48 protein-coding genes and 1 tRNA gene are annotated in these 48,157 nt (G+C 63.9%); 31 read left to right on the top strand and 18 right to left on the bottom strand.

Going from position 1 to position 48,157, the window contains the following annotated elements; all coding sequences use genetic code 11:
* From RMO89_RS15705 to RMO89_RS15615, 19 genes are all read left to right on the top strand, one after another.
* Positions 1–1,226: sigma-54 interaction domain-containing protein (locus tag RMO89_RS15705; protein ID WP_409035565.1), on the top strand; the 1,226-nt coding region annotated here is incomplete at its 5' end.
* Complete coding sequence (fliE, locus tag RMO89_RS15700; protein ID WP_310534287.1) at positions 1,223–1,585, top strand: flagellar hook-basal body complex protein FliE; 363 nt, start codon at positions 1,223–1,225, stop codon at positions 1,583–1,585. The genes RMO89_RS15705 and fliE, both read left to right, overlap by 4 nt.
* 3 nt (positions 1,586–1,588) lie before the next feature.
* Positions 1,589–3,238, top strand: coding sequence for a flagellar basal-body MS-ring/collar protein FliF (gene fliF, locus RMO89_RS15695; RefSeq protein WP_310534286.1), 1,650 nt, complete (start codon positions 1,589–1,591; stop codon positions 3,236–3,238).
* Positions 3,235–4,263, top strand: a complete 1,029-nt coding sequence (gene fliG / locus RMO89_RS15690; protein WP_310534285.1) for a flagellar motor switch protein FliG — start codon at positions 3,235–3,237, stop codon at positions 4,261–4,263. Before fliF ends, fliG begins: the two co-directional genes overlap by 4 nt.
* On the top strand, positions 4,256–4,855 hold the full coding sequence (locus tag RMO89_RS15685; protein WP_310534284.1) for a FliH/SctL family protein: 600 nt from the start codon (positions 4,256–4,258) through the stop codon (positions 4,853–4,855). The genes fliG and RMO89_RS15685 overlap by 8 nt, the downstream gene beginning before the upstream one ends.
* 139 nt (positions 4,856–4,994) lie before the next feature.
* A complete protein-coding gene (locus tag RMO89_RS15680) occupies positions 4,995–6,338 on the top strand; it encodes a FliI/YscN family ATPase (protein WP_409035566.1) in 1,344 nt (447 codons plus the stop codon).
* A complete protein-coding gene (locus RMO89_RS15675) occupies positions 6,322–6,753 on the top strand; it encodes a hypothetical protein (RefSeq protein WP_310534283.1) in 432 nt (143 codons plus the stop codon). Before RMO89_RS15680 ends, RMO89_RS15675 begins: the two co-directional genes overlap by 17 nt.
* Positions 6,754–6,784: 31 nt before the next feature.
* On the top strand, positions 6,785–8,524 hold the full coding sequence (locus RMO89_RS15670) for a hypothetical protein (RefSeq protein WP_310534281.1): 1,740 nt from the start codon (positions 6,785–6,787) through the stop codon (positions 8,522–8,524).
* Between the two features lie 28 nt (positions 8,525–8,552).
* Positions 8,553–9,140: a flagellar basal body-associated FliL family protein gene (gene fliL, locus RMO89_RS15665; protein WP_310534280.1), complete on the top strand. Its 588-nt coding sequence runs from the start codon at positions 8,553–8,555 to the stop codon at positions 9,138–9,140.
* On the top strand, positions 9,137–10,033 hold the full coding sequence (locus RMO89_RS15660; protein WP_310534278.1) for a FliM/FliN family flagellar motor C-terminal domain-containing protein: 897 nt from the start codon (positions 9,137–9,139) through the stop codon (positions 10,031–10,033). The genes fliL and RMO89_RS15660 overlap by 4 nt, the downstream gene beginning before the upstream one ends.
* A 20-nt stretch (positions 10,034–10,053) precedes the next feature.
* Positions 10,054–10,308 (top strand): flagellar motor switch protein FliN, encoded by a 255-nt coding sequence (gene fliN, locus RMO89_RS15655; protein ID WP_310534291.1) that lies wholly within the window; start codon positions 10,054–10,056, stop codon positions 10,306–10,308.
* A gap of 5 nt (positions 10,309–10,313) precedes the next feature.
* The gene (locus tag RMO89_RS15650) at positions 10,314–10,598 is read left to right on the top strand and encodes a flagellar biosynthetic protein FliO (RefSeq protein ID WP_310534276.1); all 285 of its coding nucleotides are present in this window, start codon (positions 10,314–10,316) and stop codon (positions 10,596–10,598) included.
* Positions 10,595–11,326 carry a flagellar type III secretion system pore protein FliP gene (gene fliP, locus RMO89_RS15645; RefSeq protein ID WP_310534274.1) on the top strand — a complete coding sequence of 244 codons (732 nt, stop codon included), beginning with the start codon at positions 10,595–10,597 and terminating at the stop codon, positions 11,324–11,326. The genes RMO89_RS15650 and fliP overlap by 4 nt, the downstream gene beginning before the upstream one ends.
* A gap of 174 nt (positions 11,327–11,500) precedes the next feature.
* The gene (locus RMO89_RS15640) at positions 11,501–11,773 is read left to right on the top strand and encodes a flagellar biosynthetic protein FliQ (RefSeq protein WP_310534273.1); all 273 of its coding nucleotides are present in this window, start codon (positions 11,501–11,503) and stop codon (positions 11,771–11,773) included.
* Entirely contained in the window at positions 11,770–12,552 is a 783-nt protein-coding gene (gene fliR / locus RMO89_RS15635) for a flagellar biosynthetic protein FliR (protein ID WP_310534271.1), read from the top strand. The genes RMO89_RS15640 and fliR overlap by 4 nt, the downstream gene beginning before the upstream one ends.
* Entirely contained in the window at positions 12,549–13,679 is a 1,131-nt protein-coding gene (locus RMO89_RS15630; protein WP_310534270.1) for a flagellar type III secretion system protein FlhB, read from the top strand. The genes fliR and RMO89_RS15630 overlap by 4 nt, the downstream gene beginning before the upstream one ends.
* A 47-nt stretch (positions 13,680–13,726) precedes the next feature.
* Positions 13,727–15,163, top strand: coding sequence for a flagellar filament capping protein FliD (gene fliD, locus RMO89_RS15625; RefSeq protein WP_310534269.1), 1,437 nt, complete (start codon positions 13,727–13,729; stop codon positions 15,161–15,163).
* On the top strand, positions 15,163–15,549 hold the full coding sequence (fliS, locus tag RMO89_RS15620) for a flagellar protein FliS (protein ID WP_310534268.1): 387 nt from the start codon (positions 15,163–15,165) through the stop codon (positions 15,547–15,549). The genes fliD and fliS overlap by 1 nt, the downstream gene beginning before the upstream one ends.
* 190 nt (positions 15,550–15,739) lie before the next feature.
* Entirely contained in the window at positions 15,740–16,342 is a 603-nt protein-coding gene (locus RMO89_RS15615) for a LuxR C-terminal-related transcriptional regulator (protein WP_310534267.1), read from the top strand.
* Positions 16,343–16,472: 130 nt separating this feature from the next.
* On the opposite strand, the gene RMO89_RS15610 is transcribed toward RMO89_RS15615, so the two are convergent.
* Positions 16,473–17,627 (bottom strand): CoA transferase, encoded by a 1,155-nt coding sequence (locus RMO89_RS15610; protein WP_310534266.1) that lies wholly within the window; start codon positions 17,625–17,627, stop codon positions 16,473–16,475.
* 148 nt (positions 17,628–17,775) lie between these two features.
* On the opposite strand from RMO89_RS15610, the gene RMO89_RS15605 reads away from it, so the two are divergent.
* The 5 genes from RMO89_RS15605 to RMO89_RS15585 all read left to right on the top strand — a co-directional run bounded on the left by RMO89_RS15605 (position 17,776) and on the right by RMO89_RS15585 (position 23,278).
* Positions 17,776–18,942 (top strand): acyl-CoA dehydrogenase family protein, encoded by a 1,167-nt coding sequence (locus tag RMO89_RS15605; protein ID WP_310534264.1) that lies wholly within the window; start codon positions 17,776–17,778, stop codon positions 18,940–18,942.
* Positions 18,943–19,041: 99 nt separating this feature from the next.
* Entirely contained in the window at positions 19,042–19,944 is a 903-nt protein-coding gene (locus RMO89_RS15600) for a CoA ester lyase (RefSeq protein ID WP_310534262.1), read from the top strand.
* 193 nt (positions 19,945–20,137) lie between these two features.
* On the top strand, positions 20,138–21,409 hold the full coding sequence (locus RMO89_RS15595; RefSeq protein WP_310534260.1) for an acetyl-CoA hydrolase/transferase C-terminal domain-containing protein: 1,272 nt from the start codon (positions 20,138–20,140) through the stop codon (positions 21,407–21,409).
* A gap of 1 nt (position 21,410) precedes the next feature.
* Complete coding sequence (locus RMO89_RS15590; RefSeq protein WP_310534259.1) at positions 21,411–22,178, top strand: enoyl-CoA hydratase-related protein; 768 nt, start codon at positions 21,411–21,413, stop codon at positions 22,176–22,178.
* 50 nt (positions 22,179–22,228) lie between these two features.
* Positions 22,229–23,278, top strand: coding sequence for a nucleoside hydrolase (locus RMO89_RS15585; protein ID WP_310534258.1), 1,050 nt, complete (start codon positions 22,229–22,231; stop codon positions 23,276–23,278).
* Positions 23,279–23,348: 70 nt separating this feature from the next.
* On the opposite strand, the gene RMO89_RS15580 is transcribed toward RMO89_RS15585, so the two are convergent.
* Positions 23,349–24,257 carry an SDR family NAD(P)-dependent oxidoreductase gene (locus tag RMO89_RS15580; protein WP_310534257.1) on the bottom strand — a complete coding sequence of 303 codons (909 nt, stop codon included), beginning with the start codon at positions 24,255–24,257 and terminating at the stop codon, positions 23,349–23,351.
* Between the two features lie 82 nt (positions 24,258–24,339).
* Positions 24,340–25,005, bottom strand: a complete 666-nt coding sequence (locus tag RMO89_RS15575) for a helix-turn-helix domain-containing protein (RefSeq protein WP_310534256.1) — start codon at positions 25,003–25,005, stop codon at positions 24,340–24,342.
* 66 nt (positions 25,006–25,071) lie between these two features.
* On the opposite strand from RMO89_RS15575, the gene RMO89_RS15570 reads away from it, so the two are divergent.
* The 3 genes from RMO89_RS15570 (at position 25,072) to RMO89_RS15560 (ending at position 28,012) form a co-directional block, all read left to right on the top strand.
* Positions 25,072–25,398, top strand: a complete 327-nt coding sequence (locus RMO89_RS15570; RefSeq protein WP_310534255.1) for a 2Fe-2S iron-sulfur cluster-binding protein — start codon at positions 25,072–25,074, stop codon at positions 25,396–25,398.
* Between the two features lie 21 nt (positions 25,399–25,419).
* A complete protein-coding gene (locus RMO89_RS15565; protein ID WP_310534254.1) occupies positions 25,420–26,667 on the top strand; it encodes a cytochrome P450 in 1,248 nt (415 codons plus the stop codon).
* Positions 26,668–26,833: 166 nt separating this feature from the next.
* The gene (locus RMO89_RS15560) at positions 26,834–28,012 is read left to right on the top strand and encodes a hypothetical protein (protein WP_310534290.1); all 1,179 of its coding nucleotides are present in this window, start codon (positions 26,834–26,836) and stop codon (positions 28,010–28,012) included.
* A gap of 74 nt (positions 28,013–28,086) precedes the next feature.
* Here RMO89_RS15560 and RMO89_RS15555 read toward each other — a convergent pair whose 3' ends face one another.
* The 11 genes from RMO89_RS15555 to RMO89_RS15505 all read right to left on the bottom strand — a co-directional run bounded on the left by RMO89_RS15555 (position 28,087) and on the right by RMO89_RS15505 (position 38,932).
* Positions 28,087–28,923 (bottom strand): SDR family NAD(P)-dependent oxidoreductase, encoded by an 837-nt coding sequence (locus tag RMO89_RS15555; protein ID WP_310534253.1) that lies wholly within the window; start codon positions 28,921–28,923, stop codon positions 28,087–28,089.
* 4 nt (positions 28,924–28,927) lie between these two features.
* Positions 28,928–29,677 carry an SDR family NAD(P)-dependent oxidoreductase gene (locus tag RMO89_RS15550; protein WP_310534251.1) on the bottom strand — a complete coding sequence of 250 codons (750 nt, stop codon included), beginning with the start codon at positions 29,675–29,677 and terminating at the stop codon, positions 28,928–28,930.
* Between the two features lie 87 nt (positions 29,678–29,764).
* Positions 29,765–31,840 (bottom strand): hydantoinase/oxoprolinase family protein, encoded by a 2,076-nt coding sequence (locus RMO89_RS15545; protein WP_310534249.1) that lies wholly within the window; start codon positions 31,838–31,840, stop codon positions 29,765–29,767.
* A gap of 199 nt (positions 31,841–32,039) precedes the next feature.
* Positions 32,040–33,839 carry a hydantoinase B/oxoprolinase family protein gene (locus RMO89_RS15540; protein WP_310534247.1) on the bottom strand — a complete coding sequence of 600 codons (1,800 nt, stop codon included), beginning with the start codon at positions 33,837–33,839 and terminating at the stop codon, positions 32,040–32,042.
* Positions 33,840–33,939: 100 nt separating this feature from the next.
* Entirely contained in the window at positions 33,940–34,560 is a 621-nt protein-coding gene (locus RMO89_RS15535; RefSeq protein ID WP_310534289.1) for a MarC family protein, read from the bottom strand.
* 2 nt (positions 34,561–34,562) lie between these two features.
* Positions 34,563–35,276 (bottom strand): hypothetical protein, encoded by a 714-nt coding sequence (locus RMO89_RS15530; RefSeq protein ID WP_310534246.1) that lies wholly within the window; start codon positions 35,274–35,276, stop codon positions 34,563–34,565.
* The gene (gene folD, locus RMO89_RS15525) at positions 35,273–36,175 is read right to left on the bottom strand and encodes a bifunctional methylenetetrahydrofolate dehydrogenase/methenyltetrahydrofolate cyclohydrolase FolD (RefSeq protein WP_310534245.1); all 903 of its coding nucleotides are present in this window, start codon (positions 36,173–36,175) and stop codon (positions 35,273–35,275) included. The genes RMO89_RS15530 and folD overlap by 4 nt, the downstream gene beginning before the upstream one ends.
* Positions 36,172–36,471 carry a YggT family protein gene (locus RMO89_RS15520; protein WP_310534243.1) on the bottom strand — a complete coding sequence of 100 codons (300 nt, stop codon included), beginning with the start codon at positions 36,469–36,471 and terminating at the stop codon, positions 36,172–36,174. Before RMO89_RS15520 ends, folD begins: the two co-directional genes overlap by 4 nt.
* A 101-nt stretch (positions 36,472–36,572) precedes the next feature.
* Entirely contained in the window at positions 36,573–37,061 is a 489-nt protein-coding gene (locus RMO89_RS15515) for a hypothetical protein (RefSeq protein ID WP_310534241.1), read from the bottom strand.
* A 50-nt stretch (positions 37,062–37,111) separates the two neighbouring features.
* Positions 37,112–38,008 carry an acetylglutamate kinase gene (argB, locus tag RMO89_RS15510; protein ID WP_310534240.1) on the bottom strand — a complete coding sequence of 299 codons (897 nt, stop codon included), beginning with the start codon at positions 38,006–38,008 and terminating at the stop codon, positions 37,112–37,114.
* Positions 38,009–38,296: 288 nt separating this feature from the next.
* Complete coding sequence (locus RMO89_RS15505) at positions 38,297–38,932, bottom strand: queuosine precursor transporter (protein WP_310534239.1); 636 nt, start codon at positions 38,930–38,932, stop codon at positions 38,297–38,299.
* A gap of 331 nt (positions 38,933–39,263) precedes the next feature.
* Here RMO89_RS15505 and RMO89_RS15500 point away from each other — a divergent pair, with 331 nt between their 5' ends.
* Positions 39,264–40,514, top strand: coding sequence for a nucleoside transporter C-terminal domain-containing protein (locus tag RMO89_RS15500; RefSeq protein WP_310534238.1), 1,251 nt, complete (start codon positions 39,264–39,266; stop codon positions 40,512–40,514).
* A gap of 119 nt (positions 40,515–40,633) precedes the next feature.
* Entirely contained in the window at positions 40,634–41,005 is a 372-nt protein-coding gene (locus RMO89_RS15495; RefSeq protein WP_310534237.1) for a thermonuclease family protein, read from the top strand.
* A 238-nt stretch (positions 41,006–41,243) separates the two neighbouring features.
* Here RMO89_RS15495 and RMO89_RS15490 read toward each other — a convergent pair whose 3' ends face one another.
* Together RMO89_RS15490 and RMO89_RS15485 are read right to left on the bottom strand one after the other, a co-directional pair.
* The gene (locus tag RMO89_RS15490) at positions 41,244–41,426 is read right to left on the bottom strand and encodes a hypothetical protein (RefSeq protein WP_310534235.1); all 183 of its coding nucleotides are present in this window, start codon (positions 41,424–41,426) and stop codon (positions 41,244–41,246) included.
* A 170-nt stretch (positions 41,427–41,596) separates the two neighbouring features.
* Complete coding sequence (locus RMO89_RS15485) at positions 41,597–42,019, bottom strand: nuclear transport factor 2 family protein (protein ID WP_310534233.1); 423 nt, start codon at positions 42,017–42,019, stop codon at positions 41,597–41,599.
* Positions 42,020–42,347: 328 nt separating this feature from the next.
* Between RMO89_RS15485 and RMO89_RS15480 the strand changes: the two genes are divergently transcribed.
* Both RMO89_RS15480 and RMO89_RS15475 read left to right on the top strand, forming a co-directional pair.
* Positions 42,348–42,434 (top strand) — tRNA-Leu (locus tag RMO89_RS15480).
* Positions 42,435–42,675: 241 nt separating this feature from the next.
* Complete coding sequence (locus RMO89_RS15475) at positions 42,676–43,896, top strand: integrase arm-type DNA-binding domain-containing protein (RefSeq protein ID WP_310534231.1); 1,221 nt, start codon at positions 42,676–42,678, stop codon at positions 43,894–43,896.
* 189 nt (positions 43,897–44,085) lie between these two features.
* Here the strand turns inward: RMO89_RS15475 and RMO89_RS15470 are convergent, their stop codons facing one another.
* Positions 44,086–46,209 (bottom strand): hypothetical protein, encoded by a 2,124-nt coding sequence (locus RMO89_RS15470; RefSeq protein ID WP_310534229.1) that lies wholly within the window; start codon positions 46,207–46,209, stop codon positions 44,086–44,088.
* Complete coding sequence (locus RMO89_RS15465; RefSeq protein ID WP_310534228.1) at positions 46,206–47,948, bottom strand: hypothetical protein; 1,743 nt, start codon at positions 47,946–47,948, stop codon at positions 46,206–46,208. The genes RMO89_RS15470 and RMO89_RS15465 overlap by 4 nt, the downstream gene beginning before the upstream one ends.
* Positions 47,949–48,157 lie beyond the last annotated feature (209 nt).

Here is a 48,157-nt window from a genome sequence, read left to right as displayed (position 1 = left end):
GGCATGCTCCGCTGGTCCAGCGCGCCGCAGCGATCATCGGATCAAGCCCGGCGCTGCGTTGCGCCGGAGAACCGGCGGCGCCCGGCCCCGGCCCCAGCGTCAGTCTGGAACGGACTGACCGCAATCAGCTGCGCCGCGCTGGCCCGCGCGGGGCCGTCAGCCTGTCCTTCCGCGATCCGAGCAGCATTGCTGTGCTTGCAGCGTTGCTCGCAGCGCAGGCCGCGCCGGGAATGCCGATTGCGGCTGATCCCGAAACGCTGTCGGTGCTGGCGCTGGCCGAACGCTTGGCCGCCAGCGAAATTCCGGTGCTGATCGGCGGACCAACCGGCACCGGCAAGGAAGTGCTCAGCCGCTTCATCCACGCCCGCAGCCCGCGACGGGACAAGCCGTTCGTCGCGGTCAACTGCGCCGCCATGCCCGAAACCATGCTGGAAGCTATGCTGTTCGGCCACCAGAAGGGATCTTTCACCGGCGCCACCGGCACCAACGAAGGCTTTTTCCGCGCAGCCCACGGCGGCACGCTGCTGCTCGACGAGATCGCCGAGATGCCGCTTTCGCTGCAGGCCAAGCTGCTGCGCGCGCTGCAGGAAGGCGAAGTCGTGCCGATCGGCGCGACCCAGCCGATCAAGGTCGACGTGCGCGTAATCGCCTGCGCCAACCGCGATCTGCCGCTGGAAGTGCAGGAAGGCCGCTTCCGCGCCGACCTCTATTACCGGCTCAACGTGTTCCCCCTGGCGCTCAAGCCTCTGCGCGACCGCGCAGAGGACATCGCCCCGCTCGCCTTCGCGCTGATCCTGCGCCACGCACCCCGCGGCCTGCCCGCGCCGTGGATTTCGGATGCGGCGCTGGCCATGCTCAAGCACCACGGCTGGGCCGGCAATGTCCGCGAGCTAGAAAACGTCGTCCGCCGCGCCCTGCTGCTGTCGCAGGGCCAGCCGCAGATCGGCCCCGAACACATTCACTTCGATTCTGCCGCAAGGCTGGTCGAAGCGGGTGCGTCCGTCACCGGGGGGGATGTACCCGTCTCGATCCCGTCCGGTGGCGGCCGCAAGCTTTCCAACATCGTCCAGATCCACGAAGCCCGCGCGATCATGGAAGTGCTGTCGTCCTGCGGAGGCAGCCGGGTCGAGGCGGCGCGCCAGCTCGGCATTTCGGAGCGCACCCTGCGTTACCGGCTCGCCTCGTTCCGTGATGCCGGCATTGCGGTGGCCGGAGGCCGTCGATGAGTATCGGGGGCATCAGTGGTGGTGGCGGAGGGATTCAATCGATCCTCGCCATGCGCCAGCAGATCATCGAGAAATCGAACCTGCTGCAGCAGGTCAAGGCGCCCACCCCGGCCGAACAGCCGACCGGCACCGGTCCGGCCGAAGGCTTTACCGGTGCGCTCAAGGATGCGCTCGATTCGGTGAAGGAAACCCAGGCCAAGTCCGAAGACATCACCAACGCTTACCAGCGCGGCGAAGTGACCGACGTGGCCAAGGTGATGCTCGCCCGCCAGGAGGCCTCGGTCGCCTTCGAAGCCACCCTGCAAACCCGCAACAAGCTGCTGTCCGCCTATCAGGACATCATGCGGATGGGAGTGTGATAGATGGCTGATCTGGCACCCGCCGTGATTTCCCCGGCCCCCGCACCTTCGCTGCTTTCCCCGCTCACCGATCCGGCAGGCGGGCCGGCACTCACCCGGCTCAAGAGCTTTACCTCGCAAGGACCGGTGCGGCGGATGCTGCCATGGTTCGGCGGCGTGGCCGGCATCGGCCTTGTCGCACTGGCTTGGGCCACACTCTCACCCGCGCCGCAGCGCGTGCTTTATACCGAGCTCAATGACGGCGAGCGGGCCAAGGTCGTTTCCGCGCTCGACAAGGCGCAGATCGCCTATGCCATCGACAACCAGACCGGCACGCTGACCGTCGGCGAGGATGACCTTTACAAGGCGCGGATGCTGGTGGCCGAAGATGGCGCGCTGGCCGCACCTGCCGGCGGCGTCGAAGCCTTGCCGATGGGTGCCAGCCGCACGATGGAAGGCGAACACCTGCGCACGGCGCAGGAACGCGAACTGACGCTGTCGATCATGGAAATTGACGGGGTGGAGGCGGTGCGCGTCCACCTCGCTCAGGCCGAAAAGTCGGTTTTCGTGCGCGATAATATCGCGCCATCGGCCTCGGTCATGGTCCGCCTCGCCCGTGGTCGCTCGCTGGGAGACAGCCAGGTCGCCGCCATCGTCAACCTCGTCGCCGGATCGGTGCCGGGGATGTCGGCGGATTCGGTGCGTCTGGTCGATCAACACGGCCGCCTGCTGACGGCAAAGGTTGCCGGCGGCAACGAACGGATCGAGATGCAGGGCCAGCTGGAGGAAAAGCTGCGCGCGCAACTGGATGCCCTCCTGACGCCCATGCTGGGCGCGGGCAATTTTTCGAACGAGGTCCAGGTCGAACTCGACATGGATCAGGTCACTTCTGCGCGCGAATCCTATGACAAGCAGGGTGTTCTGCGCAGCGAGACGCAGGCCGCATCGCAGACCACCGCCACCACGCCGGCGACCGGTGTTCCGGGAGTCCTGTCCAACACGCCGCCGCCAGCTGCGACGGCCACTCCCGCGCCGCCCACGGGCACGCCCGCCGCCCCGGCAGGCACCACCCCGCCGGCCAATGGCGAAAGCTCCGCGACGCGCAATTACGAACTTGGCCGCGAGGTTGCCGTGTCCAACGGCGCCCCCGGCAAGATCAAGCGCCTGTCCGTCGCGGTGGCGCTCTCCGGAGCCGTCATGGCCAAGGCCAAGCCGCAGGACATTGAACAGATCAAGACGCTGGTCAGCGCCGCCGTTGGCGCCAACCCCCAGCGCGGCGATCAGGTGGCGGTGATGGTCCGCACTTTCGACGCTTCGCAGGTCGAGGCCCTGCCGATCTATGAGCAAGGCTGGTTCCTCACCCTCGTGCGCTATGGTGCGGCGCTGATCGGGGTCATTCTCGTCCTGCTGCTCGGCGTGAGGCCGCTGGTCCGCGCGCTGAAGCGTGAGCCCGCCCCCGCCGAAACGCCGCTGCTCGCCGACGCCACAATCAATGAACAGGCCGATGCAGCAACCCAGAAGATGAAGGACCCGGTCACCGGCGCCATCGACGCGGCGCTGCTGGGCAGGCAGGTTTCGATGGCCCAGACCATCGTCGCCGAGCGGCCTGATCAGGCGGTGGAAGCCCTGCGCGACATGCTCCGTCCCGCCGATCCGGAAGGAGCCGCCGCATGAGCGCCGCCCCCGCAATCGACGCCCAGTCACTGGGCGATGCCGAACGCGCCGCCGTGATGATGATGGTGCTCGACGATGATCAGGCGGCCAGCCTGCTCTCCCGCCTCGAACCCGCCGAATTGCGGCTGCTGGGCGAAAAGATGTGCGCGCTGGGCGAGATTGGCCCCGAGGTCATCGCCCATGCCATTACCAGCTTCGTTGCGCGTACCGAAAAGCTCGGCCTCACCGCGCATGACCGGCTGGGACAGGTAAAGAGCATGATGACCCGCGCCGTTGGCGGGGTGAAGGCTGACAACATCATGGCGCGCATCGCGCCTGACATGCGCCCGCCCAGCCCGCTCGAACTGGCCAAATGGCTCACCCCCGATTCGCTGCTGCCGCTGGTGCGCGAGGAGCATCCGCAGGCCATCGCCGTCCTGCTTGTCCAGCTCGATCCCGAGGTTGCCGCCGAAGTTCTCTCCGCCCTGCCCGCCGCGATCCAGCCCGAAGTCGTGCACCGCATCGCCACGCTTGGTCCGGTCGCGCCCGAGGCCTTGCAGATGCTCGAGGACCTGCTCTCCGCCCGGATCCGCGAACGCCATGGCAGCGCGCCGCTGACCATGGGCGGACCGCGCGAAGCAGCCGACCTGATCAACGGCGCCGGCAAGGCCGTCGAAAAGCGCGTCATGCCCGAGATCGGCAAGCTCGACAAAGCCCTCGCGCGTGAGATCGAGAGCGAGATGTTCAAGTTCGAGCACCTCTTCGTGCTCGACCCGCAATCGATGGGCGCCCTGCTGCGCGATGTCGAAAGCGACGTGCTGATCGATGCGCTCAAGGGCATCGACGAGGAGCAGCGCAATGTCTTCTTCCGCGCCATGTCGAGCCGCGCTGCCGACGGGGTGAAGGACGAAATTTCCGCGCGCGGCCGGCTCAAGATGGCCGACGTGCTCACCGCGCAGAAGGCCATCGTCACTGTCGCGCGGCGTCTGGCCGCCGAAGGCACGATCGTGTTTGGCGTAGGCGGCGGAGACGACGAATATGTCTAGCCTCGCCGCGCTTTCCTCACTGCCACAGGAAACGGGCTTCCGCGAGGACCTGCGCTATGGCGCGTCCGCCGAGGCGCGCGCGCAGGCCTATCATGCGCCGTCCGAACCCGTGGAGCCGCCGCAGGACCCGATCGAAGTCGCCTTTGCCGAAGGCTACGCCGCCGGACTGGAAGCGAGCGCCGCCGATGCTGCCGCGCGGATCGCTGCTGACGATGCCGCCCGCGGCAAGCTCGGCCTGTCGCTCGCCCGGCTGGACGGCGAGATGGCCGAGGACCTGCGCCAGCGCTTTGTCGATACGGTGATCGCGCTGTGCGAAGCCACGTTGGTGCCTTTCGCAGTCGATGAAACCGCGCTGGCAACCCGCGTTTCGCGCGCCGTGGCCATGCTGTCCCGCGCCGATGACGAGCGCGTGATCCGGCTCAACCCGGAGGACCTCAAGCTCGTCGCCGGCAAGCTCGACGAACAATGGAACGTCCAGCCCGATCCCGCCCTGCCGCGCGGTGAACTGCGCGTGGAATCGGCCAACGGCGGCGTTGAAGACGGCCCCGCCCAGTGGCGCCGCGCCCTGATCGAGGCGTTTGAGGCATGTTGAGAAACACTCCCAACCCTTCGTCACCCCCGCGAAGGCGGGGGCCCATCTCCGGCCCGTGCGAAATCGGACAGGGCAGGAGATGGATCCCCGCCTTCGCGGGGATGACGAACGTGGGGTGGGTAGAGAGCAGGATGCCGCCATGCTAACCGCGCTCACCGAACTGCTTGACGGCATGCAGGCCGCGCAGCCCGATTTCACACCGCATCGCTATGGTCTTGTCGCCGCCTGCGATGGCGGATTGCTGGAGATCACCGGGCTTTCAGTGCCGGTCGGCGCACTGTGCCGCGTCAGTCACGGCCCCCGAAGTGAACTGCGCGGCGAACCGCTTGCCGAAGTCATCGGCTTTCGCAACGGCCGCACGCTTGCCATGCTGCTGGGCGATACCGTCATGCTGCGCCCGGGCGCGCGGGTGCGGCCTGAGGGACGGCCCGGAATGCTGCTTGTCGGCGAGGCCTACCTTGGTCGCGCGGTCGATGGCGAGGGTCACCCGATCGACGGGCTCGGCCCGATCCATGTCCGCCACGAATGGCCTGCGGGAGGCGTGCGCGCCTCGGCGCTCGATCGCTCTCCGGTGCGGGAGACTTTCGATACCGGCGTCCGGGCCCTGAATGCGCTGACGACGTTTGGCGTAGGCCAGCGCATCGGCGTGATGGCGGGGTCTGGCGTGGGCAAATCGGTCCTGCTCGACATGATCGCCACCGGGGCCGAGGCGGAGATCGTCATCGTCGGCCTGATCGGCGAACGCGCCCGCGAAGTCTCCGATTTCGTCGAACGCCACATGGCCGGGGCGAAGCGGGCACGCACCGCCGTGATCGCGGTTCCTGCCGACCATGCTCCCAACCTGCGCCTGCGCGGCGCGCTGCTCGCCACCAGCCTGGCCGAACATTTCCGCGCGCAGGGCCGCAAGGTGCTGCTGATCCTCGACAGCTTGACCCGCGTTGCGCACGCCGGGCGCGAGATTGCGCTGCTGCTCGGCGAACCCGGCGCGGCGCGTGGCTATCCGCCGTCGGCGCTCGCCACGATCACCAAGCTGGTCGAGCGCGCGGGCAATTCGGCGGCCAGCGGCGGCTCGATCACCGGGCTCTACACCGTGCTTGCCGACGGCGACAACCAGGACGACCCGGTAGTCGATACGGCGCGATCGATCCTTGATGGCCATGTCGTGCTCAGCCGAGACCTGGCCCAGCGCGGGCAATATCCGGCGATCGACGTTGGCGCGTCTCTGAGCCGCGTCATGGCCGATATTGCCGCCCCCGATCACTTGCGCCACGCGCGCACCTTCCGCGCGCTTTCGGCTAGTTATGAAGCAAACCGCGACCTCGTGCTGATGGGTGCGTACCGCGCCGGAGCCGATGCCCTGCTCGACCGGGCGATCACCATGCAGGACCGCTTGCGCGAGTTCCTGTGCCAGGAACAGCGCAGCGTCGTGCCGCTGGAAGAGTCGGTAGATGCGCTGGAGACGTTGCTTGGCGAACCGGGCTGATCCGCGCCAGTTGCTGCGCCTGCGCCGGCTCGAAAAGGTTCGCGCCATCGCCAAGGACGCCGCCGCGCGTGAGGCCGCCGAGGCGGAATCGACGCTGGTGCAGCTCGACATTCTCGCCGCCCGCACCGGCCAGCTGATCGGGTCCTACGCGGCCCGCACCGATGTGACCGATGCCGGGGCGCTTCGCATGCTGACCAGCTTCCGCGCCAGTCTTGCCGGGGTGGGCGAGGCAACCCGCGCCGATGCCAGCCGCGCGCGCACCTTTGCCGATGCCAAGCTCGCCAGCCTCGCCGCCGCCGAACGTAGCCGTCAGGCCGTGGAAGACCGCGCGAAAAGCGCCGCCGACGCCATCGATCAGGCCGGAACCCCCGTGGCGCAAGGCGCCCGCCGGTCACTTGGCACAGGTCTTGAATAGACAAGGCGAGACCAAACGGGGGTATTACTGAATGTTCGATCCAGCCGCACTGCTGATCAAGACGATCGGCCTGGCGCTGCCTGTCGAGGCCGCGAACGGCCCCGCCGGTCAGCTGCCGGGCGAAAGCGCGGATGTGGCACGAAACGGCGGATTTGCAGGCCTTCTGGCGCTGAAACTGGAGGGCGCGGAGCCTGCCGTCGCGGTGCCCGGCGCGGCGCAATTGGCGGCCTCGCCAGCCGTGTCGCTCGTCACTACACTCCTCCGGCCGACTGCCGCCACCGATGAGGCGGCAAAGTCCCTGCCGGCAACCGGCAACATCTTGCCGCCTGCTTTGCCGAGCGCTTTGCCCAACTCCGTGCCTGAAGCCGTGCTGACCGCTTTTGCGCCGGTAAAGATGCCCACTCCGGCACCCGCCAAGGCAACGGCCCATGCGCCAGTCCAAGTTCCTGTCCAGATACCCGCCCAAGCGTCCGCCCAAGCGTCCGCAAAGACCGCTGTCTTGCCCGCCCCAGTTGCCCCAACCGCGCTGCGTAGAGCGCCGACATCCTCGGCCAGCGTCGAAACCGCCGCAGTTCCCAATCCTGCAACCAAAGAGGTCGAGCTCGAAACACCGCAGGCCGCGCCTGCCGCTGCTGTGGCAAACCGGCGCGCGGCCCATCGCGTGGCCGTGGCTGTTGCTGCGGTCCTGACCGAGGCCAATGACGTCACTGAAGCGGCGCAGCAAGCGCCTGCTCCGCCGGCCGGCATGCAGCCGGCTCTGCCCGCCGTGACAGCGAAGCCGCGCCCGGCAGCCACCCGCAGCGCCAAGCCGGAAGCTCCCGAGGCTGCCACGCCGGAACAGAACGAACCCGCCAAGGAAGTAGGCGCACCGACCCCGGCCGACCTCGCGCTCGCTGCCCCCATGATCCCCGCACCTCTCGCTGCTGCCGTGGTGGCGCAGGCTCACGAACCTGTAGCGATCGAATTCGCACCCTCCCCTGCGCCCGCCACGTCCGGCAAGGTACCGCTTGCCGCCGCATCCGCCCCTCGCGCGGATATTGCCGTGCAGGTACCCCAAGCCGATGCCGCTCCCGCTCCCGCTCCCGCTCCCGCGCCAGCGCCAGCCCCGGCCCCGGCCATGGCCGCGCAAGTCCGCATCGCGATGCGCTTGCCCGCCGAAGCTGGCCGAGAGGAAGGCGCGGCATCGCAGTCCGCAGCCCCGGCCCGCCGAGCCGAGGAAATCCCTTTCGAGGCCGCCCTGCCTGCCGCATCGCGCGCTATCGCAAGCCCCGCCTCGCTGCCGCCCGCAGTCCCGGTTGCCACGCACGGCCATATAGCAGCGCAGGCACCGGCCACCGTCGAAGCCCCGGCTGACTTCGCCCAGATCGTCGACCGGCTGGTTGCCGCGCGCGATGCGGTCGCCCCGGCCGAGGTCCGCGTCACGATCGACCATGCGCAGTTCGGCAAGGTTTCGGTGGGCTTCACCCCTGAAGCTTCGGGCATGAACGTGACGCTCGCTGCCGCCGATCCCGAATTCGCCCGCGCCGTTGAAGCCGCCGCGCCATTTGCGCCGCCCGCCACCAGCGAAGCGCCGCAAGTTGCCGCGTCCACGCCCGCGCGCGGCGGCGACCTGCCTTCAACTTTCACCGGCCAGCAGGGCCAGCAGAGCCAGCAATCCGGCCGCCAGCAGCCAGCAGCCGATCCGCGCGGTGGTTCCGCTCAGGCAAACACCTCGAACCGCACCCCTGACAGCGAAGCCCGAGGCACCCGTGGCCGCGGCATCTTCGCCTGATCACCTGAAACCCCAAGGAACCTGAACGATGAGCACTGAACCTGAAGCCAAGCCTGCCAAGAAGAAGGGCGGACTGATCAAGAAGCTGATCCTGCCGATCGTCCTGCTCGGCGTCGGTGCAGGCGGGGTCTATGGGGCAATGCTTGCCGGGCTGCTTGGTCACAAGGAAGAGGTCAAGGAAGACAACCGGCCCAAGCTGATCAAGAAGGGCGAGGAAGATCCCTTCGCCGTGAAGAAGGAAGGTGAAAAGGAAGGCGAAGGCGGCGCGGCCGAGATCGAAGGCGATGGCGGCAGCGAATATCGCACGTCCTATTACACCTTCTCGGAAGACTTCACCTCAAACCTGCGCAATTCCGAAGCGCTGGTCCAGATCAGCTTAGCCTGCTCAACCCGCCGCGATGGCCGCGTGCTGATGTGGCTGAAAAAGCATGAACTGGCGATCCGCAGCCACCTGCTCGAAGTGCTCGCCGATACGCCCGAGGAAGATGTCTATACGATCGAGGGCAAGGACCGCCTGCAGAAGCGCATGACCGCCGCGATCAACAAGGTGCTGACCGAAACCGAAGGCTTCGGCGGGGTCGATGCCGTCTACTTCCGCTCGATGCTGGTCCAGTGAAGCCCCAGCGCGCCTTTGTTGCCGAGCGCGTCGCCGCGCAGCACTGCGCCGAACTGATGCGCGGTGCGGGTGGACGTCCGGCGGGTGACTGGATGGCCCTGCTGGGCGCCGCCGGCGACGGCCTGGCGCGCCTGCTCGGCCCCGCACTCGCCCCGCTCTACGGCGGCGAGGCCCCCCGCGTGAAAGCCACGCCCGCGCGGCAGGACGACGAATTGATGCTTGGTGCCGAGATCGGTCCGTTGGCGGCGAACATCCTTTACCGCGTGACGCAGGGCGGAGTGCCCGTGCTGGTATCGATCCAGGCGGCAGCCGTGCTGGGCCTCGTCGACCGCACTTTCGGTGGACGCGGAGATCTGCGCGGCGGACTGCCCGAGCGCTTTCCCCTGTCGGCTGACCTGATGATCCGCCGCATTGAAACGATCCTCACCGCCTGCCTTGCCGCAGCTCTGGGCCTGCCGGAGTCCATGGTTCAGGCGGACCGCCGCGACGGTTCGCTGGCCGCGCTCGCGCCCTTTGCTTCAGGCGCTTCGCTCTCGGCCATGAAGCTCGAAGTGATCGAGGAAGGCCGCGAACCCTGGCCGATCCATATCGCGCTGGCCGAGCCCTTCCTGCCCGCCCTGTTCGATGAGAAGGCCGCCGCTCCGGTCCAGCCCAAGGGCGAGGCCGACCCGCACGCCGCGCCGTTTGCCGACCTCCCGCTCGAAGTCAGCGCCGTGCTGGTCGACATGCGGATGAGCATGGCCGTGCTCGCCGCACTCCAGCCCGGGCAGGTCCTGCCAGTCGCCGTGGCGCGGCAGGTTCCCCTGAAGATCGCCGGCCGCACCATCGCCGCCGGCACCGTGGGCGAGGCCGACGACCGCGTCGCCTTGCGCATTACCCAGACCCAGTATTGAGCATGAAGGACATAGCCACCATGACAGCCCAGAACCGCAGTTTCGATCTTCTGAAAGACGTCGATGTGCGCCTTTCGGTCGAACTGGGCCGCACCGAAATGAAGCTCAAGGACGTCCTGTCGCTCGGTGAAGAAAGCGTGGTCATGCTTGACCGGCTGACCGACGAACTGCTCGACGTGATGGTCAACGGCCGGCTGATCGCACGCGGCGAGATCGTCGCGGAGAACAACCGCTTCGGCCTGCGCATCGTCGAACTCGCCGGATCGGAGGGCTGAGCGCGGTGGTCTGGTACGTCGTCAAACTTATCGTCCTGTTGCCGCTGATCGGCGCGCTGATCTGGGGCAGCCTCAAGCTCATGCAGAAGATGCAGGCGAAATACGGCGGCCCGCCGCAGGGCACGAAATCCGTCCGTATCGTTGAGACGACCATGCTGTCGCCGACGTTGAAGCTGGCGGTGATCGAATTTCATGGACGCGAAATCCTCGTTTCCGCATCACGCAATGGCCTGGTTCGCCTCGCCGAAGCGCCCGCGCGGGAGCGCGGCGCCGAGGAGACGGGGGAATGACCGTGATCGACCTTCTCGCCACGGCTGCCGCGCAGGCGCCCACGGCCATCCCCGGCGCGATTGACCGCGCCTTCACCAGCATCAACGGTGGCCAGCCCAGCGGCATGAGCCTGTCGCTCCAGCTGCTCATCCTGATGGGCCTGCTGACCATCTTGCCCAGCCTGATCCTGATGATGACGAGCTTCACCCGAATCCTCGTCGTCATGGGCATCCTGCGGCAGGCGCTGGGGCTGCAGCAGAGCCCGCCGAACCAGGTGCTGGTCGGACTGTCGCTGTTCCTCACCTTGTTCATCATGGCGCCGACGCTCGAAAAGGTGAACGCCAACGCCATCGCGCCCTATTCGGCCGGTACGATCAACGCCGAACAGGCGATCACCAGCGCCGGCGGCGAATTCCGCCAGTTCATGCTGCGCCAGACCCGCGAGCGCGACCTTTCGATGTTCGCCGACATGGCCAAGGCGCCGAAGTTTGCCACGCCGAATGACGTGCCGTGGTCGATCCTGCTGCCGGCCTTCGTCACCAGCGAGCTCAAGACCGCGTTCCAGATCGGCTTCATGCTGTTCCTGCCGTTCCTGGTGATCGACCTTGTCGTCTCCTCGGTGCTGATGAGCCTTGGCATGATGATGATGAGCCCGACGATCGTTTCGCTGCCGTTCAAGCTGCTGCTGTTCGTGCTGGTTGATGGCTGGGCGCTGCTGATGGGCAGCCTTGCCGCGAGCTTCGGGTGATGGAGGTACTAACGCACAGGGCCTCACCAGATTTGCGAAGCGCATCTGGGGAGGTGGCAGCCATGCAATGGCTGACGGAGGGGTTTCTCCGCCAGCCTAGACACCCCTCCGTCACGCCTTCGGCGCGCCACCTCCCCATTTGTGCCTTCGGCAAAAACGGAGAGGACCTTGACCATGGATGACTCCGCCTCCCTCTTCGCGCTGGCCGACCGGATGCTGTGGGTCACCGCGCTCGTTGCCGCGCCGGTGTTGCTGGCCAGCCTAGCTGTTGGCTTGGTTATCGGCATCGTCCAGGCAGCGACTTCGGTGTCCGAACAGACGCTGACCTTCGTGCCCAAGCTGGTGATCATCGCGTTGGTTCTGGTCGTCCTTGGCGCATCGATGATGGGCCTGATCGCCGATTTCACCACCGACATCTTCGACGAGATCGGACGGCTGGGCCAATGATGCAACTGACTTTCGGGCTGGGCGCAATCGAGGCCGAGTTCTGGCGCTGGCTGTTCGTCATGACGCGGATCGGCGCGGCGCTGATGGCGGCGCCGTTCTTTGGCGCGACCAGCGTGCCGGTGCAGGTCCGCGTGATCATGACCGGCGCGGTGGCCGTACTGGTGTGCAACTGGCTACCGGTGAGCGCTCCGGCGGCGCTGCTTTCGCTGCCGGGCATGCTAGCAGTTGCCGGTGAAGTGCTGGTCGGCCTGACACTCGGCATGGTGCTGCAGATCGCCTTTGCCGCCCCGGTCATCGCCGCCGAACTGGTCGGTGCGGGCATGGGCATGTCGATCGCCACGGCTGCCGATCCCAATACCGGCGCGCATTCGCCCGCGCTGGGGCAGTATTACGCGGTGGTGCTGACGTTGGTGTTCCTGGCACTCGGCGGGCACCTGCTGTTCATCGATCTCGTGCTGAAAAGCTATTCGGCCTTTCCGCCGGGGCAGACCTGGCTGGGGGCCGGGCGGATGGAGATGGTCGCCGGCTATGCCTCGACCATGCTGCTGACCGCGCTGGCCATCGCGCTGCCGGTTACGGTGATCCTGCTGCTGGTCCAGTTTGCCGCTGGCATGCTGAGCCGGTCCGCGCCGTCGCTCAACCTGTTCGCGCTGGGCCTGCCGGCCGGCGTGCTTGCCGGGATCGCCGGCCTGATCATCTCGGCGCCGCTGCTGCCCGAAGCCATGTCGGCGCTGGTGGCCGACGCGCTGGGCAAGGCGGGCGAGGTCATCACGCGATGAGCGAAAGCGCCGGCGAAAAGAACCACGCCCCAACCCAGAAGCGCAAAAGGGACGCCGCGCAAAAGGGCGATGTCCTGCGCTCGCGCGATCTTGCCACCGCGGTTGCGGCGATGGCCGGGGCGGCGTGGCTGGTCATGGCCGGGCCGTGGTTGTTCAAGGTTCTGGCCGATGGCATGGTTTCCGGCCTGTCTTTCAGCGCGGCGGACCTGCGCGATTTCGCCCCCGCCGGCCTGATGATCCGCGCGCTGATCGCCATTGCCCCGCCGGTGCTGGTGTTGGGCGCACTGGTGCTGGTCGTGTCGATCGCATCGCAGCTTGGCTTTGGCGAAGGGCGCTGGGTGGGCAGCAATGCCTTGCCCAAGGCATCGCGCATCAATCCGCTCAACGGTCTGAAGCGCATGTTCGGCGCGCAGGCGCTGGTCGAACTGGGCAAGTCCATGGCCAAGGCGGGGTTGCTGGGCGCAATCACATGGTACTGGGCGCGCTCGCACTGGGACCTGATCCGGGGGCTTCCCGGACTGTCGCTGCACGGCAAGCTGGCCGAGGGCTGGGACGCGTTGACCTCGCTGCTCTTCGCGCTCTCTGCCGGACTGGTGGTGATCGCGCTGATCGATTTCCCCATCCAGCTGCTGCGCCGGCTTGGCCGCCTGAAGATGAGCGATCAGGACATGCGCGACGAGCACAAGGAACAGGAAGGCGCGCCGGAAAAGAAGCAGGCGATCCGCCAGCGGCAGCGCCAGTTGGCGCGCGGCGGCGTGGCGCGGGCGATGACCGATGCGCAATTCGTGGTGACCAACCCGACGCACTTTTCCGTGGCGCTGGCCTATGATCCGCTCAAGGCTTCCGCTCCCATCGTCGTCGCCAAGGGGCGCGGCGAAAAGGCGCTGGCGATCCGTGAACTGGCCGCCGAGCTGGAACTGCCCTGCCTTGAAATCCCGGCGCTGGCGCGTTCGGTCTATTTCACCACACGCGAAAATCAGGTGATCCGCGAGGAATTGTACGGCGCGGTCGCATCGGTGCTGGCTTTCGTCTTCGCCCTGCGGCGCGGGGAGCGGCCACCCCTGCCGCCGATCGAGGTGCCGGTCGCGCTGCGCTTTGACGCGGACGGGCAATTGGCCACCGCGTGACCCGGATAAGCCCTTAAGGTGCGCGAGCCGCCGCCGTTCTGGCAGTCATGGTGACAACATCTTCTTCCACTTCATCGGCGACAAGCCAGCTGGTCACCTCGCTGGGGGCAGGTACCGGCATCGATATGTCGGCGCTGGCCGAGAACCTTGCCGCCGCGCAGTTTGCCGCCAAGACGGACCGGCTCACCAGCCAGTCGACCCGGCTCGAAGCCAACATTTCCGCCGCCTCCTCTCTCAAATCGATGCTGGTCAACCTCTCCGCATCGCTGGGTGACCGGGTGCGCACCGGCGACCTTTCGCCGCAGCCGACACTGGCGAACAGTTCCGTCGCCAAGCCAACACTTTCAGGCGCGGCGCGTCCGCGTGGGACCTATTCGCTTGAAGTCACCAAGCTGGCGACATCGCAGACGCTGGCCAGCCCGGGGTTCGCCGCGGCCACAACGCCGGTCGGCGCGGGCACCCTGACGCTGCGGTTCGGCACAATTGCCGGCACCGGCTTCACCGAAGACACGGCCCATGCCGCCGCTGCGATCACCATTCCAAGCGGGGCAACGCTGGCCGACGTGGCCAGCGCGATCAACGGTGCCGATGCCGGGGTTACCGCTTATATCGCCCAGACCACCAGCGGCGCGCAACTCGTGCTCAAGGGGCAGGAAGGTGCGGCCAATGGCTTCATTCTCGAAGCTGCCGAAACGCCGGGAGAGGAAGGCCTTGCCGCCCTTGCCTGGACGCCCGCCGGAGATGCCACGCGGCTGAAAGCCAGCTCGGGCGATGCCGCGTTCAAGATCGATGGCCTGACGATGTCGTCGCCATCGAACACGGTCAGCAATGCCATTCCCGGCCTCGACCTCAAGCTGACCGCAACCAATACCGGCGCGCCGACGCAGATCAGCTTTGCCGATCCGGCGGCCGCGATCACCTCGGCCATGCAGGAGCTGGTATCAGCCTTCAACGAGGTCGTCGCCGCGCTTAATCAGGCAACCAACCCGCAGACCGGCGAATTGTCGCAGGACATCGGCGCACGCGGGTTGAAGCGATCACTGTCGCAGTTTGGCAGCCAGATCATCATGCCGACCGCCATCGGCACCGAACCCAAGACCCTTGCCGAGATCGGCCTGTCGACCCAGCGCGACGGCACCTTCAAGCTGGACGGCAGCCGCCTGACGGCAATCCTCAAGTCTGACCCCCAAGGCGTCGCGGCGATGTTCACCAACGGACTCTACGGCGTGTTCGCCAGCTTTGATGGCATTGCCCGCAAGGCCTCATCAACCTCTGATCCCGGCTCGCTCGGCGGCTCGATCACGCGCTATAATGCGCAGGCCCTCAAAGCCAAGACCGACCTCGCCACCCTGACCAAGAAGCAGGAAGAATTGCGCGGCCAGCTGATCAACCGCTTCGCCAAGATGAACGCCAATGTCGGTGCCTCGAAATCGACGCTGTCGTTCCTCAAGAACCAGATCGATGCCTGGAATGCGAAAGGCTGATGTCCTTGCTCGTTCGCAACACTCCGAATGACGTCTACCGCCGGGTCGAGCTCGACGCGCGGATTGGCGGCTCCGACCCGCGCCAGCTGGTGACGCTGTGCTATGAACAGCTGATCGGCTCGCTCGGCACGGCGCTGCACGCTGACGAACGCGGCGACAACAACAAGAAGAGCGAGGGCCTGACCCGCGCCATGTCCTCGGTCACCGCGCTCCAGCTGGGCGTTTCGGGAGACGCCAGCATCGCCGGTGCCCTGCGTCACCTGTACGAGGCAACGCGCAAATCGCTGCTCGATAGCGTGCTGAACTTTGACGCCGGAGCGATACGGACCATCCGGCAGGACTATATCGACATCCTGAGGGCCATGAACGGCGCACAATCTCACTAACGGAAATGGTTAATGGACGGCCCGACAAGGCACTGATTGTACCGCACAAATTTGATCAAATACGGTCAAACCCCTAGCAATAAATACAGGAATGTTGGTTCTATTTGGCGTCATTTTGGACATAACCAGTCGTCAATACGGATGCGTCTCAGGCTTAACCCCTAAGCGTGAATCGGTAAGAAGTTGCCCTATGAACACACGCACCAGCATCCTCCTTGTCGATGGCGACTTTCGCCGCCGCGCGGCCATCTCGCACTGCCTGTCGGGCGGTTCGCTCCACGTCGAACCGTTCGAGGATGCGGGTGAATTCATCGCCCGGTCCCCACGCGAAGGCGTGGCGCTGGTGCATGATGACGGGGCCGGAATCGCTGCCCTGCTCGATCACATGGGGAGCACCGGCAACTGGCTGCCGATCATCGCTTTTGCCGAACAGCCCGGACCGCGCACGATTGTGGAAGCTGTGCTGACCGGCGCGGTCGATTACCTGTCCTGGCCTTTCGATGCCGAAGCAATCTCGCAAAGCGTACTGCTCGCCGAAAACCGCGCCGCCGCCAATTCCGGATCGCGGCTTCGTGAAGCGGTTGCCCGCAGCCGGATCGAACGACTGACCCGGCGCGAACGCGAAGTGCTGGCCGGGGTCGCGGATGGCCTGTCCAACCGCCTGATCGGCGAGAAACTTTCGATCTCGCCGCGTACCGTCGAAATCCACCGCGCCAATATGCTGAACAAGATGGGCGCCAACCACACCAGCGAGGCGATCCGCATCGCCATCGAGGCTTCGCTGATCAATTGACGCCCGGTCGTCCCGGCCGGGACTGGACAGTGGCAGGGACGCAGCCGAACCCTTTCCTTGCCCGCAATGCCCGTTCCGGCCGGGGCACCACAGCGCCATCGCAGGCGCGGGGCGCCGGGGGAGCCGGGGTTCAATCCAGACCCAATTCCGCCTTCAGTTCCGCATTATGCTCGCCAAGACGCGGCGCCGGACCGCGCACCTTGCCGGGGCTGGCGCCGAACCATGTCGGCACGCCCGGATAGGTCAATTTGCCGTATTCACTCTCGATCGGTTCAAAGAACCCGACGGCATTGAGATGCGGGTTGTCGAACAGTTCATCGGTCGAACGCAGCGGTGATGCCGGGATATTGAGCTCGCGCAGCAGGTCGAGCCATTCCAGCGTGGTGCGCGTCAGGAACGTCTCGCCCAGCAGGCCGTAGACCCGCCCAATCTGCTTCGCGCGCAGTTCCAGCGTGGCGAATTCCGGCGCGTTCCATTCCGGCTGCACCCGCTCGACAAAGGCGTTCCAGTGTCGGTCGTTGTAGACCATCGCGGCGATATACCCGTCGGCGGTCTTGTAGGGCCGCCGGTTGCGTTCCACCGCGCGGTGATAATGCGCGGGGCCCAGCGGCGGATTGAACAGCTTGCCGTTCGCATGTTCGACCAGCATGAACGAGGCCATCGCCTCGAACATCGTCACCTCAACCTCCTGCCCCTCACCCGTGCGCTCCCGGTGGAACAGCGCCATCATCGTCGCATAGAGCGCGTGGAGCCCCGCCACCTTGTCGGCCATGATCGTGCCGACGAAACCGGGTTCGCCGTTGAGCAGGTTCTGCACATGGGTGATGCCGCATTCGGCCTGGATCGTATCGTCATAGGCGGGTTCGTCCGCCTGCGGGCCGCGCCGCGAATAGCCGTAGCAGTTGACGTAAACCACATCGGGCCGGATCGCCTTCACCGCCTCATAATCGAACCCCAACCGGGCGATCGCCTTGCCGCGCATCGAATGGATGAACACGTCCGCCGTTGCCACCAACCGCCGCAGGACCTCCTTGTCCGCCTCGTCGCGCAGGTTGAGCATCAGACTGCGCTTGCCGCGATTGACGTTGACGTGGATGCCGCCCATCCCGACCTCCGGACCGGCGGAAATCCAGCGGGTATTGTCCCCCTCCGGCCCTTCGATCTTGATCACATCGGCGCCCATGTCCGCCATGATCTGCGTGGCATAGGGACCAAAGACGACGCTGGTCAGGTCGACGATGCGAATGCCAGCAAGCGGGCCGGGTTTATCGGAAGTTTGGCTCATGATGTTCCTGCGGTTAGGCGAAAGCGCGGCGCAAATCCATTCGCCGGGCCGATATGCAGCGTCAGGGCAGTTGTCGCCCCGGTACAGCGCTGCTAGCCGCCTTGGTCATTGACCTCATTGACCGCACGCCCAACGATGGAGCCGCGCCTTGGATTTTACATTCACCGAAGACCAGCAGACGATCCGCGACGCCGTGCTGCAGCACTGCTCGCAGTTCGGCGACGATTACTGGCTGGATCACGACCGTTCGGGCGAATTTCCCGAGGAGTTTTACGCCGCCATGGCCGAAGCCGGCTGGCTGGGCGTTGCCATGCCCGAAAGCTGCGGCGGATCGGGCCTCGGCATCCTCGAAGCCTGCATCATGATGCAGGCCGTGGCCGAAAGCGGCGGCGGCATGACTGCGGCCTCGACCATCCACGGTCCCGTCTTCGGGCTGGAGCCGGTGATCCTGCACGGCACAGAGGAGCAGAAGCAGCGGATGATCCCGCCGGTGATCGCCGGCAAGGACAAGATGTGCTTCGCCGTGACCGAACCGAACACCGGGCTCGACACCACCAGCCTCAAGACCCGCGCCGAAAAGGTCGAAGGCGGCTACCGCGTCAATGGCGAGAAGATCTGGATCACCAACGCCCACGTGGCTGACAAGATGCTGATCATCGCCCGCACCACCGCGCTGGAGGACGTCAAGAAGAAGACCGAGGGCCTGACCCTGTTCTACACCACGCTCGATCGCAGCAAGATCGAGACGCGGATCATCCCCAAGATGGGGCGCCACGCGGTGGGATCGAACATGGTGTTCATCACCGACCTGTTCATTCCCGAGGAAGACCGCATCGGCGCCGAGGGACAGGGCTTCAAGATCCTGCTCGGCGGCCTCAATCCGGAACGCTGCTTGCTCGGTGCGGAAGCGACCGGCCTTGGCCGCGTAGCGATCCAGCGCGCGGCGAAGTTCGCGCAGGAACGCGTCGTGTTCGGCCGGCCCATCGGTCAGAATCAGGGCATCCAGCACCCGCTCGCCAAGGCGCAGATGCAGGTCGAGGCGGCCACGCTGATGGTGTGGAAGGCCGCGAGCATGTTCGACAAGGGGCTCGATTGCGGCGTGGAGGCGAACACCGCCAAATACCTCGCTGCCGAGGCCGGGTTCGAGGCGTGCCAGACCGCGATGATGTCGATGGGCGGCATGGGCTATGCCCAGGAATACCACGTCGAGCGCTACCTGCGCGAAGTGCTGATCCCGCGCATCGCGCCGGTCAGCCAGCACCAGATCATGAACTACATCGCCGAGCGCGTGCTCGAACTGCCGAAGTCGTATTGATTTGCAACCTCGTCATTCCCGCGAAGGCGGGAACCCATCTCCTGACTTGGCGTAAAACGCACTGCCGGAGATAGATCCCCGCCTACGCGGGGATGACGAATGGATAGGAAATTTCTGATGCACCACGCCCCCGCCACCGCCCGTTCCTGGCTGTTCGCCCCCGGCGACAGCGAACGCAAGATGACCAAGGCGATGGAAGGCACGGCCGACATTGTCCTTATCGACCTTGAGGATGCCGTCGCCCCGGAAAGCAAGGCCGCCGCGCGGCCGATGGTTCACGATTTCATCAAGGCCAACCCGGAACAGCGCCACCGCCTGTGGGTGCGGATCAATCCGTTCGATGGCCCCTACACCCTGGCTGACCTTGCCGCCGTCATGCCCGCCCATCCCGGCGGCATCATGCTGCCCAAGGTCTATGGCCGGCAGGACGTGGAAAAGCTCGATCACTGTCTCTCCGCGCTCGAAGTGGCGAACGGGATCGAGGAAGGTTCGACCCCGGTGATCGTGCTGATCACCGAGACGGCCGAGGCCATGTTCCACACCGGCGACTACAAGGGCGCCCCGCGCGTCGTCGCGCTCACCTGGGGGGCGGAGGATCTGGCCGACTCAATCGGCGCGCAGTCCAACAAGGACGAGAGCGGCGCCTATACCTTCACTTACGAGCTCGCCCGCAGCATGACCGTGCTCGGCGCGGCGACCGCCGGGGTCACCGCGATTGAAACGATCAGCGCCGATTTCCGCGACCTTGAGGCCCTGCGCCAGCGCGCTACCCGCGTGCGCCGCGACGGCTTCAAGGGCATGATGGCGATCCACCCGGCGCAGGTCGACGTGATCAACGATGCCTTCACCCCCAGCGAGCAGGAAATTGCCGAGGCGCAGGAAGTGGTCGACATTTTCGCGGCCAACCCCGGCGTGGGTGCGATTGGCTTCAAGGGCGCAATGCTTGATCGGCCCTATCTGAGCCGAGCGCAGCAATTGCTGCGGCAGGTGGGGAAGCTGTGAGGGAGGTCAATCCCACCCATCAGATTCGTCATGCTGAACTCGTTTCAGCATCCATTGTGACTTGGCCACGGGTCTGTATCTTGTCGAAGCAACGGCGCAATTATGCCTCCCACGATAGCTCCGGACGCGGGGCACGATGGACCCTGAACCAAGTTCAGGGTGACGAGGGATGGAATGTCGGGAAAGCCTGCCTGTGACGATCCAAATCACCCCCGAGACCCTCGACCTCAGCCAACACCTCCGCCCCGGCGACCACATCGTCTTCGGGCAGGCCTGCGGCGAGCCGACCACGCTGGTCCGCGCCCTGATCGAACAAGGCGCGGCCATCGGCGGCCTATCCGCCTTCATCGCCACCAGCTTTTCCGGCCAGTTCACGCCGGAAACCGCCGCCAGTTTCCGCCTGTCATCAATGGGCGCGATCGGCGCGTTGCGATCGATGACCAAGGCGAACGCACTCGACGTGATCCCTGTCCATGTCAGCCAGGTCGCGCCGCTGATCGCCGCCGGGGTGATGCCCTGCGACGTGGCGATGATCCAGGTCAGTCCGGCCGACGCCGATGGCAACCATTCCTGCGGCCTGATCAGCGACTATGTCCGCGCGGCGGTCGACAAGGCGCGGGTCGTGATTGCCGAGATCAACGAAGCTGTTCCCTATACCTTCGGCGAGACCATCCCGGCCTCGGCCATCGACGTGTTCGTCCACACCGATGCCGCCCCGGTCGAGGTCGCGCCCGCGAAGATTTCCGAGACTGACGAAGCTATTGCCCGCCACTGCGCCGCCTTCATCGGTGATGGCTCGGTGATTCAGACCGGCGTCGGCGCGGTGCCCGATGCGATCCTGCGCCAGCTGCATGACCGCAAGGACCTCGGCGTCCATTCGGGTATGCTGGGCGACGGACTGGTCGACCTGATTGAGGCCGGCGTGGTGACCAACGCTCGCAAGGAAATCGATCCCGGCGTGACGATTAACGGCGCGCTGATCGGCACGAAGCGGCTCTACGATTTCTGCGACCGGAATACCGCCGTGCGCATGACGCCGACAAGTTACACCCACGATGCCGGGGTGCTGGGCCGCTTGTCACGCCTCGTCACGATCAACTCAGCGCTAGAGGTTGACCTCACCGGACAGGTCAACGCCGAGGGCACCGGACTGGCATACATGGGCGGCACCGGAGGGCAGGTCGATTTCGTCCGCGCTGGCGCGCGCTCGCCCGGCGGGGCCTCGCTGATGGTCCTCGCCGCGAGCGCCAAGGGCGGGACGATCAGCAAGATCGTGCCCGCGCTCGGCGGCCCGGTCACGACCGCGCGCAGCGAAGTGGACGTGGTCGTCACCGAATTCGGCGCGGCCCAGCTCAAGGGCCAGTCGCTCGCTGAACGAGCGCGGCGGCTCGTGGCCATCGCCCATCCCGATTTCCGCGAAGAGCTGGACCGCCACGCCTTCGACATTGCCAAGCGGGGTTTCTAAGATGACCGACGCCGTCCTTTACGCCATCGCCGAACCCGGCATCGCCGTGATCGCCATCAACCGGCCCGAGCAGCGCAATTGTCTCTCCGCCGAAGTTCGCGATGGCCTGCGCGCCGCGTGGGAGCGCTTCGAGGCGGATGACGGGGCACGGATCGCCATCCTCACCGGCGCGGGCGAAAAGGCGTACTGCGCCGGCGGCGACCTCAAGGAAATGGTCGAGAAGCAGCTGAAGGTGCCGCCGCGCGACATGTTTCCGGTGCCGTACGAGAACATCCGCCTGTCCAAGCCGACCATCGCGGCGGTGAACGGCGTGGCCTTTGCCGGCGGGTGGATGATCGCGCAGGCCTGCGACCTCTGCGTGGCATCGACCGCCGCGAAGTTCGCCATCACCGAGGTCAAGGTCGGCCGCGGCAGTCCGTGGGCGGCACCGCTGATCCACATGATCCCGCAGCGCATCTACATGGAGATCGTGCTCACCGGCAAGCCGATCACCGCCCAGCGGGCCTACGAGGTCGGCCTCGTCAACCGGCTTGCCGAGCCAGCGGACCTGATGGCCTGTGCGCTGGAACTGGCACGCGAAGTGATCGAGGGCGCGCCGCTCTCCGTCGAGGCGGCGCGCAACACGGTCATGCTCGCCACCGAAATGGGCCGCGCCGATGCGCTAGACGCTGCCTATGCCGCGCACGAAAAGTGCTACAATTCGCACGACGCGCAGGAAGGTCCGCTGGCCTTTTCGGAGAAGCGCAAGCCGGTGTGGACGGGTAAATAGACTTTACCGTCTAATTGGATCGGCTACACTGGCTCTAAAGGGAGAGAACCATGCCGATCAATCGCCGCAACCTGATGTGCGGAGCCGCCGCGCTCGCCGCCGGGGCTGTTGCCAGCCCGGCGCTCGGCAAGGTCAAACCTTTCAGCCCGCAGTTCGGCCCGCGTTCGCGTGTCGTGTATGTCAACGATCTTGCCGGGGACATCGACGGCCTGTTCGCCACGGCACACATTGCGCTTTCCCAGACCTCGGAGCTGCGCACGATTATCGGTTCGGGCTTTATGGGCCCTCATGAGAGCGCCGATAACGCGACGAAATTGGGCCGCGAGATGATGGGGTTGATGGGTCTCAAAGTGCCCATTGTGGCAGGATGCCCCAAGGCGATCGGCAAGGACAAGGTCCCCCAGCCTTCTCCCGGCGTGCAGGCGATCATCGACGAGGCCATGCGCACGGACACGCAGCTTCCGCTCTATGTCGCGGTGGGCGGCGGCCTGACCGAGGTGGCCAGCGCGATTCTGATCGAACCGAAGATCGCCGAGCGCATGACCCTGATCTGGATCGGCGGCGGCTCCATGCCGGACGGCGCCCCGCGAGAGGCCAATTTCAACATCGATCCCGATGCGGCCCGCTTCATCTTCAACGAGGCCAAGGTGCCGATGTGGACGATTCCGCAGGCCGTCTATTCGATGTGCATCGTCTCTGCTACCGAACTGCAGGCCCGGGTCGCGCCGCACGGCAGGATCGGCAAGTGGCTTTACGAAAAGCTGGTCAACGCGTCGGCTGACATGTCGCGCAACCTGCCACCCGGCATCAGCTTCAAATTCAACACAGGCGAAACCTGGATCCTCGGTGACAGTCCCCTTGTCGTGCTCACCTCGCTGACCGACTGGGTACCGAATTTCGACTTCGCGACGCGGGCCGTAAGCTGGGACAAGACGAGCGCGGGCCGTTACGACGAGGTGCCCTGTCCCCTGATGAACGCGGACGGATCATTCAGCCCCCGCAGCGATGGCCGCAAGGTACGCATCTACAAGGACATCGACACCCGCCTGATGTTCGGCGATTTCTTTGCCAAGCTGGAGCTGAACTACCCGGCGCGGTGAGGACCACAATTAGGCTCGTAATCCCGGCCTTCGCCGGGATGACGAAGGGCAGCAGAGCCGGAAACGTCCGTTACCCCTCCACGCCCTTGGCCATGCCGAACGAATAGACCAAGTGATCGACATGACCGTGAAGGCCGAAGATCTTCGGGTCGGTCTTGTCGCGGATCTGGCCGACCTTCGCGTCAACATCGTCAACCGTCCATGCGGGCTGGTAAGCGCCCTTGGTCTCGGCGATGTATATTTCAGTCATGCGGCCGGCGACGGCGGCGTAGAGCTCGCCCGAAACCGAGCAATTCTCATGCGCCAGCCAGCCGACCATCGGCGCGACCAGTTCCGGCCCCATCGGCGGGTATTGCGAGGTGTCGAGCCCATCGGCCATGCGGGTGACGGCGGCGGGCACGATGACGTTAGACTTGACGTTGAATTCCTCGCCCTCAAGCGCGATCACGTTGTTCAGGCCGATCATTGCGGATTTGGCCATGGCGTAGTTCACGCAAGCCTTGTTGCCATAGACTCCGCCGATCGAGCTGGTCAGCACCATGCGACCGTATCCCGCATCGCACATCGGCCCCATCGCGGCGCGCACCACGTGGAACGCGCCCTTAAGGTGGACGTCGAGCACGGCGTTCAGGTCTTCGTCGGACAGCTCGCGGATCGTGCCGTAACGGACGTTGCCGGCGTTGTGGATCAGCACGTCGATCCGGCCCCAGGTGTCGAGCGCCGCCTGCACGATGGCGCGGCCGCCGTCTGGCGTGGCGACGGAATCGGTGTTGGTGATTGCCTCGCCCCCGGCGGCGCGGATGGCGTCGACCACGTCCTGCGCCGGGTTCTCGTCCGAGCCCTCTCCGCGGATCACCGAGCCATTGTCATTGACGACGACCTTGCAGCCGAGCGATCCCAGCAATTCCGCATAGGCCCGGCCAAGCCCGCGCCCAGCCCCGGTAATCACCGCAACGCGGCCGTCAAAACGCAATGCCATTCCATCCTCCATCGAATGCCGCCGTGCTGCCGCAGAACCCCGCCCGGTGCCAGCGCGCGCCGTATACTATCGCCTGAGCGACCTAAGCCTTGACCGCGCGGCTGCAGAATTCCCAAAGTTCGTCAGCCAGCGCCAGCCGTCGGGCGCGATTGGGAATCCCTGTTTCCTCGGCCAGTAGTTCGGTGTGCACCGTGGTGGAGACGAGGTTGTAAACCAGCAATGCCATGCGGTCGGCATCGCCGTTGCGAACCGATCCGTCGGCCATGCCTTCGGCGAGGTACCCGGCCATGGCGGCGAGCAACGGGCGTAGCGCCTCGGCCAGTTCGCCGGGATGGCTCTCCGCCAGTCGCATATGCTCGCGGCTGAGCGCCGCGCCGCGCAGGTCGCGCCCGCCTTCAGGCGTCTCGTCGACCCCGTAACGGCCGAGCACAATCGAGGTCACAACGAAGCGCAGCCGCTCCATCGATGTCTTGCGGTCGCTCGCCCATTCACCCAGCTGCCTTGCGGCGGCGTGCAGGGTCTGGGCGAAGACCGCGAGAACCAGATCGTCCTTGCCGGCGAAATTGTCATAGAAAGCCCGCCGCGCCAGACCGGTGCGGGCGAGCACGGCGCGGATGGTCAGGCCTTCCAGCCCCTCCTCCGCCAACAGGTCATAGGCCGCCGCGGCAAGCAGCTGCGCGCGCTGGTCCGAGGGCGCATTCCGGCGCGCATCGGGCGCGGTTGGAGCAAGTTCGATTGACTTTGGCACAGTGCTCGGCTACCCAATTGAGAACGCCGTTCTCATGTGCGGCCATTCCTTGGGAGAGTCAAGTCGATGCCTAACGTCACCTATATCGAATCGAACGGCGCCGCCCACGTGATCGACGTGCCGTTCGGCGAAAACGTGATGCGCGGCGCGCTGTACAACAATGTCGATGGCATCATCGGCGAATGCGGCGGCGGACTGTCCTGCGCGACGTGCCACTGCTATATCGACGATGCCTGGGCCGACAAGGTCGGCACCCCCACCAGCCAGGACGAGGTCGACCTGCTCGAAGGCGTCAGCGCCGAGCGTAAGCCCACCAGCCGCCTGTCATGCCAGATCGTCATGGGCGAAAGCCTTGATGGGCTGGTCGTCCACCTGCCTGAATCGCAGTACTGAGCCGGAACCGGGAGAGACCAGATGCCTATCGACGCCGCCAACCCCGTTCCGCCCACCTATCCGCGCCGTTCCGGCATGGACCAGGTGCCCGCGCACGTTTCGCCCGACCTGATCCGCTCGGTCGGGATCACCTATGCGCCCGAATTCCTCGCCAACCCGCAGCAGTTCTTCATCGACCTGCAGACCAAGCAGCCGCCGCTGTTCTATGAAGTCGGCATGATGGGCAATTCGTGGCAGGCGACCAAGCACGCCGATGCCCTGCACATCCTGCGCCATCCGGAAGTGTTCTCGAATGAAGGCGCGACCCCCTTCCCGCGCGATCCGAACGATTACTTCTACTTCATCCCGCAGGAAATCGATCCGCCGGAGCATCGCAAGTACCGCAACGTCGTCGATCCGGTGTTCAGCCCCCAGGGCGTGATGAAGCTGGAAGGCAAGATCCGCAAGCTGGCCAATGACCTGATCGACCAGTTCATCGATGACGGGAAGGTCGAGTTCACCGAGGCGTTCGGTCGCCCGCTGCCGGTTATGGTGTTCCTCGACATCATGGGGCTGCCGCAATCGATGCGCGACACTTTCGTCGAATGGGCGATGGACCTGCTCCATTCGAACAGCCGCGAGATCATGGGCGAAGCCATGGCCAAGATCACCGCCTATCTGAAAAGCGCGATTGCCGACAAGAAGGCCAATCCCGACGACGGCGTGGTGAGCCTGATCGCCCATGCCGAGATCGACGGCCGCCCGCTGTCAGACAAGGAAGTCTTCGGCTTCGTCTGCTTCCTGTTCATCGGCGGGCTGGATACGGTATTCGCCACGCTCAACAACGTGTGGCTCTACCTCGCGCGCAATCCGCAAATCGTCGAGGAAATGAAGGCCGATCCGGACAATATCAACGCGCAGGTCGAAGAACTGCTGCGCCTGTGGTCGGTCACTTTCTCGGGCCGCGTGCTCATTCAAGACACCGAACTGCGCGGCGTGCAGCTCAAGAAGGATGACCGGATCACCTGCATCCTGCCGTCATGCAACTTCGACCCCGAAGTTTTCCCGAACCCGACCGAGTGCAATTTCCACCGCCCGCGCAAGACCGTGCTGGCCTTCACCGTCGGTGCGCACTCCTGCATGGGCGCGCACCTTGCCCGGCTGGAAATCAAGATCGCGCTGCAGGAATGGCTGAAGCGCATCCCCAACTTCTCGGTCGCGCCCGATTTCAAGGCCGAGTACCGACCGGGCGGTGTTGTCGGGCCCGAGGAAGTTCCGCTCACCTGGTAATCAGCCATCACCCGGGCGGCTTGCATGGCGGGCCGCCCGTGGCATCCTTCCCTCTGAAAAGGGGAGGTGCATGATCAACACAGACCGGCGCGAGGTGATCGGCGGGGCGGTTTGCGCCGCCTTGGCTGCAGGGTTACCCCTTCCCGCACTGGCTGGAGAGGCGCGCATGACCACACCGATCAACCCCGATATCCTGCACTACCTGTCGGACCTCCACGGCGCGGTCGATAACCTCAAGGATACCTGGCACCCCGAAGACCCGGCTTATCGCGCCGACCTTTATCGGCAGACGATGACGAGCCTGTCCTACGCCTATTTCATGTACTTCCACGCGGACGCCGAACACCCGGACTGGGCGCCGCTGTGGAACCCGGTCTATACGTTGCAGCCCAACCCGGACGATATCTATGTCCAGTCGCCGATCCGCGGCGACCTGACCTACCGCGTCTCGGGCAATCGCGGCACCTGCAAGATCCTGTCGTTCACCACGCAGGCGGCGCTTTCCGGCACGGTCGACCAGATGCCGGTGCCCAACGGCCACAACGAGCTCGACACCAACGATATCGGCATCGGCCTTGGCGAAGATTTCGAGATTATCTTCAGCCAGCAGCGCCCGGAAGGCTACACCGGCCACTGGGCCCCGCTGCACCCGGCAGCGCGCGGCATGTATCTGCGCTACCGGATGTACGACTGGGAGAAGGAGCGCGATCCGCAGTTGTCGATCGAATGCCTCGATCAGGTAGCCCCAAAGCCGCGACTTTCGCCCGAGCAGATCCTTGAGCGCATTGAACAGATGGCGAAGTTCCCGGCGCGCAAAACGAAGCTTTACAACGCCATGCAGAACGCGGTGAAGCAGAGCGTGGGCTTCAATGTGTTCCAGCCGGTGCGCTATCCCGGCGCGCTGGTGAAGCAGGTCTACTGGCCCGCCTGCTTCCAGTTCGACGCCGACGAAGCGCTGATCATCGAGACCGAGATCCCCAAGCGCGCACCATACTGGAACATCCAGCTCAACGACCCGATGTTCAACGCGCTGGAGTACGTTTACCGCCTGAGCAGCACCAATGGCGCGATGGCCCGGCTGTCGAGCGACGGCAGATACCACGCGGTGATCGCGCTGGAAGACCCCGGCGTGCCCAACTGGCTCGACCCGGCAGGCTATACCGAGGGCGGCATCTATGGTCGCTGGTACGACTGCGACAGCGAACCCGTGCCAACGATCAAGCGGGTCAAGCTGAAGGACCTGCGCGCGAACCTCCCCGCCGATACGCCGGTGGTGACGCCCGAGGAACGGCACGAGGAATTGGCGCGGCGTGTGCGCGCCTGCCAGCGGCGGCGGCGGTGGTAACGTCGTCCCGGACTTGATCCGGGACCGTTGGCGGCCTGACGCAAGGCTGCTTCGATGAGGCCACCGGTCCCGGATCAGGTCCGGCCCGACGTGAGCTCCTCGCTCAGCGCCCAAAGTCGCGCACCATTCGCCGGATCATGCGCCGTCGGGTTCGGCACGCGCGGCGCGCAGCGGTGATAGTAGCCGCCGTTGTCGAGCGACTCCGCCGGCTGCGAATTCAGCCACAGCAACGTCTCGGCGCCCTGCTCCGGCGTGATCTTTTCCATCGCATCAGTATGCGTCCGCGTCGTCTCAGGCACGTGGGAGAAGAAGTTCGAAGCAACCGTGCCCGGATGGAAGGAATAGGCCAGCAGCCCCTCCCCGCCATAGCGCCGCGCCAGCTCCGTCGCGAAAATCACGTTCGCCAGCTTGCCCGAGCAATAGGACGCGCCGGGCGACTGCTTCAACGGGTCCTGCAGGTCCTCCCAGTTGAGTCCGGGGATCATTTCGCTGCCGTCGCTGCTGGTGTTGATCACGCGCGGATGCGGCGCGGCAAGCAGCAAAGGCAGCAAGCGCGTGGTCAGCACGAAGGGGCCGAGGTGGTTGCCGGCAAAGCACTCTTCCAGCCCCTCGGCGGTCACTTTCGGCTCAGGAATCATGCCGCCGGCATTGTTGGCGAGGAGATCAATGCGGTCCGTAAGCGCGGTAATCTCGTCCGCCAGCCGCGCAGCATCGGCCATCAGCGACAGGTCGGCGCGCAGCATGGTGACATCACCGCCTGAGGCTGCGGCGCGCAGCTCCGTCTCCGCCGCCGCGCAGCGTTCGGCATTGCGCCCCACACCGATGACGCGCCAGCCTTCGAGGGCCAAGGCCTTGGCAGCGGCGAGGCCGACCCCCGCACTGGCCCCGGTGATGACGGCGGTTTGCACCATGGCCTCAGCTCACCACCCGGCCGCCGTTCACGCCGATCGTCTGGCCGTTAACATAGCCCGAATCCTCGTGGCACAGCCAGGCGCAGGCATTGGCGATATCGTTCGGTTCGCCCATGCGGCGCACCGGGATCGCCTGCAGCAGCATCTCGGTGGGGATCTGGAACTTGTCGCGGTTCGCCTCGGACATGATCGTGCCCATCACCGAACCGGGAGGGATATTGTTCACCGTGATGCCCAGCGGGCCAAGCTCCTGCGCCATCGAGCGGGTCAGCGTGATCACCGCGCCCTTGGAACTCGAATAAGTGCACATTCCCACCGCCCCGGTCTGCCCGCTCGACGAGGAAATGTTGACGATCCGGCCCCAGCCCTTCGCCTTCATATCGCTCAGAACTTCCTGCGCGACAATGATCTGGCCAAGCACGTTGATCCTGTAGACCACTTCCCAGCGCGCCTCGGTGATCTCCTCGAACGGCACGAAGTCGGTAATGCCGGCATTGTTGACGAGGATAGTGATAGGCCCGAACGTCTCGCGCAGTTTCGCAACCGCCGCCTTGACCTGCGCTCGGTCGGAAATGTCGGCACCCAGCGCAATCGCCTCTCCGCCCGCCGCCTCGATCGCTGCGACAGTATCGGCGCAGAGGTCCGCCGTCAGGTCGAGCACGCCGATGGCCACGCCGTCGCGCGCCAGCCGCTTGGCGCAGGCCGCGCCGATGCCTGCCTGTCCGCCGGTTACCAGTGCTACCTTGTTTGCCATTGCCTCATCCTCCCGATCAGAAAGGGCGACGCTATGCCGGGGCCCCGCCGAAAGGAAGGACAGGGCTTGGCATATCGTGGAGGCGGATCAGGCCTTGATCAGTTCGTAATCGCCTGAGGCATCGACCAAAGCCGACCAGCCCGGATAGACGACAATGGTGGTGAAGGTTTCCTCGATGATCGCGGGCGACGGCACCGTGTGTCCGGGCTGGAGATCGCTGCCGAGATAGACCGGCACATCGCCGAAGCCCTGCCCCAGATTGGCGCGGCGGGTCTTTGCCGGGACGGGAGCCCCAGCTGCCGTAGCCGCACCGCCCGCCGCCGAAGGGCTTGGCGTTGCGACATGGCTGGCGAGGCGAACCCCGGTAACTTCGGGCACTTCATGGTCGCGCACGTGATTGTATTCCGCCATGTGCCGCGCGTTGAAGGCGGCGATCGCACGGTCGCCAAGCCCTTCGTTAGCGAAGCTCAGATCGCCCAACGCACCTTCGGAGGCGATGTCGAAAGTGAGCGAGAAGTTCTGCCCCGGATAGCGCATGTTGATGCGGTAGTTCGCCTTGACCTGTTCGCGGGTGAACCCGGCCCCAGTGAAATAGCGTGCCGCCCGCGCATCAAGCTCGCTCCACAAGCCGCGCAGTTTCGCAAGATCAAGCGCATTTGCCGGCGCAATCAACGAGCGTTCCTCGTCAATCGCCGGATCGGCCACCAGCGTGCCGAGCGCCGAGAACGTCGGCGATGCCTTGGGCACCAGCACGCGGGTGATGCCCAGATCCTCGGCCTGAATCGCGGCGAAAGCCGGGCCGTTGCCACCATAGGCGAGCATGACGAGGTCCTTGGGATCGATGCCCTTGCCTGCGGTCGTGCGGCGCACGCCCTGGCTCATCGAGGCATTGACCACGCGCCAGCAATCGAAGGCGGCTTGTTCTGGATCGCCGTGGCCCATCTGGTCAGCGATGGTCTGGAAAGCCTCGGCCACGCCCGCCTTGGTCAGCGTGAAGCTGCCCCCGGCAAAGCCCTCGTCGGTTGAAAGGATGCCGAGCATGACCAGTGCGTCGGTCACCGTCGGTTCGCTGCCGCCGCGACCGTAGGCCATCGGTCCCGGCTCCGACCCGGCGGAGCGCGGACCGACCTGCAGCGCGCCGGCGTGGACGTGGCAGATCGAACCGCCTCCCGCCCCCAGCGTCTCCACCTTCACCATCGGCACGCCGATCAGGTAGCGGTGGTGCATGTTCCAGCCGGCTTCGGCGGGTGCCTCGCCGTCGATGACGAGGCTCATGTCATAGGAGGTGCCGCCCATGTCGACGCAGAGCAGGTTCGGGCAGCCCTTGGCGCGGCCGGCATGGGCCGAGCCGATCACGCCCCCGGCGGGGCCGGATGCCAGCACGCGGATCGGCGAGCCTTCGATATAGTCGACGCTCATCACCCCACCCGATGCCTGCATGACCATCAGCTGGCCGGGATAGCCGCCATCGCGCAGGCGGGCGACCAGCCGGTCGAGATAATGCCGCACGCGCGGCGCGACGAAGGCATTGACCACGGTGGTGCTGGTCCGGTCATACTCCGGCGCGCGCGGCAGCACTTCGTGGCTGAGCGAGATAGAGACGCCGGGCAGTTCCTCGGCGGCGATCTCGGCAATGCGCTTTTCGTGGGCGCTGTTCACATGGGCAAAGAGCAGCGACACGGCGAGCGATTCCACGCCCTGCTTCTTCAGCTGGCGGCAGGCATGGCGCACGCTGTCTTCATCAAGCGCCTTGTGCACCGTGCCATCGTGCAACACGCGTTCGGCCACGGTCAGCCGCCGGCGGCGCGGGGTGATCTGCTTTGGCGGGGCAAGGCGGACGTCCCAGATATCCTCCTTGTACCCGCGCCGGTATTCGATCTCGTCGCGGAAACCTTCGGTGGTGATGAGGCCGGTGAGCGCACCGTTCATCTCGATCAGGGTGTTGTCGGCAACAGTGGTGCCGTGCACGATGGCATCGCACCTTGAGAGGAAGTCGCCGAGCGCCAGCCCTTCCTTGCCGGCGAGAGTTTCCAGCCCCTGCATCACGCCCAGCGAGCGGTCCTCGGGCGTCGACAGGTTCTTGTGGAGGACGACCGCGCCTTCCTTCAACATGGCGAAGTCGGTGAAGGTGCCGCCGATATCGATGCCGATGCGATAGGTCATGCGGCGCACTCCATCCGAACCCAACCCTCAACGTCATGCTGAACTTGGCTCAGGATCCATTTCGCCCCGCGACCGGAGCGTGGTTGGGCACACTTGCTGGCCGCGTGTGCGTCTGGCCGGATGGCACAGTGCTTGAGGCCCGATGGATCCTGAAACAAGTTCAGGATGACGGGTTTGTTGGCACAGGGGCTTGCATCCTTCATGCCGCCATCTCCGCACGCAGCGCCACAGTCGCTGCATGGTCCACTTCGATCGTGTAGTCCTCCAGGCTGCCGGTCAGCACCACGCCGTACCTCGCCCGCGCGCCTTCCAGCGAGACGTACTCGTCAAGCACGTCCTCCTTCACCGTCTCGGGATCACGCGCCAAGGCCGGGCCGAAGCCCGCACCGCCGCCGTGCTGGTAAGCGATCACCGCCTCTGCCGGCAGCTGCGCCTGCGCCGTCCGCTCGATCTTGTACTGACCCGGCGAGCCCCATTCGAAGTGGTTGGTATAGGGAATGGCGTCATCACCGCCGCACATGCCGCGCAGGGGATGATCGGCGCTGACCATCCACGCCATGGCCATCGTCGGACCGAGCACCTGCTTGACGTTCAGACTGCCGGGACTGCCTCGCCACTGCCCCGCGCCGCCGCCATCGGTGGTCATTTCGCGACTGATGTTGAGGATCGGGAAACGCGCCTCCGCATCCTCTGCCTCGGACAACAGCAGGTTGCCAAGGCTGACCGGGCAGGAACCCCAGCCGTCGATCCCCTGCACCGCCGACGAGTCCATCGACCGGCAATCGACGCCCTGATCCATCCACATGCCCTGTTCGTTGAAACCGATCACCGCGTTGGGCATGCCAATCTTGTACAGCTGCGGCTGGGCGCGTTCGGGCACGACGGCGGACAGCGCGAGGCACACCGCTTCGGTTATCTCGCAGGCCGGGTGGAAAGATCCGAGCGCGGCGGGCTTGTTCGGCGGTGGCTGCGCAATGCAGCCTTCGGGAATGACGATGTCGACCGCATCGAAGCAGCCTTCGTTCTTGACGATCGTCGGGTCGACCATCGCCACCACCTGAGTCATCACGTAGCTGCGCGAATTGGCGAAGGTATTCCACACGCCGACAAGGTCCTGCCGGTCATCGGTGCCGGTCAGGTCGACCGTCAGGCTGTCCCCCGCGACGGTGCAGGTCACGTGGACCTTCACGTCCTTGGTGCCCATCGTATCGGCATCGATCAGCACGGTGGCTTCGTAGGCACCGTCGGGCCAGCCGGCGAATTCGGCGCGCATACGGCGTTCGGTATGCGTGATCGAATGGTTGATCGCCGCCTTGATTGTCTCGCCGCCGTGCCGGGCGATCAGCGCTTCCAGCCGCTTTACCCCTTGCTGCACGCCGCCGATCATCGCCGCGAGATCGCCGGCGATGGTGGCAAAGCGGTTGTTGCGCACGACCATGTCGAACACGTCCTTGCGGCGCTGCCCCCGGTGGACCAGCTTGACGCAAGGGAACTGCACACCTTCAGTGAACACGTCAGTCGCCTCGAGCGTGAAACCGCCCGGGTCCTTGCCGCCGGTATCACCCTGATGCGCCTGGAGCGAGATGAACAGGATCAGCTCGCCCTCTGGCGAATAGACCGGGGAATAGACGCAATAATCTGGCAGATGTCCGCCGCCGTGGTCGGGATCGTTGGACAGCAGCACATCGCCCGCGCCGATGTCGTAATCGTCCATGTTCATCAGCGCCCAGCGGACCATCATCTGGTTGACGAAGGTCAGCTGCGGCGTGCCGATCGCGCCCATGGCCAGCCGCCCGTGGGCATCGACGATAGCCGCGTTGCGCTCGTTCGACGAATTGATGATCGGCGATGACGCCGCCCGGCCAAGGTGCGTCGCGCTTTCGAAGCAGACGGTTTCAAAGGCGCCGCGAATGATGTCGGCGGTAACCGGATCAATCTCGGTGGCAGTCGGCAGGGGCGCGCGCCGGGCGGCGAGCTTGCGATTCAGTTCGAAGGACATTGTGCGCCTTCCCTCTCCACTATTTGTTAAGGGGGTAGGCGTGGGGGTGGCCCGGGCGCTCTACAGAGAGCGCGGGTTCATATGCAGCAGGCGAAAACGATCAGGCCAAAACCTGCCTCAGGCCATCGACGACATATTGCGCAGCAAGTGCCGCCAGCAGCACTCCGAGAAGCCGGGTAATCACCGCCTCGACATGTTTGCCGAGCAGCTTCATCAGTGGCGCGGCAGCAATCAGCGCGCCGAGCGTCAGCAGGACCACCGCGAGCATGGCCGCGAGGATCACCAGCGTCTGCTGCGTGCCTTCGGCGCGGGCGGTGAGCAGCATGATCGTGGCGATCGATCCGGGTCCGGCAATCATCGGCATGGCCATCGGGAAGACCGATACGTCCTCGACCTCGGGCGTGCCCATCAGGTCCCCGGCGCGCTTTTCGCGCCGTTCGGTCCGCTTTTCGAACACCATGTCCATTGCGATGAAGAACAGCATGATGCCGCCGGCGATGCCGAACGAGTTAAGCTCGATGTGCAGCGCGCCGAGCAATTGTTCGCCGAACAGGGCGAAAACCACGAGGATGATCGCGGCGATCAGACAGGCGCGTGATGCCATCGAGATGGCCTGCTTGCGGCTCGCTCCAGCGGACAGGCCGGCATAGATCGGCGCGCAGCCCGGCGGGTCGATGACCACGAACAGCGTGACGAATGCAGAAAGGAAGAGGTCGATCAGCACTACTTCGCCGGAGCCTCGACCGATTCGATCACCACCGGGCTTTCGGCGCCGTCCTTCTTCCACGAAACGGAGAGGTTGCGCGCGTTATCCGGTTCGACCGTGACTTCCCACCACAGCGTGCCGTCGAGCGACTTGCCCGAGCGTTTCGCCGGATCAAGCGGCTTCAGGTCCTTCGCCTTCACATCCTCGAACCGGGGCGGCGGCCCTGCAGGACGCTTGCCGCGATCGGGGCAATCGGCGGTCTGGCCTGAGAGCATTTCCGGAGCCAGCAACGGCTCCTTCAGTTCGTCACCGTGATCGAGCACCCACTTGTACTTGCCGTTTTTCTGCCGCTGCCAGATCGTGGTGAACCAGCCGGTGGTATCCTTGGCACCTTGCCACGCACCGTGGCTGACCATCAGCGATCCGTCGCAGCTCGACCAGACGATGTGCGGTTGCCACTTTACCGATTGCGGCGGATTTGCGCGGCCTTTTAGCCACGCTTGCGCATAGACCATCTGCGGCACGAACATCACCGCATCGGCGGTCGCGTTGGCGGCGAAGGCCGTCCACTGGCCCTTTTCCTGTGCCAGCTGAGCAAAACCAACTTCGGCAGCAATCACCGCCGAGGGATTGGCGTAGGAATTGCGCATGGCACGCGCGTCGCGCTTGTCCTGCGCGCCGGCACTGGCGGCGAGCGCCAACATGGCAAGGCCAAGCGCGGCTTTCTTCACAGTGACGACTCGTCGAAGGCGATGCCGGCATTGCGGTGCGCGGCAACCAGCGTGTTGCGCAGCAGAACGGCGATGGTCATGGGGCCTACTCCTCCGGGAACAGGCGTAATGGCGCCGGCGACCTGAACTGCCGATGCATAATCGACATCGCCGACCAAACGCCCCTTGGTGGCACCGTCAGCGGGCGGCAGGCGGTTGATGCCGACGTCGATCACGGTCGCGCCCGGCTTGATCCAGTCGCCCTTGACCATTTCGGCGCGGCCCACGGCGGCGACAACGATATCGGCGCGCTTCACCACATCGGGTAGGTCCTTGGTGCGGCTGTGGGCAATCGTCACTGTGCAGCTTTCCGCCAGCAGCAGCGCCGCCATCGGCTTGCCGACAATGTTCGACCGCCCGATCACCACGGCATCAAGGCCGGAAAGCGAGCCGAGCTTGTCCTTGAGCAGCATCAGGCAGCCCAGCGGCGTGCACGGCACGAAGCCCGGCAGGCCGACCGACAGCCGGCCCGAATTGATGATGTGGAAACCATCGACATCCTTGTCGGGGCTGATCGCCGAGATCACTTCCTGCTCGTTGATGTGCGATGGCAGCGGCAGCTGGACAAGAATGCCATCGACTGCCGGATCGGCATTCAGCCGCTCGACCAGATCAAGCAGCGCGCCTTCATCGGTGTTTTCGTCCAGCTTGTGCTCGAACGAGTTCATCCCGCATTCGACGGTCTGCTTGCCCTTGCTGCGGACGTAGACCTGACTCGCCGGGTCCTCACCCACAAGCACCACGGCGAGGCCCGCCTTGCGTCCGGCGTGAACCTCGAACTGGGCGGCGGCCACGGCGATGCGGGCGCGCAGGTCTTCGGCGAAAGCCTTGCCATCAATCACGGATGCAGCATGTGTCACAGGTAAGTCATCGCATAGCGGATCAGCGCGCGGCGGATCAGTTCGAGCGTGAAGAGCAGCACCAGCGGCGAGAAATCCATGCCGCCGGTATCGGGCAGCAACTTGCGGATCGGGTTGAGGATTGGGTCCAGCAGACGGTTGATGCCCTGATAGACGTTAAGCAGGAAGGTATTCGATCCGCTGATCACGTTGAACGAGAACAACAGGCTGAGCACGACCATAACGATGACCAGACCCTGGAGGATCTGGCTGAGCATATTGAACGCGTCGAGAAAAATTCCAAAGATCACCGGCACCGGCGGACCCTTCCACTTTAGTGTGAACCCGCGCGCCTGATAGCGGCAGGCTGCGCCCGTGTCACCCGCGCAACACGCCGTCTCGTTGGATTAGGGCGCGGTCAGTTGCCCACCGCCGGCTTGAGGTCCGACATCTCGACATGCCACAGCCGGTCCTCGGGCGTAGATCCCGGCACCTCGTTGACGCGGCGCAGCCCGATGCGGCCGGTTTCCACCACGCGGCCTCCATCGCGGATCACGACCGGGGCGATGTAGATCAGCGACCCCGCCGCACCTTCGATGCGCGAAGGGTCGAAGTGGAACGACAACGCGGGATACTTGCCAAAATACGCACGCAGCGTGCCCGGGCTGGTTTCGGGAAAGCTGCCCCATGCGGCATCAGCGGCTTCCCAGTCATGCGCGGCGAGTGCGGCGCCGTAATAAGCAAGGACGCGCGCAGGGTCTTCGACTTGGGAGAGTGCCGCGTGGTCAAGCACGACTTTCGGTTTGGCGGGACTGGCTGCAGGGGCCTCGGCCTTGCGGTCGCAAGCGGACAGCGGGAGCAGCACGGCGCAGGCCGCGAAAAGCGCGATTGTTTTGCGGGTGTTCATCGCAGGGTTACGCGCGAACCCCGCGCATGTTCCCGGCAGCTTGAAGAACTCTAGGCGTGGATCAGCGTGCCCGCTCCCTTTTCGGTGAACATCTCGAGCAGCATCGCATGGCTCACCCGGCCATCGAGCACGACCGCCGCCTCGCACCCGGCCTCAACCGCGTGGACGCAGGTTTCCAGCTTGGGGATCATGCCGCCACTGATCGTGCCGTCTTCCCGCAGACCGGCAATGTCTGCCGGGGTCAGATCGGTGAGGAGGTTGCCCGACTTGTCGAGCACGCCATGCACATCGGTCAGCAGGAACAGCCGCGCCGCGCCCAGCGCACCCGCGATTGCCCCGGCCATGGTATCGGCGTTGACGTTATAGGTCTCGCCATCATCACCCACCGCAATCGGGGCGATCACCGGGATCATGCCGGCGGCGCAGATGGCATCAATGATCGTGGTATCGATCGTGGTCGGTTCGCCGACGAAGCCGAGATCGACAACGCGCTCGATCTGACTGTCCGGATCGCGCGCGGTGCGCTGCGCCTTGGTCGCGGTGACAAGGCCGCCATCCTTGCCCGAAATGCCCACGGCCTTGCCGCCGGCACCCGCCAGCCAGCCGACGATCTGCTTGTTGATCGCGCCCGACAGCACCATCTCGGCAATGTCGGCGGTTTCCTTGTCGGTTACGCGCAAGCCGTTGATGCGCTGGCTTTCGACGCCCAGCTTCTTGAGCATGGCATCGATCTGCGGACCGCCGCCGTGAACCACCACCGGGTTGATGCCGACCGCGCGCAGCAGGACAACGTCCTGGGCAAAGTCATGCGCGAGGTCAGGATCGCCCATGGCGTGGCCGCCGTACTTCACCACGAAGGTCCGGCCTTCGTAACGGCGCAGATAAGGCAGCGCCTCAACGAGGGTTTCAGCCTTGGTCAGCATTGCGGGATCGTGCGGATTTGCCATGGCGCGCGCCTTAGACCCTGTTTCGCTCAGTTGGAAGCGTCGTCATCGCGTCAGGCAGTTCGCTGGATAGGAGTGGCGTGCAGCAGGGGCTGGTTGCCCCTGCAATCGACGCGACGCAGCCAGCGGACTGCCTGACGCGACCCCGCAGGGGCGGGCCCAATTTGGCCCATCGCAGCGTCGATCGTCGGTCACTATGCGACGGCATGGCTCCCTCCTCTCTCCTCGCGCTGGGCCAAATTCGGCTCCGTGCCGATGCATCCAACTGAGCGAAACAGGGTCTGCTCCTTTTTACGCCGCGTCCACCCGCTTTGCCAGCTTCACTGCGGCCCAGATGATCAGCGGCACCAGCACGGCGGAAAGCACGACCTTGGCAATCATCTGCCCGGCCATCAGGTTGAGGATCGGCCGCTCGCCATAGAACGAGACCGAGATGAAGATCAGCGTATCAACGATCTGCGACAGCGCGGCAGCAATGAAGCCCCGTACCCCGGCGCCGCCAGCCGACCCGCGAAGCTTGTCGAAAATCCAGATATTGAGCGTGACCGAAATGCCATAAGCGAGGATCCCCGCCGCCATCATCCGCCACGACTGGCCAAGGATGATCGGAAACGCCTCCTTCGCGGGCGGATACATGTCCGGATCGGTCGGCAGGGTCAGCACAAACAGGCTGAGCAGGATCGCCCCGACCAGCGGGGCAAAGCCGAAACGCACAAACCGATCGGCCATCGCCTTGCCATGCATCTGCGCCACTGCGCTGGATATGCCGACGAGGGTGAGAAACGGGAAAATACCCGCCTCCACCGCCAGCGGGCCGATGGCGACCTGCTTGGCGCCGAGTACCCCGGCAATGGTCACCATGCCCCCATAGAACAGGGCGAGGAAGAGGAGCGACAGCGGCAGGGCGCGCGGGTTCGTTTCGGTCATGGTGGCGGGGTCTAAAGGGATGCGTTCCAGTTCCCAAGATTTTTCTCGCGCCCGTCCCCTATTCGTCATCCTGAACGTGTTTCAGCATCCATCGCGCCTTCGGGCCCCGCCGATTGTGAAGAAGGGCTGACCGGGCCGTTGGCTTCTGCTCTCGGCACCTGTGCGCCCGGCCAAATGGATCCTGAAACACGTTCAGGATGACGAGTTTCAGATTTCAAGGAGTTCCTGCGGACTGAGAGCCTTGGGGAAGGGTTTGCGACTGGGGCTATCCACCGCCGATTGCGCGCGTTAGTCTCACTCGAAACCGAAAGTGGCGGGGAGCCGAAGTCGCATGAATATCGTGAAGAGCCTGGCCGGCATGGCGCTGATCCTGCTGATCGCCTACCTGCTGTCATCGAACCGCAAGGCGATCAAGCTGCGGGTCGTGGGCGCCGCATTTGCCCTGCAAGCCGGGTTCGCCTTCTTGGTGCTGGCCACCCCGTGGGGCCGCGCGGTGATCGGCGCGATGTCGCACGGTGTGGTCAGCCTGCTTGGCTATGCGCAGGCGGGGATCGACTTCCTGTTCGGCAATCTCGCCAAGCCGGAACTCGGTGGCTACAGCTTCGCAATCTCGGCGCTGCCGGTGATCATCTTCTTCGCCGCGATCGTCTCGATCCTCTATTACATCGGCCTGATGCAGCTGATCGTGAAGTGGCTGGGCGGCGCGATCCAGTGGATCACCGGCATTTCCAAGGTGGAATCACTCGCCTCTGCCGCCAACATCTTCGTCGGCCAGAGCGAGGCCCCGCTGGTGGTGCGCCCCTACCTCGCCGACCTGCGCCCGGCGCAGATCTTCACTATCATGTCAGTGGGCATGGCCGGCGTCGCGGGCACGATCCTGCTCGCCTATGCCGCGATGTTCGGGGATCAGAAGGACTTCTACCTGCCCTACCTGCTCGCGGCGAGCTTCATGTCCGCACCGGGCGGCATCCTCATGGCCAAGATCATCATGCCCGATGAAGAAGGCGAATTGGGCCAGGACCCCGAGCTTGAGGGCGAAGTGACTTTTGGCGAGGAGAAGCCCGCCAACATCATCATGGCCGCTGCCGAAGGCGCGCAAACCGGCGTGAAGCTGGCGGTCGCGGTCGGCGCGATGGTCCTCGCTTTCGTCGCCCTGGTGGCGCTGGCCAACGGCATCCTTGGCGGCATCGGCGGCTGGATCGGCCGGCCGGACCTGTCGTTCCAGCTGATCCTCGGCACGATCTTCGCCCCGGTGTTCTGGCTCCTCGGCGCGCCTGACTGGGCAGAAGCCCTGCGCGCCGGCGGATTTTTCGGTACCAAAGTGGTGCTCAATGAATTCGTCAGTTTCATCGAGCTGGGCAAGACCACAGACCTCGCCGACACCACCAAGGCCATTGTCACTTTCGCGCTGTGCGGCTTCGCCAATTTCAGCTCGATAGCGATCCAGATGGCAGTGACGGGCGGCCTCGCGCCCAATCAGCGCCCGGTGATCGCGCGCCTCGGCATGAAGGCTCTGGCAGCCGGCAGCCTGTCCAACTTGATGAGCGCGGCGCTGGCCGGTCTGTTCCTCAGCCTGTTGTGACCTGTTCCTCAGCCTGCCGCAAATCGCAGAGTTGCGGGGCTGAACGCTCCGATTTGGCGGTAAACCAGGGATAAGCCCGGATGGCGCGGCGCTCCGTTCGGGCGCTGTTGCCCCGGGCTATGGCCCTTGCAACCCTAGCCGCCGCCCTCTTCGCTCTCTGCGCCGATGGCCCCCGCAACACCTGCGTCGTCGATGGCGACACCTTCTGGCTGGCCGGCGAGAAGATCCGCATCGCCGACATCAACGCACCAGAGACCCACGGCGCGCGCTGCCTGGACGAGCGCCAGCGCGGCGACAAAGCCACGATGCGACTGGCACAACTGCTCAATTCTGGCCGTTTCGAACTGGTCAACGGTGCCCGCACACATGATCGCTATGGCCGCCGTCTCGCCACTGTCATGCGCGGCGGCAGATCGCTTGGCCTGACGCTCGTCAATGAAGGCCTCGCCGAAACCTGGAAAGGCCGGCGCTCGGAATGGTGCGGAGTTTAAGTCAGATGTGCCGGATTGAACTTTGGGACGACAGCGAAAATGGTGAGCGGCCGAGACCCGGAGCGCAGCGTACTTACGGTACGTGAGCACCGGAAGCTCGGACGATCGCCATTTGCAGCCCGTCCCGGAGTTCAAGCCGGTACATCTTGGGGCCTCCCCCTCCGGTTGATGCTGCGTGCGGGAATCGGAGGGGGAGGCAGCGCGGAAGAAGGGCATCCTTCCGCGCGGGGAAGCTGGGTCAGCTTGGCGGGCGATAGGCGCGGCGCTTGCCGACGCAGGCCGGATCGCTGGGATCCCCGGCCATCAGCACCATCCCGGGTTGGGCTTGGCGAACTGCCTCAACTTGCGCAGGACAGCTGCCGCCAAGCCCCCGCGCCGCGACCACGCCAACCAGCGCCAGCGCCACGAAGGCTCCGGTCATGGCAAGGTCACGGCGACGGGAACGCCCGGAACGAGAAAACGGGGAAAGGAAAAGTGGGGACTGCACAGCCCCAAATTCACCGCCGTGGGTTAGCATGGAGTTCAAAGGCGCGGTGAGCGCGAATGGTTTCCCGCGTTAAGCGTGTTTGTTCGGCATGAGCCGCGCAGGCGTCAGAATCCCAGTCCGGGCGTAACGCCATGATGGAACGACCCAGCCCCATGAAACGCGCGCCGGGCAAAGCGCCAGCCCTCAGCCGTCCGCACCAGTTCGTCGACATAGATGCCGCCAACCATAACCGCCTCGTCGCGCCCGGCGAACTTGCCGTTCTCGCGAATGACCGATTGCGCGCCCGCCGTATCGCCAGCGATCTCGATCACGGCGGGAGCGTTGATCTGGACGAACCATTCGAACAGGCCGCGGAAGCCCTGCATGCCCTTTGCGATGGCTTCCGGCCCGGTCAGCGTCAAGCCGGAGCTGGCAACGTGCCATTCTCCGTCGCTTGCAAAAGTGCCGATGGCCATGTCCCAGTCGGGCCGGCTGACACCGACCGTGTAGCGATTGATCACCTGTTGGATGGCCCATTCGTCCGACATCGCGCCGCTCTCCCAAATGCCTGCTTGCCCCAGATCGCATCATTGCGGTGGCCGGGATAGCCTTGCTTTGCCGATACCACCGGCGGAGAGAGCTCCCGCGAGCCCGAAAACTGCGGAGGCGTGGCCCCAACCCCTCTGCTCACCCAGGACGAAAGCGATGCCGCATTTGGCATCGCCGAATGCCCCTTATGTCAGGCGATTGCCCTGCAATTCGCTGCGCCGGCACCGATGCGCTGACGCAAAGTCAACCTAGGCGTTGACAGGTGCCCCCACACCCCGCTATCGGCCCGCTCCTACCCAGCGTAGTGCACTTCAGCACTGCGCCCGTGCCCAGATGGCGGAATTGGTAGACGCACCAGCTTCAGGTGCTGGCGCTCGCAAGGGCGTGGAGGTTCGAGTCCTCTTCTGGGCACCATTTGTTCTCCCGAGAGCACACCAAAACCATCGACAAAACGGCAGAAATCTGCCATTCTGTCCTTGGTTCTGTTCCGTGGAGTTCAAGCTGGTTTCGTCCAGTTCCCCTCGAAACGGGCCATGAGATCGGGCTGAAATGGCCCGCATTTGCATGCATGGCCCGTGACGTTGGGCGACGCTGAAAGCGATCTGCCAGATGATCCCTGCGGAACAGTGTTCCAACCGAAGCAGGAGAATCGCTCATGGCATTATCAGACGTGCAAATCCGCTCCCTCAAACCGGCGGACAAACTCTACAAAGTCACCGACGAGAAGGGACTCTACCTCGAAGTCAGCCCGAACGGTTCGAAGCTCTGGCGCTACAAGTACCTCTACATGGGCAAGAACAAGCGGATTGCGCTTGGCCGCTATCCCGAAGTCGGCTTGGCCGAGGCGCGGCGCAGACGGCTTGAGGCGAGGGAGAACCTGGACAACCGGGTTGATCCCCTGGCCAATCGCAAACGCGAAAAGCTGATCGCGGTCTACCAGGCAGCCAACACCTTTGGCGACATGGCCAAAGAATATCTCGAAAAGATGGTCGGAGACCGACGCGCAGAAACCACGATTAGCAAGGCTCATTGGCTGTTGGAGCAACTGAAGCCGATTGCCGACCAGCCGATCACCTTGCTCAAGCCGGTCGACGTACTCGCTGCACTCAAGCGCCTCGAAGCACATGGCAAGTTTGAAACCGCGCGCCGCTGCCGTTCCTTTGCAAGTCGGGTGTTTCGCTACGGGGTTGCAACCGGTCGCGGTGAAACCGACCCGACCGCGATGCTGCGCGGCGCGCTTGTCGTGCCGAGAACAACGCACCATGCGGCGTTGATCGAACCCAAGGACGTGGGCGAACTGCTCAGGGCGATCGATGCCTATTCAGGCCATAAGGTAACCCGCCTTGCCATGCAGGTTGCCCCGCACGTCATGTCACGGCCCGGCGAGCTGCGAATGGCCCTGTGGTCGGAATTCGATCTCGAAGAGGCGGTCTGGAAAGTCCCGGCTGAACGAATGAAAATGCGCCGCCCGCACATGGTGCCGCTGTCCCATCAAGTGCTGGCCTATCTGGAAGAACTACGATCCCTCACCGGACCTGACGGATACGTCTTTCCTGCGTTCCACACATGGAAGCGTCCGCTAAGCGAAAACACCATCAACCAGGCATTTCGCCGCATGGGATATGGTGTTGGCGAGGTCACCCCGCATGGCTTGCGGACGACCGCCTCAACGCTGCTCAACGAGAGCGGGAAGTGGAGCCCCGATGCAATCGAGCGGTCCCTGGCACATGCCGACAAGGATGCCGTTCGGGGGATCTACAACCGAGGGAAATACTGGGAAGAGCGTGTTGCTATGCACCAGTGGTGGAGCGATTACCTAGACCAACTGCGGAGCGGTGATGCCATTTCGCCGATGAAGTACGAACGCGCTGCCTGAACTCTCTTGCCTTTTCGACGTCTGAGCCGGTCAAGATGGATCGGCTTAGACGTCTGAGATTGTACCAATCTGTTACGCTATTCATCTACAAACGAGGACATCAAGTCCAGGTTCTTCGGGCACTCTCTAGCGCCAGCTGCCTGTACATTGATCGGTCGCTACTGGTACCATTGACTTAGACTGGTATTGCTAAGCGACCAGCCTGAACTCCATTCCAATCTCTTCGAGATCCGCTACACTTGGCAGAGCCAGTTGCATTTCCTCAATCCAGTCTGAGACCCAGGCACGCTTATCTTGAGACCATGCGTCGTAGATCGGTCGCTTCAGCGATAGAGCGCGGACCCTGATCATTTCGTCAACGGTGGCACGTACTAAGGCAGGCACTCGAAGGCGGTTCAGTTCTGTCCTTACAAGATGCTCGTCGGCGCTCAAGTTATCGAAAATGGACCTGGCGAATCCCGGTGCACCTATCAGCGTTGGGCCGCGAGCGCCGATCATTGTCGTCAAAATTTCTTGCAAGCCCCGCGTAACAAAGGGGGCTGGCACAACGATCTCGTTGTTGATTGAGCGGCTGTGCCATGCCAGCAACACTCTGCTAACAGTACGATAGATATCGAGGAAATTCGGCAACCCGCCCAAATTCCCTCGGTTCGCGTGCCGTTCAAGGCGCATCTGGATGTGTCTTTGCACGAAAGCCCAGATCGCGTCGCGCAATTCGATCACTGACCCGCCGCTCGAACCGAATTCCCAATGATCGGGGATGTCGCCAGAAAACGGATCGCGCGAACGCCAACGCCCCCCTCCACCGCCAGGAGAATGGCTGTTGTCGTTGAATCGAATTGTAGTGTTGTTCATGAAATCGATGGCCGCATCGATGCCGTCGAGCGCATCGACATATTCGATCAGCCCGTCGCCGCTTTCCATGACTCGCTGTAGTCGATTACCCCCCGTGTTGGCGCCCGTTCGATCGCGTAACAATCGTGGGAGCTGCTTCACTGAACAGAGAGAGCTTTTCACTTCGTGGCCGTCGATCATGCTTTGCAATTGTCCGACGGCCGGTTGGTCGAATTTTGCCTGGTCGTCGTCCTTTAAAGACAAAGTAAATTCGGTCTTTGCCGGATCGATTTTCCACGAAAACGTTGGCAGACGCTCAGCACGTTTGAATATTCGAAGGGTAATATCGTCGGTCTTTGCGGGTATGGTCGCAGCCACCAAGAGATCGCCCTCGTCGGTCAGAACCAACGATTTTAGTTCAAGCCCGCACGATTCGTTCTCCTTCGTCGCACGCTCGTCGATTGCACCCGATTCAAAATTCTCTGGATCGATTAACGCGAAGGACAATTCATCCTGCTTCAGCGCCTTTGCCGGATTCTGCTTGGTTGAAAACCAAAGACATGCCTCGCTGTTGCCGCCTGCGAGCGCCGCATTCGACATGTTTGCACTACCGGCAAGCCAATAGGTGCAGGTCGCGGTCTGGAAGGCCAGTGCTTTTGCGTGGAGGTTTCGACCAACCTTATGTGAAGTCGCCGAAATCAATTCGATATTTCCCAGCTCTTCGCGAAGCGCAATGAAGCGCTTGATCGGTAGATTGCTGTAACCCGATTGGCTGATTAGTTCGATATAGGCGTTAGGCCAGAGGGCTCTTATACGCTCGACCATTCGGAGCTTTTTGTCGAAGAATGGAGCGAGCAGTACAACCTTGGTAATATCCTGACCGGTTAATCGGGCAATGATCTGCGGCCATAGCGGGCTGGCGTGGCTCGACAACAGTTCGATGTCCTGACTCCCGCCTCCTCGGTTGGTCAACCATGGGTGCGCTGCCCTAGCCTCATCGAAAATGTCCTTTTTCAGCCACTTCGACACAGGTCCTGCTTCTAGTGAGAAACGCTCAAATTGCTCAAATATCGAAGCTATGAGCTGGGCATTGGCACTTTGATTGTCGCCGATGGTCGATTCTACCGTTGAGATGAGTTCAAAGTTGTGGCCCGTTCCGGCGGAGGTGCAATTGTTGCTGCCAACTGATGCGAATGCCTGCTTATCGCCGATTGTCAGATATAATTTCGGGTGGAAAACGCCGTTCTCTCTGCTGATTGGAATTACGAAGTAATTTCGATCAAAGCCCGAGCCCTGCTTTCCGGTCGCGAGGATGTCGCTGTACCGATCACTATCGACGAAGACGACTACCGAAGCACCTTCAAACGCGGGTGTCGAGAGTATGCGCCGCTCGAAGAATTGCGGGTCGAATTCATATGTCGCGACAAACGCGAATTTGCCTCTAGTTTTCTTAAGTCGTTCCAGAAAATCGATGGTCATGACCCACCGCTTTCCAGGAAGGACTCAAGCATTGTGCGTCCATCGGGTGTCAGGCTCTGTCCCTCTTCCGGGTCGTTGACGATCAATCGCAAGTCCCGAAGTACCTGCATCGCGCTAGGAAAACGTGGGTTTCCCGGGTCTACATCATCGCGGATGAGATCCATCCCCACGATCATGGTCCCATCGACACGAAACAATGGCGGGCTTCCGCCAAAGCCTTTCTCGTAGCTCATCGTCTCGTGTTGGCGGACGACAAATCGGTTCAGCAATCGCGACATAACCTCGCGGTTTGGCAAATTCCACCAGTCGTTACCCAGATCTGTGGTGAGCGCCATTTCGACCGTCGGAATGGCGACGTCTGCGAACGGATGGATAACCTTCTTAGTGTTCCACCCCTTATGTGCCTCTTTAACGGAAGTTTTGTACCGAAGTAGCAAGGCGAAGAGCAATAATGTGGCCACCGCAGGACCAGCGAGCCCAGAGACCAAATCTTCTTCGACTAGCGAGGAGCGGAGTAACCGCTCGACCAACGGATTGGCTTCGAAAACCTTGGCAGCGGCACAATCTATTTCAAGCAAGGCCAACGATTCTGTCGGCGTAAGGTCCATAAAAGGAATTGGCAATTCGATCGCCAGGTACTCACCCAAAGCCGATCTCGCCTCAGCGCTGTTAAACGCTTCGAGAACCTCTCCAACGGTCCTGCCTGCCGGATGATGGCGGATTGCACGCACAAGTCCGGCCAATAAGGACTCGAGCGCTGTAGTTAGATAGTTATGGAAATGAAAGATTCGCCACCGCTCTGATATGTCCTCTAGTACTGGCGGGGTTTTCACTGAAGTCACCTCGCCTAATTCGTCGGAAATTATGCGGTAGTATGTCAGGTCATCGAATGATTGCGCATCGAGCGTCACTCCAGCTTCGTTGGTAACGTCAACTGCCCATAAAAGGAGCAGCAAACTCATGCGGCGGCGAAAATGGGAATTGTGCTGATCGTCGCTTTGGGCCGCAAAGAACAAATCGCGCAGGGGCAAAAGATCAAATTTATCAGCATATCGCAATTCACAAAGTCCGGATGCAGCTCCAAACTCCGCAAGTACATCGAGATCTACGGAGGAAATCTTGGTATGTATGTTATTAAATTCGGTTTTTGCTACGGCGCGACCAAAAGATTCTGCTATTTTTTGACCTCTGGGAGATAGACGTCCCGACTGTAGAGAAGTTGATCCTTCCGCTTCGTCCTTGACCGCCGCCTCACCTGGATCTGTACTTTCTTCGAACATCCCGAGATTGATCAACGAGCCTTTATATGCGTCGAAGCCGCTGGTATTATCGCGCAAATGGTTCCACTTAGTAAGATCAATTGTACCCTTGGTTCGTTGCGCAACAAAGTCCACCGCTCGGTTTGAGCCCTGTAGTGATCCTCCATCACATGGACGTCCCTCATGATGGAGTACTGCACCCAGGGTCATTGCCCGCTCATCGACAAGCACGAGGCGCATTGTCAGATCCAAGTTGTCCGAGGTGCCAATTCGCTCTTGGGCGCGTTGGAAGGCCCAGGGAAAGAAAGAGTAATACCGAGCGCGCGGCGTGATTGACGTGATACAATGAAGCAATTCGGCACCAAGCCGGGCGCCCACTCGAAGTGTCATTCCGAGCGGATCGCCGGTGCCGGAGGACGGTAATTCACTGTTCCAATTTAATAGTGCAATACCATCTGGAAGTCGGTTTAGATTCAGCAAATGCCCCCCAATCTTTAGAAGTTGACTCGAACCCTACGCCACGATCCCGACATCAAAAAAGTCACAACTTTCGCATCATGATTGCATTTTGGCGCCAGATTTCAAACACGATATGTTTCCAATATCGCCCAGTTCGTTACGCACCGCGCAGGGCCTTGCCGCCCATTCATCGTTCTTAGGAATTAACGTTTGATGGGCAGCAAGGCCGG

Source organism: Novosphingobium sp. (assembly GCF_031424035.1).
Lineage (GTDB): Bacteria > Pseudomonadota > Alphaproteobacteria > Sphingomonadales > Sphingomonadaceae > Novosphingobium.
Note: the sequence above shows the minus strand (reverse complement) of the source record. Positions and strands in the feature narration are given on the sequence as shown.

What these genes read in the sequence shown, in the direction of transcription:
- RMO89_RS15615 (WP_310534267.1), top strand. Translation starts at nt 15,740, where the DNA reads ATGAACACACGCACCAGCATCCTCCTTGTCGATGGCGACTTTCGCCGC.
- RMO89_RS15495 (WP_310534237.1), top strand. Translation starts at nt 40,634, where the DNA reads ATGGCCCTTGCAACCCTAGCCGCCGCCCTCTTCGCTCTCTGCGCCGAT.
- fliR (WP_310534271.1), top strand. Translation starts at nt 11,770, where the DNA reads ATGATGCAACTGACTTTCGGGCTGGGCGCAATCGAGGCCGAGTTCTGG.
- RMO89_RS15680 (WP_409035566.1), top strand. Translation starts at nt 4,995, where the DNA reads ATGCTAACCGCGCTCACCGAACTGCTTGACGGCATGCAGGCCGCGCAG.
- RMO89_RS15670 (WP_310534281.1), top strand. Translation starts at nt 6,785, where the DNA reads ATGTTCGATCCAGCCGCACTGCTGATCAAGACGATCGGCCTGGCGCTG.
- RMO89_RS15485 (WP_310534233.1), bottom strand. Translation starts at nt 42,019, where the DNA reads ATGTCGGACGAATGGGCCATCCAACAGGTGATCAATCGCTACACGGTC.
- RMO89_RS15475 (WP_310534231.1), top strand. Translation starts at nt 42,676, where the DNA reads ATGGCATTATCAGACGTGCAAATCCGCTCCCTCAAACCGGCGGACAAA.
- RMO89_RS15470 (WP_310534229.1), bottom strand. Translation starts at nt 46,209, where the DNA reads ATGACCATCGATTTTCTGGAACGACTTAAGAAAACTAGAGGCAAATTC.
- RMO89_RS15640 (WP_310534273.1), top strand. Translation starts at nt 11,501, where the DNA reads ATGGATGACTCCGCCTCCCTCTTCGCGCTGGCCGACCGGATGCTGTGG.
- fliP (WP_310534274.1), top strand. Translation starts at nt 10,595, where the DNA reads ATGACCGTGATCGACCTTCTCGCCACGGCTGCCGCGCAGGCGCCCACG.
- RMO89_RS15565 (WP_310534254.1), top strand. Translation starts at nt 25,420, where the DNA reads ATGCCTATCGACGCCGCCAACCCCGTTCCGCCCACCTATCCGCGCCGT.
- RMO89_RS15685 (WP_310534284.1), top strand. Translation starts at nt 4,256, where the DNA reads ATGTCTAGCCTCGCCGCGCTTTCCTCACTGCCACAGGAAACGGGCTTC.
- fliF (WP_310534286.1), top strand. Translation starts at nt 1,589, where the DNA reads ATGGCTGATCTGGCACCCGCCGTGATTTCCCCGGCCCCCGCACCTTCG.
- RMO89_RS15560 (WP_310534290.1), top strand. Translation starts at nt 26,834, where the DNA reads ATGACCACACCGATCAACCCCGATATCCTGCACTACCTGTCGGACCTC.
- RMO89_RS15610 (WP_310534266.1), bottom strand. Translation starts at nt 17,627, where the DNA reads ATGAGCCAAACTTCCGATAAACCCGGCCCGCTTGCTGGCATTCGCATC.
- RMO89_RS15550 (WP_310534251.1), bottom strand. Translation starts at nt 29,677, where the DNA reads ATGGCAAACAAGGTAGCACTGGTAACCGGCGGACAGGCAGGCATCGGC.
- fliL (WP_310534280.1), top strand. Translation starts at nt 8,553, where the DNA reads ATGAGCACTGAACCTGAAGCCAAGCCTGCCAAGAAGAAGGGCGGACTG.
- RMO89_RS15545 (WP_310534249.1), bottom strand. Translation starts at nt 31,840, where the DNA reads ATGACCTATCGCATCGGCATCGATATCGGCGGCACCTTCACCGACTTC.
- RMO89_RS15570 (WP_310534255.1), top strand. Translation starts at nt 25,072, where the DNA reads ATGCCTAACGTCACCTATATCGAATCGAACGGCGCCGCCCACGTGATC.
- RMO89_RS15500 (WP_310534238.1), top strand. Translation starts at nt 39,264, where the DNA reads ATGAATATCGTGAAGAGCCTGGCCGGCATGGCGCTGATCCTGCTGATC.
- RMO89_RS15490 (WP_310534235.1), bottom strand. Translation starts at nt 41,426, where the DNA reads ATGACCGGAGCCTTCGTGGCGCTGGCGCTGGTTGGCGTGGTCGCGGCG.
- fliD (WP_310534269.1), top strand. Translation starts at nt 13,727, where the DNA reads ATGGTGACAACATCTTCTTCCACTTCATCGGCGACAAGCCAGCTGGTC.
- fliE (WP_310534287.1), top strand. Translation starts at nt 1,223, where the DNA reads ATGAGTATCGGGGGCATCAGTGGTGGTGGCGGAGGGATTCAATCGATC.
- RMO89_RS15505 (WP_310534239.1), bottom strand. Translation starts at nt 38,932, where the DNA reads ATGACCGAAACGAACCCGCGCGCCCTGCCGCTGTCGCTCCTCTTCCTC.
- fliN (WP_310534291.1), top strand. Translation starts at nt 10,054, where the DNA reads ATGACAGCCCAGAACCGCAGTTTCGATCTTCTGAAAGACGTCGATGTG.
- RMO89_RS15555 (WP_310534253.1), bottom strand. Translation starts at nt 28,923, where the DNA reads ATGGTGCAAACCGCCGTCATCACCGGGGCCAGTGCGGGGGTCGGCCTC.
- RMO89_RS15600 (WP_310534262.1), top strand. Translation starts at nt 19,042, where the DNA reads ATGGATAGGAAATTTCTGATGCACCACGCCCCCGCCACCGCCCGTTCC.
- RMO89_RS15590 (WP_310534259.1), top strand. Translation starts at nt 21,411, where the DNA reads ATGACCGACGCCGTCCTTTACGCCATCGCCGAACCCGGCATCGCCGTG.
- fliS (WP_310534268.1), top strand. Translation starts at nt 15,163, where the DNA reads ATGTCCTTGCTCGTTCGCAACACTCCGAATGACGTCTACCGCCGGGTC.
- RMO89_RS15515 (WP_310534241.1), bottom strand. Translation starts at nt 37,061, where the DNA reads ATGAACACCCGCAAAACAATCGCGCTTTTCGCGGCCTGCGCCGTGCTG.
- argB (WP_310534240.1), bottom strand. Translation starts at nt 38,008, where the DNA reads ATGGCAAATCCGCACGATCCCGCAATGCTGACCAAGGCTGAAACCCTC.
- RMO89_RS15585 (WP_310534258.1), top strand. Translation starts at nt 22,229, where the DNA reads ATGCCGATCAATCGCCGCAACCTGATGTGCGGAGCCGCCGCGCTCGCC.
- RMO89_RS15630 (WP_310534270.1), top strand. Translation starts at nt 12,549, where the DNA reads ATGAGCGAAAGCGCCGGCGAAAAGAACCACGCCCCAACCCAGAAGCGC.
- fliG (WP_310534285.1), top strand. Translation starts at nt 3,235, where the DNA reads ATGAGCGCCGCCCCCGCAATCGACGCCCAGTCACTGGGCGATGCCGAA.
- RMO89_RS15580 (WP_310534257.1), bottom strand. Translation starts at nt 24,257, where the DNA reads ATGGCATTGCGTTTTGACGGCCGCGTTGCGGTGATTACCGGGGCTGGG.
- RMO89_RS15540 (WP_310534247.1), bottom strand. Translation starts at nt 33,839, where the DNA reads ATGTCCTTCGAACTGAATCGCAAGCTCGCCGCCCGGCGCGCGCCCCTG.